Here is a 56,089-nt window from a genome sequence, read left to right on the forward strand (position 1 = left end):
GCACCGTGCAGGAACAGCGGGGCGATGCGCTCGGAGCCGACCAGCCAGTTGTCCAGGTTGCGTCCGGGGCGCCCGGCGGCGAGGGAGTGGTAGCCCGGGTCGATGTAGTCCGGGCCCACCTTGTGCGGCGAGACGGCCAGTCCGCGGTCGGTGAGCGCGGCGATCAACCCGGTGGCGACGGAGGTCTTGCCCGCCGACGACGAGGGCGCGGCCAGCACGATGCGCGGGACGGTCACCATTCGATGCCTCGCTGGCCCTTCTGGCCGGCGTCCATCGGGTGCTTGACCTTGGTCATCTCCACGACCAGGTCGGCGGCCTCGACCAGCGCCGGGTGGGCGTCGCGCCCGGTGATCACCACGTGCTGGTTGCCCGGCCGGGTGCGCATGGTCTCGACGACGTCCTCGACGTCGACCCAGCCCCACTTCATCGGGTAGGTGAACTCGTCGAGCACGTAGAAGCGGTGCGCCTCGGCGGCCAGGTCTCGCTTGATCTGCGCCCAGCCCTCGGCGGCGTCGGCGGCGTGGTCGGTCTCGTCGCCCTGCTTGCGCGACCACGACCAGCCCGAGCCCATCTTGTGCCAGACCACGGGTCCGCCCTCGCCGGTCTCGGCGTGCAGCCGGCCGAGGGTGGCCATGACGTTCTCCTCGCCGACCTTCCACTTCGCGCTCTTGACGAACTGGTAGACCGCGATCGACCAGCCCTGGTTCCACGCGCGCATCGCCATGCCGAAGGCGGCGGTGGACTTGCCCTTCATGGTGCCGGTGTGCACCGCCAGCAGCGGCCGGTTGCGCCGCTGCTTGGTGGTCAGCCCGTCGACCGGCACCGCGGTGACCTGTCCCTGGGGCATCAGGCAGCCGCCTTCACGTTCTGCACCAGCTCGCCCAGTTCCTCCAGTCGGAGGGTCTGCCCACCCAGGTGCATCCCCAGGGTGTGCGCCAGCCCGAGCTTCACGAACCCGGACTCGCAGTCCACGACCACCGACGCGGTGCCCGCCGCCTGCAGCAGCCCGGCGGCGCGGTGCGCCTGGCCGAGGTGGTCGGTGCCGCGCTCGCCGGTCGCCCGGCCGTCGGTCACCACCACCAGCAGCGGACGGCGCCGCGGGTCGCGCACCCGCTCGACGCGCAGGGTCTCGTGCGCCCGCAGCAGCCCGGCCGCGATGGGGGAGCGCCCGCCGGTGGGCAGGTCGGCCAACCGCGCGGCGGCGGCCTCCACCGACCAGGTGGGCGGCAGCGCCAGCTCGGCGTCGGCACCCCGGAAGGTCACCAGGCCGACCTTGTCCCGCCGCTGGTAGGCGTCGGTGAGCAACGACAGGACGGCGCCCTTCACCGCGGCGACCCGGGTGCGCGAGCCCATCGAGCCCGAGGCGTCGAGGACGAACAGCACCAGGTTGCCCTCGCGGCCCTCGAGCTCGGCCTGCCGCAGGTCGGTGCGGGCCAGCCGCAGCCCGGGGCCGGTGCGGCCGCGCTCGCGCTGGTGCGGGGCGGCGGCGACCACGGTGTCGACCAGGTGCAGGCGGGTCACCGTGCCGGTCGGGCGGGTCGAGCCGACGACCCGCCCGCGCTCGCTGCGTGCCCTGGACCGTCGGCCGGCCACGCCCGCGCCGATGCCGGGGACCTCCAGCCGCCGGGCCCGGAAGGCGGCGTCGGGCGCGACGGCCGCTCGTTCGGGTGCGGCGCCGGCCGGCTGGTCGTCGGCGGCCTGCTCGCCCTCGCCCTCGCCCGAGGGAGGCGAGGGATCCCCTCCCGATCGATCGGCGCCCGACCGGTCAGGAAAGGATCCCGTGCCGTCGCGGAGGGCGCCGTCGCTGGGGGTGCTGTCGCTGGCGGTGCCGTCGGTGGGGTCGTCGTCCCTGCCGCGGCCCTCGGGCGGGGTGGGGTCGTCGTCCGGGTCGGGGCGGGCGTCGTCGAGGGCCTGCTCCAGGGTCTCCTCGTCCAGGCCGGGGGCGTCGAAGGGGTTGCGCCGGCGGCGGTGGGGGAGAGCCAGCCGCGCGGCCACCCGGACGTCGTCCTCGGTCACCTGCTCGCGGCCGCTCCAGGCGGCGTGCGCGATGGCGGCGCGGGCGGTGACGATGTCGGCGCGCAGGCCGTCGACGCCGAAGGCGGCGCACACGGCGGTGACCTGGCCCAGCGCGGCGTCGCCGAGCACCACGCGGGGGAGCAGGGCGCGGGCGGCGGCGATCCGGGCGGCCAGCGAACGCTCCTCGTCGGCCCACCCGGCCTCGAAGCCGGCCGGGTCGGCGTCGGCGGCGAACCGGCGGCGCACCACCTCGGCGCGCAGCGCGGCGTCGCGGGGCGCGGCCACCTCGACGGTGAGCCCGAAGCGGTCCAGCAGCTGCGGGCGGAGCTCGCCCTCCTCGGGGTTCATCGTGCCGACCAGCAGGAACCGGGCCGCGTGCTGCACCGAGACGCCCTCGCGCTCGACGTAGGCCCGGCCCAGCGCGGCGGCGTCGAGCAGCAGGTCGACGAGGTGGTCGTGCAGCAGGTTGACCTCGTCGACGTAGAGCACGCCGCGGTGCGCGGCGGCCAGCAAGCCGGGCTCGAAGCTCTTCACGCCCTCGGTGAGCGCGCGCTCGATGTCCAGCGAGCCGACCAGCCGGTCCTCCGAGGCGCCCACCGGCAGCTCGACGAGGCGGGCCGGGCGCTGCGACGACGGCCCGTCGGCGGGGTGCGGGCCGTCGGGGCAGGCCGGGTCGGGGGCGGCCGGGTCGCAGCCGAACCGGCACCCGGGGACGACGTCCACCGGCGGCAGGACGGCGGCCAGCGCGCGCACCGCCGTCGACTTCGCCGTCCCCTTCTCGCCGCGCACCAGCACACCGCCGACGGCGGGGGAGACGGCGTTGAGCAGGAGGGCCAGCCGCATGTCGTCCATGCCGACGACGGCGCTGAAGGGGTAGACCACGGGTGTGCGTTCCTCTCCCCGGGTGTCCGCGCCCGGAGGTGGCAGGTGGCGACGGCGGCAGTTCCTGGCTCACCCCGGAGGGCTGACAGTGGCGGGACCGCGCCGGAGTTCCACCGGCTTCCTGCACTGCCGTCGCAGTTCGTCGCCAATGAGACCACGCCCGGGGGGTGGCCGGACATCCTGCAGGCTGGCCCAGCCGAGCGACGGGCGGCCACCGTGCACGACCACCGGCCACCCCGGGCGAGTGACTTGACAGATCGGAAAGTGAGCAGACAGACTTTCCGACATGGAAAGAGATGACGCCGCGGCCGCGCTGGCCGCACTCGACGGGGACCGCGCCGCGCTGGCCGACCGGGTGCGCCAGCCCGGCTGGTACGACCCGGCGCTGGGCGTGCTGGTCGGCGGCTTCCTGGCCACCTACTCCTTCAGCTACCCCTGGGTGACGGTGGCCGCGCTCCCGGTGTTCGCCCTCGGCATCGGGCTGCTGGTGCGGGCCTACCGCAGGCACACCGGCCTGTGGGTGAGCGGGTTCCACGGCAGCCCGTCGACCAAGCCGCTCATCCGGCTGTGGGGGCTCGCGTGCGCGGTCGTGCTCGTGGTGGGGCTGGCGGCCGAGTTCCTGCTCGACGTGCCGTACGCGATGGTCGGGGCCGGGGTGCTGCTCGGCGTCGGCGCGGCCCTGCTCAGTCGGCGGTGGACGACGGCCTACCAGCGCGACCTGCGGAGCGGGCGGTGACCGCCGACCGCGAGCGGGCCGCCGCCGACCGTGCCGCTGCCGATCTCGCCGCCCTGGATGCCGACCGGGCCGCGCTCGCCGACCGCGTGGCCCCGCCGCGCTGGTTCGGCCCGGCCCTGGGCTTGCTGCTGTTCGTGCTGGTCGCCTCGAACGCCGTCGACTCGGCCGCGGTGACCGGCGCGGCACTGCTGGTCTTCGGCGTGGGCGTCGCCCTGCTGGTGCGGACCTACCGCAGCCGCACCGGCGTGTGGGTGTACACCCCGCCGAAGCAGATGGCCGGCTGGGCGGTGTTCGTGCTCGCCGTCCTCGTGCCGACCTACGCGCTCGCGCTGCCGTGGCTGTTCGTCGCCGCCGGTGCGGTGCTCGGCGCCGCGATCGCGGTGCTGACCCACCGCTGGACCCGGGCCTGGCAGCGGGAGCTGCGGGAGGGCGTGTGACCGCCGTCGAGCCCCGCTTCGACCAGGTCGTGCACGCCCCGCCCCGGTTGCAGGTGTGCGGCCTGCTCGCCGCCGTCGACGTCATGGACTTCGCCGCCGTCCGCGACGCGGTGGGGGTGAGCGACTCGGTGCTGTCCAAGCACGTCAAGCAGCTCGAGGACGCCGGCTACGTGCAGGTGCGCAAGGCCACCGTCGCCTCCCGCCAGCGCACCTCGCTGTCGCTCACCACGGTCGGCCGGGCTGCGTTCACCGCCCACGTCGCCGAGCTCCGCCGCATCACGGGCGGCTGACCAGCGCGCGTCGGTAGCGGCGCCGGTACACCCGTTGGGCGATCAGCAGGAGCGGGTAGACCGGACGCCACAACCCGCTGCCGGGACGGGTCAGCGACCGCAAGGTCAACCAGACCTGACCGTCGTCCTGCCGGTGGACGACGAATGCTTCCTCGCCGGTCACAGGATGGCCTGGTCGGGTGGCGTAGGCGAAGCCGCGACGGGCGTCGGTCTCCACGACGGCGACCACCCGCACTGGCTCCCGGACGCGGAACGGCCCGACCGCGGCCACCAGGTCGAGATCGGCGCCCTCGCGCACCCGGCCCGGTGGTCGGACGGCGAACCCGCTGCGGGTCTTCACCGCCCACTCCAGCACTGCGCTGGCGTCGGCCCAGGCCTGGTGGCCCCGGCCGATGGCCACGGTCTCGGCGTGCACCCGCCACCCCGGCGCGGCGGGCGACCAGGCGGCGTCGGCGGGACGGGTGCGGCTCGGGCTCACGAGGCCCATCCTCGGTCATCGTCTGCGCACCCGGGCCGGTCTCCGGTCGGTCGGGACCGGGACGGTGACGCGCTCGGCGGTGTCGCCGGCGCATGGCCGGGGCCGCAGGAGCAGAGTGGGCGGCGATGAGCCGCCGGAGCACCCTCGACCTGGTCGGGGTGCTCGTCGCCGCCGCCGCGCTCGCGGTGCTGCTCGACCGGCTGGGTGTGCCCTCCGCGGCGCTGTTCGCGGGGCTCGCCACCGGGCTCGGGCGCGCCCTGCTGGTCGCCCGCCCGGTGACGTTGCCCAGGCAGGGCATGACCGGCGCGCAGGCCGTCGTCGGGGTCTCGATCGGTGCGCTGGTCTCCTTGTCGACGCTGCGGGCCGTGGCGGCCGACTGGCTGCCGGTGCTCGCGGTGACCGTCGGCACCCTGCTGCTCAGCCTCCTCGCCGGCCGGCTCATGGCGCTGCGGCCCGGGGTGAGCCGGGTGACCGGCGCCTTCGCGATGGTCGCCGGGGGTGCCTCGGGGATCACCGTGATGGCCCGCGAGCTGGGCGCCGACGCGCGGATGGTCGCCGTCCTCCAGTACCTGCGGGTGCTGCTGATCGTGGTCACCATGCCGGTGGTCGCGGCGGTCGGGTTCGGCGCGGTCGGCGGCCAGGGGAGCGGAGCGGTGGACGCCGGCCCGGGCGCCTGGGCCGGCGTGCTGTTCACCGTGGTGGGCGTGGCCGTCGGCATCCCCCTCGGGCGCCTGGCCCGGCTGCCGGTGGCCTCGTTGCTCGGCCCGATGCTGGTGGCGGCCACCCTCGACCTGAGCGGCCTCTCCCGCGACGCCGACGTCCCCGCGCTGCTCGAGGCCGCCGCCTTCCTGGTGATCGGCCTGCAGGTCGGCCTGTCGTTCACCCGGGACAGCCTGCGGGTGGTCGGCCGGGCCCTGCCGTTCGCCCTGGTCCTGATCGTCGGACTGGTCCTGGCCTGCGCCGGCCTCGGTGCCGTCCTGGCCGTCACCGCCGACGTCAGCCCGCTCACCGCCTACCTGGCCACCACCCCGGGCGGGCTCTACGCCGTGCTGGCCACGGCCACCGAGAGCGGCGCCGACACCACCGTGGTGCTCGCCGTCCAGGTGCTGCGGCTGTTCGTCATGCTGCTCACCGCGCCGCTGGTCTCCCGCTGGCTGCGCCGCGGCGGGTGAGCCGGCGGCGGCTGCGGCACCGACGCCCGGCTCACCGGTTGCCGCACCGGCGGCCGGGTCACCAGCCGAGCACCCGGCGGGCCTCGGCGGCCACCAGGTCGAAGCGGCGGCGGTCGAGCACGGCTCCCTCCCGGCGGACGTCGGCGGGGTCCACCCGCAGCACCCGGTCGACGCGCACCTCGCTGGGGCGGCCCTGGCGGTCCCAGGCGCCGGTGCCGATGTCGACCCAGTGCCGGCCGTGCCGCGCCTCGTCCGCGGCGTCGCGGTCGTGGTCCTTGCTGGTGAGCATGAACCCGACGAGGTCGCCGTCGGCGCGCCCGGCGACCAGCACCGGGCGGTCCTTGCCGCGGCCGTCGCCCTCCTCGAAGGGCACCCAGGCCCACACGATCTCCCCCGGGTCGGGCCGCCCGTCGTCGCGCGGGGAGTAGGACAGCTCGGCCCGGCCGGTGAAGTCCCCCGCCGGGGACCGTCGGCTGGGTGCCCCCGCCGGGGGCAGCGGCGCGCGACGGACCGGCTCGGACGCCGGTCCCTGCCCGGTCGCGGACCGTCGACGGGGCGATCCCGTACGGGTGGCCTCCCGCGCCACGGTGGACACCACCGTGCTCGCCACCCGGGACAGCACCGACCTCCACCCGTTCGCCATGACCGCGACCGTAGCCGTCCCGGCGCGTCGCGCCGACACGCCGCCGGAACTGGGACGGACGTGAGATCTGTCGCCCGCCGGGGCGATCGGTGCCCACCCAGGGTTGATCCCGGGTCGGCTGGGACATCCAATGGTGCGAGGGCGTGCGCGACGCCCGGACCAGGAGGCTGCCGGGATGACCAGTGCCGAGCCCGTTCGCCCGGCAACCAGCACCGGCCTGTTCGGCACCTCGCGGGTGCGTGCGGTCGACCTGGCTTCCTACCAGCTCGTCGAGGACGCCCGGGGGCGCGCGCCCGAGCACGTGCGCAAGCGGCAGCGCGAGCGGGCCCGCAACGAGCAGGCCGTCGCCGCCCGCCTGGTCGCCCGGGAGTTCGAGCGGGAGTGACCCGTCAGCTCAGCTGAGGCAGAGCTCGTTGCCCTCGGGGTCGGCGAGGGTCACCCAGCTGTGCGGCCCCTGGCTGGCCCGGTGCAGTTCGCGCGCCCCGGCCGCCACCAACCGGGCGACCTCGGCCTCGACGGCCTCGGCGCCCACCCGGACGTCGAGGTGCACGCGGTTCTTCACCGTCTTGGGCTCGGGCACCCGCTGGAACAGCATGCGCGGCATGCCGCCCCCGGGGTGGACGATCGCCGCCCCCTCGGCCCAGACCAGCTCGCCCCGGTGCCGGGTGGTGTCGGACGGCTGGGCGTACCCCGCGGCGAGCATGCGCTCGATGAACGCCTCGTCGCTGGGCTCGCGCTGCCAGCCCAGTGCGTCGGCCCACCAGTCGGCGAGCTCGTGGGGGTCGGTGCAGTCGACCGTGACCTGGAAGGTGTGCGCCATGCCGCACATCGTGGCCCGGGGGTCCGACGGTTCTGCGGCGCGCGGCGTCCGCGGTTAGCGTCCTCGGGTGCCGATCAGCTCGCCCGAGGGCAAGGACTGGACCCGCAAGAAGATCACCGACCTGGCGCCCGCCTCGGTGCTCGACGTCGGGGCGGGGGCCGGCACCTACGCCAAGCTCCTCGCCGACGCCCGGCCGCAGCGCCTGGTGGCGCTGGAGGTGTTCGAGCCCTACGTCGAGAAGTACGGGTTGCGCGAGCTGTACGACGAGGTGCTGCTGGGTGACGCCCGCACCACCGAGCTGCCGGCGGCCGACGTCGTCGTCCTCGGTGACGTGGCCGAGCACATGACCGTCGAGGAGGCCCAGGACCTCTGGCGCCGGGCCGGCGAGGCCGCCGGGCGGGCGGTCTACATGTCGATCCCGATCGTCCACTACCCGCAGGGCGAGCTCGAGCACAACCACCACGAGGTGCACGTGGTCGACGACTGGGACCACGACAAGGTCATGGCTGCCTTCCCCGGCATCACCGACCACTTCCGCGGCGAGGTCGTCGGGGTCTACGAGCGGCGCACGGACTAGAGCTCCTGCGCCAGCTCGGCACGCATCTCGTGGTCGGGCTGGGCGGGGGAGTCCGCCGCGGTGTGCTCGCGCCAGACCTTGCCCATCGGCGGGAACGCCGAGCGGTGCACCTGGGCGCCGGGGTCCCACAGCTTGGCGCGCATGATCGCCTTGGCGCAGTGGAAGTAGGCGCGCTCGACGTCCATGAGCAGCACCGACAGCGGCGGCTTGCCGAACTCGACGAGGTCGAGGTGGGCGGCGAGGTCGGCTGCCGCGGCCAGCCGGCAGCGACCGTAGACCCGCAGCGTCTCCTCGATGCCCGGGACGACGAACATCAGCGCCGCCCGCGGGTTGACCTCGACGTTGTGCAGGCTGTCCAGGCGGTAGTTGCCCTCGCGGTCGGGCAGCAGCAGCGTGTGCCGGTCGAGCACCCGCACGAACCCGGGGACGCCGCCGCGGGGCGAGACGTCGGGGAACCCGTCGGCGTCGGCGGTGGCCAACGTCGCGAACGGCGACAGCTCGATGAACCGCGCGCAGAAGTGGTCGACGTGGTCGATGACCTTGTCCACCGCCCGGGCGTTGGGTGCTCGGTAGTGGTCGAGTGCGCCGTCCATCCCTGCAGCCTCCCCTACGGTGGGCCCTCGTGTCAGTCACCTGGAGCGCGCCGGTCCGGTACAGCGAGTGCGACGACCAGCGGGTGGTGTTCAACGCGAACTACCTGGTCTGGGCCGACGAGGCGTCGAACGCCTGGTGGCCCTCGGTCGGGCTGACCTGGGACCCCGACGGCGTGTGCGGGGTGCAGCCGTTGGTCAAGGCCGCGTCGCTGGAGTGGTCGTCCTCGGCGGTCTGGGGCGACGTGGTCGACGTCCGGTGCGACCTCGAGAGGCTCGGCCGCACCAGCCTCACGCTGGCCTTCGAGGTGCGGGTGGGCGAGCGGCTGTGCTGCGTCGTCCGGTCGACCTACGTGGCCACCCGCGACGGCGTGCCGGTGCCCTGGCCCGACGACGTGCGCACCGCCGTCAGCTGACGCGACGTCATCGCGCAGTCGCCCTGCGGAACCTCCGGCGCGGTGTGTCACGGAGAGCGGCTGGTCCGTTCCCTGTCGTTCACCTCCCGCTCGTCTCGCCCCGGCACGGTCCGGCGACCCTGCTCCCCGGCGATCGGATGCCCGTGCGCTCGTCCCTGCCCCGCCCCGTCGCGTTGCTCGCCACCGCGGCGTGCACCATCTCCGTCCTCGTGCTCGGCGGTGCCTCCCCGGCGTCGGCCGCCCCGACCGGCATCCGCATCAACGAGGTCGACGTCGCCGCCGACACCGTCGAGCTGGTCAACACCGGCACCACCGACGAGGACCTCTCCGGGATGGTGCTGCGCGACGACGACACCCACGGCGTCACCGTGCCCTCGGGCACCGTGCTGGCGCCCGGCGCCTTCCTCGTCGTCGCCACGAAGGACGGGCCGTGGCCCGGGGCGACCTTCGGCCTGGGCAAGGACGACCAGGCCCGGTTGTTCGCCGCCGACGGGACCGCGCTGGACGCCTACTCCTGGACCGTCGACCCCGGGGGCAGCTGGAGCCTGTGCGACGGGGAGTTCCTCGCCGTGCCGAACGCCACCCCGGGCGCGGTCAACGACTGCACCCCCCCCGGTGGTGACCCCGCCGCCGCCGGCGACCAACGACCTGGTGATCAACGAGGTCGAGTCCAACGGCGACGACACCGACTGGGTGGAGCTGGTCAACACCGGCGCCGCCGCCGTCGACATCAGCGGCTACACGTTCCGGGACGACGACGACGCGCGGACCCCGTACACCCTCCCGGCCGGCTCGGTGGTCGAGGCCGGCGGGTTCTTCGTGGTCGACCAGGCGCAGGGGCCCCGGGCGGGCTTCGACTTCGGGCTGGGCAACGCCGACTCCGCGCGGTTGTTCAACACCGCGGGTGCCCTCGTCGCGAGCTACTCCTGGACCCAGCACGCGCTGACCAGCTACGGCCGCTGCCCCGACGGCACGGGGGAGCTGGTCACCACGACCACCACCACCAAGGGCGAGCCGAACGACTGCGGCTCGCCGGTGCGTATCAACGAGGTCGAGTCCTCCGGCGGCACGCCCGGTGACTGGGTCGAGCTCACCTCGATCGGCGCGGCCGACGTCGACGCCTCGGGCTACGTGCTCGCCGACGCCGACGGCAACCGCACGGTGGTGCCCGCCGGCACGGTCGTCGCCCCCGCCGGTCACGTGGCCGTCGACCTCTCCGGTCTCGGCGGCGACGACGCGGTGACGCTGCTGCTGCCCGACGGCACCACCGTCGTCGACACCTACGCCTGGACCTCGCACGCACCCACCACCTACGGGCGCTGCCCCGACGTGACCGGGGAGTTCGAGACCACCACGGCCCCGACCAAGGGCGCGGTCAACGAGTGCGCCGGGATCATCAACCCCCAGCCGTGGCCGGGCGGACCCGACGAGGTCCCGCTCGACGACCCGGACACCTTCGGCGGCGACCTGTCCGGCCTGGACTGGGAGGCCCCCGGGACGCTGTGGGCGGTGCAGAACGGTGACGGCCTGCTCTACCGGATCGTGCCCACCGCCGGTGGCTGGGCCCCCGACGCCGAGTGGACCCTGGGCTACCCCGGCGGCGAGCCCGGCGTGGTCGACGCCGAGGGCGTGACCGTGGCGAACGGCTCCAGCGCCGGCGGGGTCTACGTCTCCAGCGAGCGCAACAACGCGGCCAGCAGCGTGAGTCGCCCCGCCGTCCTCCGGTACGTGCCCACCGGCACCGCTGGCACCCTCACGGCCACCCAGGAGTGGAACCTGGCGCCGGACTTCCCGGGCCTGCCGGCCAACGGCGGCCTCGAGGGCATCACCTGGATCCCCGACAGCCACCTGACCGGCCGCGGGTTCGTCGACCAGCGCACCGGCGCCCCCTACGACTCGGCGCGCTACCCCGGCCACGGCGACGGCCTGTTCTTCGTCGGCGTCGAGGGCACGGCGAGCGTGTACGCCTACGCGTTGTCGACCGACGGCTCCTACGCGCGCGTCGCGACCATCCCCACCTCGTTCGCGCTGGTCGCCGATGTGCAGTTCGACCCCGACCTGGGGGCGCTGTGGGTCGTCTGCGACGAGGCCTGCGGCGGCCGGACGGCGCTCTACGACATCGGGGACGACGGTGCCTTCGCCCCGGTCGCGGTGTTCGACCCGCCGGCCGATGCCGACCCGGGCCTGGCCAACGAGGGGTTCGCGATCGCCGGTGGGTCCACCTGCGCCGACGGGTTCCGGGCCACCTTCTACGCCGACGACGCCGACACCGACGGCTTCTCGTTGCGGACCGGCACCTTCCCCTGCCCCGAGCAGCCGGGCACGGAGCACCCGGGCACGGAGCAACCGGGTACGGGCCAGCCGGGCGTGCAGCAGCCGGCGCCGGGTGCGCACCCGGGCGCCGGACCGAAGCCGGTGGTCACGACGCCCACGGCCGGGACGCCCACGACCGGCAGCCCCCGTCCCGCGGCGCTGGCACAGACCGGCGCGGAGCTGGGTGGCTGGGTCGCCCTGGCCGCAGGGCTGCTGGTCGCCGGCGGCGCCACCCTGCTGCTGGGGCGCCGCCGGCACGGCTGAGGGAGTGGCCGCACGTCTCGACGGTGGCCGGCCCGTGCCGAGGCCGGCCACCCTGCGGGACGTGCGGCCACCCCGGCCGCGGGCCTCAGCCCAGCAGCTCGAGCGTCCGCGGGTCCGGGCCGTCGTACCACTGCGCCAGGACGGCGGGGAACCGCGGCTCGTCGGGGTCGGCGGCCGCGAAGAGCGTCATCGACGAGCGCAGCTTGAGGTCGTCGGGGTACCCGAGCACCGCCGACGCCGTCGTGCCGGTCAGCCCGAGCAGGACGTCGCACGCCTCGCGCAGCCGGGGCCCCAGCACCGGGTGGGCCAGGTAGGCGCGGGCCTCGGCGAGGTCGGCGATCGCGTAGCGGCGCGCGGTGGGGGAGGACCCCAGCCCGTCGAGCTGCGGGAAGACGAACCACATCCAGTGCGTGCGCTTGCGCCCGGCGCGCAGCTCGGTGAGGACGACGTCCCGCACGTCGTCCTGGGCGTCGAGGAACCGCTGCAGCTCAGCCACGTCGTGCTCGCCGTCGATCACGGACCCCAGGACAGCCGGGCCCGGCGTGCCGCGCGCACAGGTCCGTGATCATCGGGGTGGGGCCGGGGCGCCCGGGGGTAGCAGCGGCAACCCGGCCGGCGCACCCTGCTCGATGAGCCGCCACAGCGCGTCGGTGTCGGCGTGCTCGGTGACCAGGTCACCCAGGGCGTCCAGCCGCGCCTCGCGCACCGCGGCGAAGTCGGTGTCGGGGGCGACGGTGAACCGGCGTCCGGCAGTGGTGGCGACGTCGTCCAGGAAGGCCCGGCGGAACCCGTCGTTCTCCAGCGCGCCGTGCCACGTCGTCCCGCTGACCGCGCCCACCCGGACGCCGTCCAGGAACGGCTCGCCGCCGTCGGGGGTGACCACCCCGTGGTGGATCTCGTAGGCGGCCACCGGGTGGCCGCGCCAGGCGCCGCTGGGCCGGGCGAGGGTCTTCTCCCGGGCGAACACCACGTCGGTGGGCAGCAGGCCGAGACCGTCGACCGAGCCGGCGCGGGACTCGACGTCGTCGGTGATCGTGCGGGCCAGCATCTGGTGGCCGCCGCAGATGCCCAGCACCGGTCGGCCCTCGGTGGCCCGCCGGGCGATCGCGGTGTCCAGCCCGCGCTCGCGCAGCCAGGCCAGGTCCGAGACGGTGGCCCGGGTCCCGGGCAGCACCACGAGGTCGGCGTCGGCGAGCTCGGCGGGGGTGGTCGCGTACCGCACCAGGACGCCGGGCTCGGCGGCCAGCGCGTCCAGGTCGGTGAAGTTGGACAACCGGGGGAAGCGGACCACCGAGACCCGCAGCACGTCCTCGCCCACCGGGGGGAGTGCCGGGCCGCGGTCGCCGTCCAGGTCGAGGGAGTCCTCGACGTCCAGCCAGAGCCCGGGCACCCAGGGCAGGACGCCGAGGGTGGGCCGGCCGGTGAGGTCCCGCAGCTGGTCGAGGCCGGGGGCCAGCAGCCGGGGGTCGCCGCGGAACTTGTTGACCAGGAACCCGGCCACCAGCGCCTGGTCGCCCGGTGGCATGAGCGCGACCGTGCCGTAGAGCGCCGGGAACACCCCGCCGCGGTCGATGTCGCCGACCACCACCACCGGCAGCTGCGCCGCGGTGGCCAGGCCCATGTTCGCGATGTCGGTGTCGCGCAGGTTGATCTCGGTGGGGGAACCCGCGCCCTCGCAGACCACGACGTCGAACCGGCGGCGCAGCTCGGCCAGCGACGCCATGACCTGCTCGAACAGCTGGGCCTTCAGCCCCCGGTAGCTCATCGCCGTCACGTCGGTGACGGCCTTGCCGAGGACCACGACCTGGCTGGAGCGCTCGCCGCCGGGCTTGAGCAGCACCGGGTTCATCGCGGCCTCGGGCTCGACCCGCGCGGCCGCGGCCTGGAACACCTGGGCCCGACCGATCTCGGCGCCGTCGACCGTGACGCCCGAGTTGTTGCTCATGTTCTGCGCCTTGAACGGCGCCACGGACACGCCCTGGCGCACCAGCCAGCGGCAGATGCCGGCGGTGACGACCGACTTGCCGGCGTCCGACGTGGTGCCGGCGACCAGCAGCGCGCCGCTCACCAGCCGGACTTCTCCTGGCCCGACAGGCCGTGGATGGCCTCCATGACCCGGTCGGTGACGACCCGGCGGGCGGGGCCCCGGCGGGCCTGACCGCGCTGCTCGGGGAAGGTCAGCGGCTCGCCGAAGGTGATGTGCACCTTGGCCGGGCGGGGCCAGGGGGCGTCGACCGGCTGGACCTTGTCGGTGCCGTGCACCGCGACCGGGACGACGGGGCAGTCGGCGGTCAGCGCCAGCCAGGCGACCCCGGTCTTGCCGCGGGCCAGCTTGCCGTCGCGCGAGCGGGTGCCCTCGGGGTAGATGCCGAAGGCCTCGCCCTCGTTCAGCGCGTCCAGCACGGTGTCCAGCGCCGCCTGCGCAGCGCGCTGCGAGTCGCGCTCGACCGGGCGGGCACCCAGGGCGGTGAACACCGTCTTGGTGAGCCAGCCCTTGAGGCCGCTGCCGGTGAAGTACTCGGCCTTGGCGAGGTAGCCCACCTTGCGCGGCGCCATGAGCGGGATCGCGATCGAGTCGATGAACGACAGGTGGTTGCTGGCCAGCAGGACCGGGCCGCTGCGGGGCACGCGCTCGGCGCCGACCACCGTCGGCCGGCACATGAGGATGAACAGCGGCCGCAGCACGAACCTGGCGAGGAAGTAGAACACCGGCCGATCAGTCCTTCCGTCCCGCCCCCGACGACAGGTTCCGGGTGACCGGGGCATCATCCCCGACGCGGTGCCCGCCTTCGCGATGGCCCCGCGCGGGCCACGGTGCGACGAGGGCGGCCGCCACGCGAAACGAGGCCGGCGATGGCCCCCATCCCCAGGAGCACTGCGCTGAGCAGCGCGAGGGCCCCGACCGGCGTTCCCGTGGTGGCCAGGTGGTGCCCCGCGCTCGTGTCCGGGGACGTCGTTGACCGTGGTGCGCCAGCAGCGCTCGACGCCGTGCCACCAGGATCGGCCCCGGGTGAGCTGGTGGCTGCCGGTGTGCTTGCAGGGGCGCCGGGGCTGGAGCCGCCCGCGGTTGCACCGCCGGTGGTCGGGGAGCTTCCGCCGGCCGTGGTCGTCGGACTCGACCCTGTGGCCGGCGGAGTCGAGGACGGACCGCTGGTCGTCGCGGTGCTCAGGCCGGGTGCGGTGCTGACGTCGCTGGTGGTCGGGGCCGTGGTCGTCGGGGGCGTTGTCGAAGCGGACGTGGTCGACGGGGCGGCGGTCGACGTAGTGGTGGGAACCGGCGTCGTCGTGCCGCTGCTGGGCGTGCCGACGCCCGCCTCGTCGGACGACGAGAGGTGGCGTGAGCTCCCCGAGTACCGGGCGACGACGGTCGACGGCGCGGCCGGCACGGTGATCTCCGCACGTCCGTCGACCAGCTGACTGCTGCCCAACTCGTCATCGCCGTCGAGGAAGACGACCCGGCCCTCGGGCGTCCCGTCGTCGGACGTCACCGATGCGACGAGACGCACCCCCGACGCAGTGCTCTCGGAGGAGAGCGTCGTGGTGGACGGCGCCAGCGCGGGGAACAGCTCGCTGGAGGGGATGACGCGCAAGGTCGACGTCTCGTTGATGGCCGACGTGCCCCCGGGCGTCGTGACGACGACGTCGGAGTCGCCCGACAGGAGCGGCGTGGTGAAGGTGATCGTGTAGGGCGAGAGGATCTCGAAGGCGACGTCCTGGCCTCCGACCGTCACCTTCGTCGCTCCACCCAGACCCGAACCCGAGAGCGTCACCGGGATCCCAGGTGCATCCGTGGTGAGTCCGGGGGACACCCCGGTGACGGTTGGTGTGGGCGGCGCCGAGATCTCGCACGGCAGCCTCAGGATGATGTTCAGCGCCGGAGGCGGGATGACGTACGGACCGCCCCGTACGACGGCGGGTCGTCCGGTGTCCGGGTCCAGGCACTCGTCCGAGCTGGTCTCGACGGCGTAGAGGCCCGCGCCCACCATCCATGCGAATGCGCCGTCCGCCCCGGTGGTCTGCGGGTTGACGTGGGGGTCGATGAGCGGGCTGTCCGCGGGGAGCGGGACGTAGACGCCGTCGGCATCGCGACGCAGCACGGTCGTGACCGCACCGGCGACGGGTGTGCCGTTGACGTCGACGACGGTTCCGCTCGGGTCGATCAGCATCCCGAAGTGCCCGGTGATCTCGTCCCCGTACGCGGTCCACACCACGGCTAGGAAAAGTCCTAGGGAAGCGGCGGTGATGATGGCGGCCGCGGCCACAGGATTGAATGCGAGGAGAATGCCGATCTGGGCATAGGCCATCATGGCTTTCAGGAGCATCAATCTGAACTTCTGCGATTCCGTGAAGTTCCCGGGAATCTCGGAGACGGCGTCGGTTGCCTTGTCCAGCCCAGCGGCCACCAAGGTCAGACCGAAGGCCCTAGAAGCGGTCACCTTGCAGGCGACGTCTCCTGCGCCGCAGTCGACGAGGTCGAAGTTCAACTGGATCAAGCTGTCGGCGATGGCCGTCATGTCGATCGCGTCGAGGATCGGGTCCACGTCGATGCCCGCGTTGTAGTCCCATCCCTGCGGGGTGTGACCACCCCCCGTCACCACAGAGGTCGTCACGCCGTACCCGCGGCGCGGCACGACGGTCACCGGGACGGTGCTCGGTCCTGTGCTCGGCGTCAGCGCGGGGCAGGGAGCTGCGACCGTGAGCTGGCTCGGGGAGTCGACCGAGACGATCCGGGCGGGCTCGGTGCCGAACAGGACGACGGTCCGGTCGTCGAGCCCCGACCCGTTGACCGTCACCAAGCCGTCGGTCGTGCAGTCCGTCGGGCTCACGCGTGGCGGAGCCATGAAGGTGAAGGTGCCCAGGGGGACGCGCGACCCGTCGGCGAGGATCCCGACGACACCCGCGTCGCCACGTCCTGCAGGGCTGGTGACGGTGTACGCCGACCCGTCACGCCGGAGGTCGGTGCCCGGGACCCCGGCGAACTCGACACGCACGACGGGCGAGTCGGTCGCCACGCGGAAGGTGACCGGGGTACCACCGGTGTCCGGTCCTCCTCCGGGCACGAGTCTCGGAGCAGAGCTGTTGGGGCACGAGATGGAGTAGCTCACGTCGGCCGACCCGTGCAACGGGTGCAGCGCCGGGATCTGGCCCTCGTACGCGCCCGAACCTCGCGGGTTCTCGGTGAGGGGAACTGATCGGGTCTGCCCGGACCCGGTCTCGCGGACGGTGAGGATCCCGGACCCCTGCGCGCACCCCTTCGTGTGGAAGACGGTGGGTTGGGCCCAGTTCACGACCGGGCTGCCGGTCACGTCGCCGTCGGGGGTTTCGATGAAGCTGCCGTCGGGCAGTTCTGCCGCGGTGAGGTTCACCGTGAGCGGGATGAGGCGTCCGTCGTCCGGCACGACGAGCGAGGTCTCGCCGCTGTCGGCCTCGCTCGCGTACCCGCTCGAGGGAGGGAACGCCGTGACCCGGTACGGGCCGGCGTCGAGCGCCAACGTGAACGTCCCGTTGGCCCCCGTCGTCGTCGTCCGGCAGACGTTCGCCGGATCGCACGCCTGGACGGTCGACCCCGGGACCCCGCCGTCGAACTGCACCGTGCCGCGGACGACGCTCCCGGTCGGCGTGAGGCCCCGCGCGAAGTGGGCGGCGATGCGTTCCGGGGCGAGGGCGGTGGGGTAGACAGCCAGCTCGTCGATCGCGCCGGCCGTGGTGCTTCGCAGTCCGGTCCCGGTCGAGGACCCGGGCACGGGGCTGATCGACTCCGCCACCTGGGCTCCGTCGACGAACAGCCGCATCGTCGTCGTGGGGGCGTCGTAGGTGTACGCGACCTGGTGCCACGCTCCGTCGGTGAGGATGCCGAGTTGACCGTCAGCGCGGATGAGCTGTTGCGTCGTGGTGGTCAGCACGAGGGCGCTGCCCCCGATGCAGGAGTTGTCCACGTTGAGGTGGAGCCCGGCGAAGTCGAGGAAGAAGGCGTAGGGGCAGATGCTGCCCTCCGGGATGGTGCCCTGGACCCAGAACTCGACGGTCTGCGACTGTCCCCGCTGCGGGAGCCCGGCCGTGGAGGCCGACAGCGCTTCGGCGTTGGAGTCGGCCAGCAGCCCCGACGCCCCAGGTCCCGTGGCGCCGGGGATGCTGGTCGACGTGACGGTGCGTGCCCCGGCGAAGCAGGTGGGCGACGCGTCGACCGCGACACGTGCGCCAGGGGCCTCGTCCAGCGGGTAGTAGCGGACAGGGCCGTCGCTGATGACGCTCGCGCCGTAGGGGGTGCTCGGGGTGGTGCAGGCGGCGGAACCCAGGAGCCCGGCGGAGAAGTGGCGGGCGATGCGCTCCGGCTCGAGGGCTCGCGAGTAGACGGCCACCTCGTCGATGGCCCCGGCCGTGGTGCTCCGGAGACCGGTCCCGACGGATGACCCGGTCATCCTGGTGATGGCCTCGGCGACCTGGACACCGTCGACGAACAGGCGTGCCGTCGTGGTGGGCGCGTCGTAGCTGTAGGCGATCTGGTGCCACGCCCCGTCGGTGAGGCGACCGAGTTGCCCGTTCGCGCGGATCACTTCCTGGGTGGCCGACGAGAGACGCAGCGCGGCTTCGCCGATGCACGGGTTGTCGACGGTGAGCCCGAGGCCGTCGTAGTCCAGGTAGGTGGCGGTGGGGCAGATGGTCCCCGGCGGGATGGTGCCCTGGACCCACATCTCGACGGTCTGCGATTCTCCGCGCCCCGGGAGTCCGTCCGTCGACGCGGTCAGGGCGCCGGACGCGGGGTCGGCCTGGAGCCCCGAACGGCCAGCCCCCGTGGCACCCGGGATGTTCGTGGCATCCGCTGTGCGGGCGCCGTTGTGGCAGCTGTCCGATGCATCTACCGCGACTCGGGAACCGCTGGGTTCGTCGAGGGGGTAGTAACGGTCCGGTCGGTCCTCGAGGACGCTCGACCGGTAGGCGTCCGACGTGGCAGTGGGGCACGCGGTTGCCACGCCCAGGGCGGCGGTGAAGTGGGAGGCGAGCCTGTCTGCTGCCAGGGCGGACGGGTAGACGGCCAACTCATCCACGCGCCAGAACGAGGTGACGGCGAGATCGGGTCTGGTTCGCGGACCCAGATCGGCCTCGGCCGCCGCGACCTGACGAGCATCGACGAAGAGACGAGCAGTCCCGGTGGGCGCATCGAAGGTGTACGCGATCTGGTGCCATTCGTCGTCGGAGAGCGTGCCGAGTTGGCCGTCCGCGGCGACGACCTGGCCCGCGGGGCTGGTGAGGCGCAGTGCGCCGGACCCGATGCATCCGTTGTCGACCGCGAGGGTGAGCCCGGCGACGTCCAGGAACGGGGCGCTCGGGCAGATGCTGTCCGGCGCGAAGGACCCCTTGACCCACAACTCGACGGTCTGGGACTCGTCGCTCGCGGGGAGGCCGCTCGTCGGGACGGTCAGCAACGGCGACGTGCCACCGAACCCCGTGCTGCTGTCTGGGTCACCCAGAAGAGCGCCGGGGGTGCCGTGCACCGCATCGGCGGCGAACGTGCCATCGTTCCCGTTGCCCTTGGAGTCGGTTGCCCGGTCCCCGGCGTCGGACATGCGGAAGTGCGCGACCGGGTCGTCCTCCTGCACGACCGCGGCGTAGTCGGTCATCGCTGCGGCCGACGGCGTGGGAGCCACCAGCAACCCGCCGACCACGAGGGCCGCTGATGCTGTCGCCGTGACAATCCAAACGCGCGCCGACGAACGACGACCCCCCCGAGGCATGCGCGGGAGTGAAACACCTGTTGCGCAGCTGAGGGAGTCCTTCGAGCGCGGGGTGATGGACTAGTTCGTACCGTAAAGTCGAATGGTCGGCGCCGTCGGCCCGCCCTGGGTGAAGCTCAGACGGCGCGCAGGGACGCCGACGGGTCCCGGTCACCCCGGCCGCGCAACGGACCCGACACCCGGGCCAGGACGTCGAGGGCGGCGCGCACCTCGCCGGCCGGCCGGGTGAAGGGCAGTCGGAGGTGGTCGTCGAACGCCGCGCCGGTGCCGAAGGCCCGGCCCTCGGCCACCCGCACGCCCTCGACCAGCGCCGCCCGGGCCACCGCGGCCGAGCTCAGGCCGGCCGGCAGCCGGCACCACAGGGCCAGCCCGCCGGTGGCCGGGTAGGGCGTCCAGTCGGGCAGCTGCTGGGCCAGCGAGGCGGTGAGGACGTCGCGGGCGGCCCGCAGCTCGGCGCGACGGTCGGCCAGCACCCGGGGCAGGTCGGCGACCAGGAAGGTGGCGGTGAGCTGGTCGAGCACGCCGACGGTGAGCTGCCGCTGGGCGTAGGTGTCGGCCAGCCGGGCGGCGAGCGCTGCGTCGGTGCGCAACCAGCCCACCCGCAGCCCGCCCCACACCGACTTGGACAGCCCCCCGACGGTGATGGTGGCGGTGTCGGGCACCCCGGCGGCGAACGGCGGCGGGTCGTCGGCGTCGTCGTCGAGCTGCAGACCGCTGGTCACCTCGTCGACGAGGGTCACCGTGCCCTGCTGCCAGAGCGTGGCGGCCAGCCGGCGGCGGGCGGTGGCCGAGAGCGTCGCGCCGGTCGGGTTGGAGTGGTCGGGCATCAGGTAGGCCATCCGTGGCGCGCTCTGCCGGGCCGCGGCGTGCGCGGCCTGCACCAGCGCGTCGGGGTCGGCCGGGTCGACGGGCACCGGCACCGGTTGGGCGCCGAGGTCGTCGAGGAGCTTGATCGCACCCGGGTAGGTGGGGTGCTCGACCAGCACCCGGTCGCCGGGGGAGAGCAGCGCGCCGGTGACCAGCCCGACGGCGTCCATCACCCCGGCGGTGACCACGACCTGGTCGGCGTCGGTGGGCAGCCCGCGGGCGGTGAACCGGTCGGCGACCGCCTGGCGCAGCGCCGGCAGGCCGTCGGGGTGGTAGCCGGAGTCGGTCAGCGCACCGGGCAGCAGCTCGAGCGCACGGGTGTAGGCCGGCAGCAGGTGCGCCGAGGCAGGGGGAGCGGCGTGCGCGAGGTTGATGACCCCGTCGGCGTCGCGCGGCAGCGGCCACTCCACGACCGGGGTGCGGGGCAGCTCGGTGACCGTGCCCGAGCCGTGCCGGGTGCGCGCGTAGCCCTCCTCGCGCAGCGCGCGGTAGGCACTGGCGACGGTGACCCGGCTGACGCCGAGGGCCTCGGCCAGCTCGCGCTCGGCCGGCAGCCGGGTGCCGACCGGGAGGGCGCCCGTGCTGAGCAGCTCCTGCACCCGGGTGGCCAGCGCGGCGTACCGCGGGCCGGGGTGGCCGGCCGGGTCACCGAGCAGGGCGGCGAGCTCGTGCACCCGGGTGGACTGCTCGGCGGTGATTGGCATGGGTCCACCATGCCGGAGTGGACCGCCTGTGACCAGTCCTTCGTGGGTCATCGTGGGTCCATGACCACAGGTGGAGTTCTCGTCCTGCTGTTCCTGCTCGGCTGCGGCGCCCTGTCGGTGACCACGCTGGTGATCGCCGTCCGGGGTGGGCGCGGTCCGGCCGACCCGCCGCGCAGCCACCCGGGGCCGGCCCAGGCGTGGCCGCAGCCGCGCGGCGTCGTCCACCGAACCGCCCCCGTGCCCACCCGCGAGCCCGCTGCGCGCGAACCGGCCCCGCGCGACCCCGCCCCGGCGTTCGTCCCCCACGCGGCCCGCTGACGCCCCCTGGTCGGGTGTGGATCAGCTGGGTTCACCAGTGGCCGTCGTGGCTCACCGGCGTCGGTGAGCCAGGGGGGCCGTGGCTGAACCCAGCTGATCTACGCCGGGCCGGAGCATGATCCACGCCCAGGCGCGGGGCTCAGCGGCGCAGGAGGCGGGCGGTGACCGCGAGGGCGGCAGCCGCCGTCCACACCGCGCGCGAGAGGGCGACCGCCCGGTCGACGTCGGCGCGCTCGGGGGCCCGGCCCTCGCCCATCGTCGGGCGGTGCTCCACGCGGCTGCCGTAGACGTTCGTCCCGCCCAACTGCAGGCCCAGGGCGCCGGCGGCGGCCGCCTCGCAGCGCCCGGAGTTGGGGCTGGGGTGGGCGCCGCCGTCCCGCCGCCAGGTCCGCCGGGCGCCGGACGCCGACCCGCCCACCAGCGGCGCGACGGCCACGGTCAGCGCGGCGGTGAGCCGGGCGGGCACCCAGTTGGCGACGTCGTCGGCCCGGGCCGACGCCCAGCCGAAGCGGGCGTAGCGGGGCGACCGGTACCCGACCATCGCGTCGAGGGTGTTCACCGCGCGGTAGGCCAGCAGCCCCGGCACCCCGGCCACCGCGCCCCACACCAGCGGCGCCACCGCGGCGTCGGAGGTGTTCTCGGCGACCGACTCCACCGTCGCCCGCACCAGCTCGGCCTCGCCCAGGGTCGACGGGTCGCGCCCGGCCAGCGTCGGCAGGTGGGCGCGGGCGGCCGGCAGGTCGTCGAGCAGCTCGGCCATGCGGGTCCCGGCGCGGCCCAGCGAGGTGCCGCCGAGCACCGCCCAGGTGGCCAGTGCGGTGGCCGCCGTCCGGGCGAGGGGGTGGCGGGGGGTGGGGACCGCGGCCAGCGGCAGCACCAGCGCCGCCCAGTGCAGGGCCCCCGCCGTCCGGGAGTCGCGCCAGGTGACCCGCTCGAGGGCGGCGGCCGCCCGGCCGAACCCGGCGACCGGGTGCCCGCGGCGCGGGTCGCCGAACGCCAGGTCGGCGGCGGCACCCAGCGCGATCCCGGCGGCTCCGGCGACGTCCACGACCGGCCATGGTGCCAACTACGATCAGCGCCCATGCGCTTGCCCGGCCGTTACGACGGCGTCGCCCGGCCGATCGTCACCTACGGCACCAACCCGGTGCTGCACCGACGCTGCGCCGACGTGACCACCTTCGACCGCGACCTGCGGCACCTGGTGCTGGACATGTTCGCCTCGATGCAGGCCGCCGACGGCGTGGGCCTGGCCGCCAACCAGATCGGCGTCGACGCCCGGGTGTTCGTCATCGACTGCCCCGACGCGCAGGGGAACGACGTCGTCGGCTACGTCTGCAACCCGGTCCTGACGATCCTCGAGCCGCTGGACGACGAGCCCGAGGTCGAGCGCACCGAGGAGGGCTGTCTCTCGGTGCCCGGGCCCTACGCCGAGCTCGACCGCGCCTTCCGCGCCCGGGTCGACGGCGTCGACGCGCACGGCGACCCCACCTCCATCGAGGCCACCGGCATGGCCGCACGCTGCCTGCAGCACGAGGTCGACCACCTCGACGGCACCGTCTACGTCGACCGGCTGCCCGCCGAGCTGCGCGAGCAGCTGCTGGCCGAGGCCGCGGGCCCGCAGGGGGACCTCCCCGCGTGACCGGCCCCCGCGTCGTCGTGGTGGGCGTCGGCGCCGACGGGTGGGACGGGTTGCCACCGCTCTCCCGCGCCGCCGTCGAGGGCGCCGACGTGCTGGTCGGCAGCGCCCGCCAGCTCGACCTCGTGCCGGGTGGCGTCGCCGAGCGCCGACCCTGGCCGTCGCCGCTCGTGCCGGCGATCCCCGGGCTGTTCGCGGAGCTGGCGGGCCGCGCGGTCGTCGTCCTCGCGTCGGGGGACCCGATGCTGTCGGGCATCGGCACCACGCTGGCGCGCGAGCTCGGCGCCGACGCCGTGCGGGTGCTGCCCGCCCCGTCGTCGGTCTCGCTGGCCTGCGCCCGGCTGGGCTGGGCCGTCGAGGACACGCAGGTCGTGTCGCTGGTCGGCCGCCCGGTCGAGCTGCTGCACCCGCACGTGCACCCGGGCCGCCGGTTGCTGGTCCTGGGGTCGGACGGCGGCACCCCGGCCGCCGTCGCCGCGCTGCTCACCGCGCGGGGCTACGGGGAGTCGGTGGTCACCGTCCTCGCCGCGCTCGGCGGTCCGGAGGAGGCGATGACCACCGGGACGGCGGCCGCCTGGGCCGACCGCACCCACCCGCTGGTCGTCACCGCGGTCGAGTGCCGGGGTTCCGCGCTGCTGCCCACCACCCCCGGGTTGCCCGACGACGCCTTCGAGCACGACGGTCAGCTGACCAAGAGCGAGGTGCGCGCGGTGACGCTGGCCCGGCTCGCCCCGGTGCCCGGCCAGGTGCTGTGGGACGTCGGCGCCGGCTCGGGCTCGATCGGGATCGAGTGGATGCGGGTGCACCCGTCGTCCCGGGCGGTCGCGGTCGAACCCGTCGCCGAGCGGGCCGCCCGCATCACCCGCAACGCGGCCGCCCTGGGCGTGCCCGGCCTGCAGGTGGTGCACGGCCGGGCGCCCGAGGCGCTGGCCGGGCTGCCCGCGCCCGACGCGGTGTTCGTGGGCGGCGGGGCCACCACGCCGCTGCTGCTCGACGCCTGCTGGGACGCCCTGGCCCCCGGCGGCCGGCTCGTGGTGAACGCGGTGACCGTGCAGAGCGAGGCCGTGCTGGCCGACTGGCAGTCCCGGTACGGCGGGGCGATGGTCCGGCTGGCCGTGCAGCGCGCCGAACCCGTCGGCGGCTTCCTCGGCTGGAGGGCGGCCATGCCCGTGACCATCTGGAGCGGCACGCGGTGACCGTCCACTTCATCGGGGCCGGACCCGGGGCCGCCGACCTCATGACCCTGCGGGGGGCGCGTTTGATCGCGTCGGCGCCCGTCGTGCTGTACGCGGGGGCGCTCGTGCCGCGCGAGCTGCTGGACACCGCGCGCCCGGACGCCCGGCTGGTCGACACCGCCGACCTCGACCTCGACGCCATCACCGCAGAGCTGGTCGGCGCGCACGCCGCCGGCCACGACGTCGCCCGGCTGCACTCCGGCGACCCGTCGGTGTACAGCGCGGTGGCCGAGCAGATGCGCCGGCTCGACGCGGCCGGGGTGCCCTACGACGTGGTCCCCGGCGTGCCCGCGTTCGCCGCCGCCGCGGCGACGCTGAAGCGCGAGCTCACCGTGCCCGGGGTCGGCCAGACGGTCGTGCTCACCCGCACCTCGGCCCGCTCCACGCCGATGCCGCCGGGGGAGGAGCTCGCCGCCTACGCCGCCACCGGCGCCACCCTCGTGCTGCACCTGGCCGTGCAGCGCATCGCCGAGCTGGCCCCGCAGCTGGCCGAGCACTACGGCCCCGACGGCCCGGTCGCGGTGGTCGCCCGGGCCTCCCGCGCCGACGAGCTGGTGCTGCGCGGCACGCTGGCCGACATCGCCGACCAGGTCGCCGCGGCGGGCGTCGTCCGGACGGCGGTGGTCGTGGTCGGGCCGGTGCTGACCGCGGCGGCCTTCCCCGACAGCCACCTGTACTCCACGACCCGCTGTCGATGATCCTGCTGCTGGGCGGCACCGGGGAGGCCCGTCAGCTGGCCGCGGCGCTGGTGGCCGACGGCGTCGAGGTCGTGTCGTCGCTGGCCGGGCGGCTGGCCGACCCGCAGCTGCCCGCCGGCGAGGTGCGGGTCGGTGGCTTCGGCGGGGTGGACGGGCTCGGCGCGTGGCTGCGCGAGCACCGACCCGACGTCGTCGTCGACGCCACCCACCCCTTCGCCGCCGGCATGACCGCCCACGCCGTCGCGGCGTGCGCGGCCACCGGCACCCGGTTGCTGCGCCTGCAGCGGCCGGGCTGGACGGCGGGCCCCGGTGACGACTGGCGGTGGGCGGACTCCCTGGCGCAGGCCGCCGGGATGGTGCACGGCACGGTCCTCCTGACCACCGGCCGGCAGGGCGTCGGTGCGTTCGCCGGGCTGCCGGGCCGGGTGCTGGTGCGCTGCGTCGACCCGCCGACCGACCCGCTGCCGGCCGGAGCGGTGCTGCTGCTGGCCCGCGGCCCGTTCGCCGTGGAGGACGAGCTGGCGCTCATGCGGGAGCATGCGGTCGACGTCGTCGTGAGCAAGGACTCGGGAGGGCCCATGACCGCGGCCAAGCTGGTCGCCGCCCGCGAGCTGGGCATCCCGGTGGTGCTGGTGCGTCGACCGCCGCTGCCCCCCGGGGTGCCGGTGGTCGCGTCGGTGGAGGAGGCCCTGCGGTGGGTGGGGGGCCGCGCGGGATGAGGCCCCTGACGCTCCTGGACCTCGACGGGACGCTGGTGGACTCCGCGCCGGGTATCCACGCCTCCATCCGGTTCGCCGCAGCCGAGCTGGGGGTGCCGGCGCCGACGCCCGAGCAGCTCACCGCCATGGTCGGGCCGCCGCTGCAGGACGGCTTCGCCACCGTCCTGGGGCTGGGCCCGGTGGACGTCGACCGCGCCGTGGCCGCCTACCGGGCGCACTACACGGCGGGCGCGATGTTCGACGCGCCCGTCTACCCGGGCGTCGCCGAGCTCCTGGCGCGGCTGCGCGCCGACGGCCAGTTGCTGGCCGTCGCCACCTCCAAGCCGGTGGAGTTCGCCCGCCGGGTCCTCGAGCACGTCGGCCTGGCCGACGCGGTCGACGGCGTCCACGGGGCGTCCATGGACGGACGCGTGCGGCACAAGCAGCAGGTCGTCGCGCTCGCGCTGGCCGGGCACCCGGACGGCGACCGCCCGGTGCTGGTCGGCGACCGCGCGCAGGACGTCGTCGGGGCCCGGGTGCACGGGGTGCCCTGCGTCGGCGCCGGGTGGGGCCCGGCCCGGCCGGGGGAGCTGGTCCAGGCCGGTGCGGCGGTCGTCGTCACCACCCCGGCCGAGGTGCCCGCCGCGCTGGTCGCGCTCCGGGACTGACCCGGGCGGGTGATCACCCGCCCGGGGACTGTTCGGCAGGCCCTGCCCGGCCGATCACCAGGTCGACGGGGAACGCACACGTGCCCCACAGGGAGGTGGAGCGTGGCGGTGGAGCTGCCGGTGACCGGCGCGCCCGTCGACGTCGTGGCCGGTGCGGAGATCCTCACCGGCCACGTGGTGCAGCTGCACCGGGGCGCGGTCGTCGTCGAGCTGCCGTTCGAGCCGGCGCAGACCGAACCGCTGCGGCTGTACTGGTCGGCACCCGGGGGCGTGCACACCGTGCCGGCCCGCCTGGCGCTGCGCTGGCCGGTCCGCACCGGTGTGCGGTGGCAGCTGCTGCCCGCGGGTTCCGCGGAGCGGGGCAACCGGCGCGACGCCGTCCGGGCGCCCCTGCGGCTGAAGCTGCAGATGACCGAACCGGCCACGGGCTCGGTGTTCCGCGGTCGGACCACCGACCTGAGCGAGGCCGGCCTGCGCGGCCGGTTCGAACCGGGGGCCCAGGCGCCGACCGAGGGCTCGGCGGTGGAGATCGGGTTGCTGCTGCGCGGGGCGGTGTTCCCGGCCGCCGGCACGCTGCAGACCGTGATCGGCGACGAGACCGGCTGGGACGTCGCGGTGGCCTTCGTCGACCTCCCCGAGAGCATGGCCGACCTGCTGCGTGCCCAGGTGTTCGCGGCGCTGCGGGAGCAGCGGCGGCTCAGCCTGCTGTGACCCGCGCGGGCCGGCGGTCGCGCACCAGCCCGGCGACCGCGGTCAGCGCCAGCACGACCACGACCGCCCCGTAGACCTCGGCGACCGTGGTGAGCCCCCACGGGCCGATCGCCAGCCCGGCCCCGATCGCGGGCAGGCTGAAGGCGAGGTAGCTGACGGTGAACACCGCCGACAGCAGCCCGGCGCGCTGGCGGGGGTCGACGCCCCGGGTGGCGGTGGCCATCGCGCCCAGGAACGCCGCGCCGAACCCGAATCCCGACACCACCGCGGCCACGAAGAACGCGGCCAGCGACCCGGTGGCCAGGGCGGTGATCGTGCCGGCGACCCCCGCGACGAAGACGAGCGCCCCGGTGACCATGCCGGTCGACGGCGTCAGCCCCCGGGTGGTCAGCGACCCGACGATCCCCGTGCCGTTGAGGGCCAGGATGAGCAGGCCGCCGGCCACGTGGTTCTCCACGCCGTACACGCCGGCGACCAGCGACGGGCCGAGCGAGGCGTAGAGCCCGCCCAGCGCCCAGGTGGCGGCCAGGCAGGGCAGGACGACGAGGAAGGCGCGGCGGCTGGTGCGCGGCACGTGCACGCTGGGCCGCAGCGACGCCCACGCCCCCGGCACCCGGGGCGAGGACTCGGGCAGCGCGACCCACACCGCGACCGCGGCGAGCACGAACACGGCGGTCAGGACGCCGAACACCCAGGCGCCCGGGCTGGTCAGCACCTGCACGGCGATCGAGGCCCCCAGCGCGCCCACCGACAGCCCGAGCCCGGGCGAGGCCGAGTTGATGAGCGGGCCCAGCGGGCGCTCGGGGTGCTGCAGGTCGAGCAGGGCAGCCCCGAAGGCACCGGTCATCGCGCCGGTGGCGACCCCCTGGACGACGCGGGCGACGACCAGCCACGCCACGCCGTCGGCCGCCGCGAACAGCCCCATCGCGGCGGCCTCGACCAGCAGGGCCACCGCCAGCACCGGTCGCCGTCCGACGTGGTCGCTCAGCGCGCCGACCGTCAGCAGCGCCGCGAGCAGGGCGAAGGCGTACACGGCGAAGACGAGGGTGAGCGTCCCCGTGCCGAAGCCGAACTCGGCGGCGTAGACCCGGTAGAGCGGGGACGGGACGCCGGAGGCCGCGAGCACCAGCACCAGCAGCACCGCCACCGACCAGAACGCCACGGGCCGGGAGGAGGTGTGCACGTCCCCTCCGAGCACCCGGGGGCCCCGATGTGTTCCCGACCCGGCGGGCCTGCGAGCCGGGCAGCCGCTGTGCGGGGGCTGTGCGAACGTGTGACGGTCCGTCCCGCCCGCCCGGGTGACCGAAGGAGACCACGATGAGCCGGACGTCCCCGACCGCCGACCCGGAGCGACGCTCCTCGGGCCTGTCCGGGCTCATGCGCCCGGTCAACTCCGTCGTCGAGAGGTACATCCCCAGCGCGCTGGTCTTCGCGGTGGTGCTGACCTTCGTCGTGGCGCTGCTGGCGCTGCTGCTGACCGACGTCGGGGTCGGCGGGCTGATCACCGGCTGGGGCGACGGGCTCTCCGGGCTCCTGGCGTTCATGACCCAGATGGCGCTGATCCTGCTGCTCGGGCACACGCTGGCCAACACCGGCCCGGTCCGCCGGCTGCTCGCGCGGCTGGGCGGGGTGCCGCGCAGCACCGCGCAGGCCTACGTCTTCGTCTTCGTGGTCGCGGCCCTGGCCTCGCTGATCACCTGGGGGCTGGGGCTGGTCGTCGGTGCGCTGCTGGCCAAGGAGGTGGCCGCCCAGGGCCGCGAGAAGGGGCTGCGGCTGCACTTCCCGCTGCTGGTCGCGGCCGGGTACTCCGGCTACGTCATCTGGCACATGGGCTACTCCGGCTCCGGCCCGCTGACGGCGGCCACCGAGGGGTCCTTCCTGGCCGAGCCGCTGGGCCGCACGGTCCCGGTCACCGAGACCATCTTCACCTGGTGGAACCTCACCGCCGCGGCGGTCACCATCGTGGTGGTGGCGGGTGCGATGGCGCTGGTGGCGCCCAAGCGGGACGACGCCGTCGTCGAGCTGCAGTTCGACGCCCGGGGCACCGACGCCGTCGACCTGGACGACGAGGTCGTCACCCCGGCCGACCGGGTGGACGGCAGCCGGGTCCTCACCCTGCTGGTGGGCCTCGCGCTGGTCGCCTACCTGGTCATCCACTACGCGCAGGGCGGCACGGCCACGCTGGACATCGTCAACTGGACGTTCCTGGCGCTGATCTTCCTGCTGGTGCGCAACCCCTTCGAGCTGGTCGCCCTCGTCCGCAACGCGGCCGCCAACGTCGGGGAGATCCTGCTGCAGTTCCCGCTCTACGCCGGGATCATGGGCATCATGTCGGCCTCCGGGCTGATCACGGTCTTCTCCGACGCGGTGGTCGGGATCTCCGGGCCGGCCACGTTCGGGGTGCTGGCGTTCCTGGCCGCGGGGTTGGTGAACTTCTTCGTGCCCTCGGGGGGCGGCCAGTTCGCCGTCCAGGGACCGGTCTTCCTCGACGCGGCGCAGCAGCTGGGCATCGACCCCTCCGTCGCGATCATGGCCATCGCGTACGGCGACCAGTGGACGAACATGGTCCAGCCGTTCTGGGCGCTCCCGGTGCTGGCCATCGCCGGGCTCAAGATGCGCGACATCCTGGGCTACACGATGGTCACCCTGATCGCGTCCGGGGTGGTCTTCGCGACCACCCTGCTGCTGCTCGGGCTCGCGGCCTGAGCCCCTACGCCTGCTGCGCTCGGCCGGGGTAGCTGCGGCTGGTGTAGACCTGGCCGGACGGCGTCACCCGGGTCTGGGTGCTGCCGACCATCACCAGGCAGCGCATGTCGACGGTGCCCGGGTCGAACTGGCCCAGGGTGGTCACCGTGACCGACTCCTCGGGACCGCCGACGTCGCGGCCCACCACCACCACCGTGTCGGGGGAGCGCACCTCGAGCAGGGCCGCGCGGGCGTCGAACAGCTGCTGCGGGCGGGCCCTGGAGCGCGGGTTGTAGATCGCGACGACCAGGTCGGCGGCGGCCGCGTGGCGCAGCCGGTCGAGCACGACGTCGAAGGGCTTGAGGACGTCGGACAGCGACAGGATGCAGAAGTCGTGCCCCAGCGGCGCCCCGATGCGGGAGGCGACGGCCTGCGCGGCGGTGATGCCGGGCAGCACCCGCACCGGGACGTCGGGGAAGTCGGCGGCGGCCACCTCGAGCACCGCGGCGGCCATCGCGAACACGCCGGGGTCGCCGCTGGAGACGACGGCCACGCGCCGGCCGGTGCGGGCCAGGGCCAGCGCGGCGGCGGCCCGCTCGGCCTCCACCCGGTTGTCGCTGGGGTGCTTGACCTGCCGCGGGTTGCTCGCGACCCGGTCGAGGTAGGGCCCGTAGCCGACCAGGTCGTCGGCCTCGGCCAGGGCGGCGGCGGTCTCGGGCGTCGTCCACCAGCGGGCGCCGGGCCCCAGCCCGACGACGGTCACCGACCCGCCGCCCCCCTGCCTCCCCGGGGCCGGCATGGGAGCCCCTGCACCCGCTTCCGGGGCCGCGACCGGGTGCACGGGCTCCCATGCCTCGCCGGGGGCGGCGGGTGAGCTGGCGGGGGCGACGGGTGCGGCGGGTGCGGCGGGCAGGACGGCGGCCAGGTCGGGGGCGTCGTTGCCCGGGCCGGTCAGCTCGCTCGGCAGCAGCGCCAGGGAGAAGTAGGGCACCGTCGCGGGGTCGACGTCGGCCAGCGGCAGCACGCGTTCCCGGTCGGTGGTGGCCCGCTCCACGTACCAGGCCCGGTCGAGCACCCCGGCCACGGCGAAGGCGTCGCGGACGGCGGGGAACGTGCGGCCCAGCTTCATCACCGCGGCCGAGTCGGCGGTCTCCAGCCAGGCGGCCAGCTCCTCGGTGGGCAGGGTGCCGGGCAGCACGGTGAGCACCTCGTCGCGCTCCACCAGCGGCCGGCCGAGCACCGCCGCGGCGCCGCTCACGCTGGTCACCCCGGGCACCACCTCGGTGGGGTAGCGGTGCGCCAGGCGCTTGTGCATGTGCATGTAGGAGCCGTAGAAGAACGGGTCGCCCTCGGCGAGGACGACGACGTCGCGGCCGGCGTCCAGGTGCGCGGCCAGGCGCTCGGCGGCCGAGGAGTAGAACTCGTCGATGGCGCCCTGGTAGCCGCCGGGGTGGTCGGTGGTCTCGGTGGTGACCGGGTAGACCAGCAGCTCCTCGACCTGTCCCGGGCGCAGGTACGGCTCGGCGAGCGAACGCGCCACCGACCGTCCGTGCCGGGCGGCGTGGAAGGCGACGACGTCGGCGGCGCCGATCAGCCGGGCCGCCTTGACCGTGACGAGCTCGGGGTCGCCGGGACCCAGCCCGACCCCGTAGAGGCGTCCGGTCATTCCGCGGTGCTCGCGAGCGCGTTGACCGCGGCGGCGGTGATCGCCGACCCGCCGCGCCGGCCGCGGACGACCAGGAAGTCCAGGTCGGAGGCGGCCAGGGCCTCCTTGCTCTCGACCGCGCCGATGAACCCGACCGGGATGCCGACGACGGCGGCCGGGCGGGGGGAACCGGCGGCGACCATCTCCAGCAGGTGGAACAGCGCGGTCGGGGCGTTGCCGATGGCCACGACGGCGCCGTCGAGCTTGTCGCCCCACAGCTGCAGGGCGGCCGCCGTCCGGGTGGTGCCCAGCGCCGCGGCGAGGTCCGGCGTCCGCGGGTCGTTGAGCGTGCAGACCACTTCGTTGTAGGCGGGCAGCCGCTTGCGGGTGACGCCGGCGGCCACCATCTGCGCGTCGCACAGCACCGGGGCGCCGCGCTCCAGCGCCGTGCGGGCCTTGCCCACCACGCCCTCGGAGAAGGCGACGTCGTCGACCAGGTCCACCTGCCCGCAGGCGTGGATCATCCGCACCGTCACCTGCGCGACGTCGGCCGGCAGCCGGTCCAGCGCGGCCTCGCGGCGGATGGTCGCGAACGACTGCCGGTAGATCTCGGCGCCGTCGTGCTCGTACTCGTAGCTCACCCTGCTCCGATCCGGTACCCGTCCTCGACGGCGAGGACGTCGGTCGATCCTGCCGGGCGCCCGCAACGGCGTTCGCACCCGGCCCAGTGCTGGGGGCCCGTGACCGGCAGCGTGCCGGTCGCCACGGCCCGGGCGGCGTCGGCGCGGACGTCGGCCCGCGACTTCGCGCACCCGGGCAGCCCGGCGCAGGCCGTGACCTGCGCCCAGGGGCTGGCCGCGTCGAACACCAGGCCCGCGTGGTGGAGTGCGGTGGCGACGTCGTCGACGTACTCGTCGGGCAGGTCGGGGACGGCGACGCTGCGCCACGGCGTGACCTGCACCTCGCTGCCCAGCGCCGCGGTGACCTGCACCAGGACGTCGAGCGCCGCCGTCGTCAGCCGGCCCAGCGGCACCAGCCCGACGAGCGCGACCAGCCCGCCGGCCTGGTCGACCGAGCCCACCGGGGGATCGGACGCGGGGACGGCGGACGGCGTGGCCGAGCCCCCCACCAGGCACGCCACCCGCGCCGGACCGTCGTCGAGCTCGGTCACCCGCCACGCCCGGCTCCGCTGGGCCTCGCGCTCGGCGAGGAAGGCGTGCGCGGCCCGGAGCACCAGGCGGTGGGCGTCGGCGGGCGCGGCGCGCAGGCCGGTCTCGTGGCCGGCCAGGGTCAGCGCGAGCGCGTCGGGGTCCACGGCGACCAGGCCGACGTCGCCGGTCAGGCCGTGCACGTCACCGCGGCCGTCGTCCACGGTGACCAGGAACCGGCCGGGCAGGGCGGCGAGCCCGGCGTCGGCGACCAGCCCGGCGTCCAGGGCCCGCACCACCGGACGGGCGTCGACCAGTCCGCCGGCCGCGCGGCCCGACAGCACGCTGGCGACGACGTTGCGGGCGGTCTCGTGCGGCTCCGAGGGCAGCAGCCCGGCACCGTGCAGCCGCCGGGCCAGCTCCGGCGGGGCGTCCTCGGCCAGGCCGCGCAGCTGCAGGTTGCCGCGGCTGGTGAGCTCCAGGGCGCCGTCGGCGAGGTCGACCGCGGCCTGGGCCAGCGCCAGCAGCTGCGGGCCGGTCAGCAGCCCGCCGGGGACCCGCACCCGGGCGAGCCGGCCGTCGGCGGCCAGGTGGGTCTGCACCGCACCCGGGCAGGCGTCGGCACGGTCGCGGGTGGTCATGGCCCGCCCGAGGTTACGTGCGCGGTTCAGCTCCGGGCGCCGCGCCCGAGCAGGATGACCACCGGCACCAGCAGGACGGCGGCGGCCACCGCGACCGACGGGTAGCCGCCGGTGGCCAGCACCGGGCCGGCCACGGCGCCCGCCGCCGCCCCCGCCAGGCCCATCACCAGGTCCGACGTGCCCTGGGCCGAGGTGCGCACCCCTGCCGGCACCGACTCCGACAGCAAGGTCGACCCGGCCACCAGGGCCGCCGACCAGCCCAGCCCCAGCAGCAGCATCGACAGGGTGACCCAGCCGCGGGCATCGGCCGGGGCCAGCCCGCCGACCACCAGCGACCCGGCCAGCAGCCCCACGCCGAGGGCGATGGTGGGCACCCGACCGGCCCGGTCGGCCAGCCAGCCCATCACCGGGGAGGCGGCGTACATGCCGGCGATGTGCACGCTGATCACCACACCGATGACCTGCAACGACGCCCCGCCGTGCCCCAGGTGCACCGGGGTCATGACCATGACCCCGACCATCACCGCGTGCGCGGTCATCACCGCGACCAGGCCGAGGCGGGCCGCGGGCAGGGCCAGCACGGTGCGCAGGGTGGCGGCGACGGTGGGGCGCGCGCCGCTCGCGACAGGTCCACCGGCGGCCAGCAGCGGGTCCGGGCGCAGCAGCAACCCCACGACCGCCGCCCCCGCGGCGAAGGACACCGCGGACAGCAGGAACGGGCCGGCCAGCGCGGGCAGGCCGAGGGCGCGGCCGAGCGACCCGCCGACGCCGGAGAGGTTGGGGCCGGCCACCGCACCGGCCGTCGTGGCCCACACGACCACCGACAGCGCCCGGCCGCGGGTCTGCGGGGTCGCGGCGTCGGTGGCCGCGTAGCGGGCCTGCAGGCCCGAGGCGGTGGCGCCGCCGACCAGCAGCAGCCCGGTCACCAGCAGGAGGAACGAGCCGACGACGGCGGCCAGCACCACCAGTCCCGCGCCCAGCAGGCCGAGGGCGTAGCCGGTGGCCAGGGCCGGACGACGGCCCCGCGCGGCGGCCAGCCGGGCCAGCGGCACCGCCAACCCCGCGGCACCCAGCACGGTGGCGGTCTGCGCCAGGCCCGACAGCGCGGTCGACCCCGACACCTGCTCGGCCAGCAACCCGCCGACGGCGATCCCGCTGGCCACCCCGACCCCGCCGAGCACCTGGCTGCCCACCAGCACCGGCACCGCACGGCGCCGGGCCCGGTCGCGGACGGTCTCGACGACGGCGGTCACGAGGGGGATCCTGCCGTGCAGGGGGCGGGAAGCGCGACGGTCCCGCGCGTGTTGTGCCCGCCGCCTGAGAGGAGGCCACGATGACCACCATCGACCTGCACTCCGAGTTCCTGCGCGCGGAGCTCTTCCTCACCAGCGGGCAGCCCGCCGAGGCCGTGGCCATCCTGGCCCCGGTGGTCGCCGCGTACCCGCACGACGTCGCGGTCCTCGAGCTGCTGGGGCGCTCGTGCTTCGAGTCCGCGCAGCTGGCGAAGGCCGAGCAGGCCTTCGGCGAGCTGGTCGAGCTGGCGCCGGCCGACGGCTGGGCCCGCCGGGCGCTGGCCCGCACCCTCGAGCGGCAGCACCGCGCCGACGAGGCGGCCACCCACCACCGCATGGCCGACGCCCTGGGCGCGGCCACCTGAGGCCCGCCCGGTTCAGGCCCACCCGGGTCAGGCCCGCCCCGGGTCAGGCCCGGCGACCGAGCCGGGCCAGCACCGCGGTCTGCCGGTCGGCGTCGGCGTCGACCGGCAGCGCCGGGGCGCAGATGCCGTCCATGTGCAGGGCGTCGCCGAAGGAGTCGGCGCCGGCAGCCGTCCGGTCGAGCTCGGCGTCGGTGAGCGCCTCGTCGCCGCCGGTGGCCCGGGCGACGTCCCAGCGGTGCACGACCATGTCCCACACGTAGAACTGCTCCAGCGTGGCCCCGACGGTCGTGGGCCCGAAGAACCCGTCGTAGCGCGTGCCGACCAGCTCGTCGGTCAGCGCCGCACCCACCGCGTCGGCGTGCGCCCGGAACACCTCGGCCGGGTCGCCGGTGGGCGCCGGCCCGAGGTCGGCGCCGTGCGTGGCCAGCAGCTCGCGCTGGGTGTCCACGACGTGCGCGACGACGTCGGCCGCCGTCCACCCCTCGCAGGGGGAGGGCGCGGACCAGCGGTCGGCGGGGACGGCGTCGAGGACGGCGGACAGCGCCGCGGCGGTGGATCGGTAGGAGGTCGCGGTGTCGGTCATGGTCCCCACCGTGGTCCGCGTCGGGCAGGCTGGTCTTGATGGAACCCGACAGCACCGACGCCGTCGAGCGCGCGCACCTGCGGGCGCCCGGCGACCGCTCGCACACCATGCACCGCTACGCGCCGCCGGCCGAGCTCGTGCCGCTGGTGCAGCGGTTCTGGATCCCGGTCTGGTCGGTGCCGCCGGGGCAGGAGTCCACCCAGCACGTGCTGCAGTACCCGGTCGCCCTGCTCGTGGTGGCGCCCGACTACGCCCGCTTCTACGGCGTGGTCACCGGGCTCTCGGCGACCACCCTCACCGGCGACGGCTGGGCGGTCGGGGTGATGCTGACCCCGGCCGCCGGGGCGCTCGTGGCGGGTGTCGACATGTCGACCTTCACCGACCGGCACGTCGACCTGACCGAGGTGCTGGGCGCCACCGACCTGCCCGCGCGGGTGCGTGCCGCGATGGCCGCCGACCCGTGCTCCGCCGCGGCCCACCGGGCGGCGACGACGGCGTTCGCCGACGTGCTGCGGCCGCTGCTGCCGGTGGACGCCGAGGGCGAGCTGGTCGACCGCGTGGTGGCCCTGGTGGAGAGCCGCCCCGACCTGCTGCGGGTGGCCCAGCTGTGCGAGGCGACCGGGCTGGGCGAGCGGGCCCTGCAGCGGCTGCTGCAGCGCCGGCTCGGGCTGACGCCGAAGTGGTTGATCCAGCGGCGCCGGCTGCACGAGGCCGCCGAGGCGCTGCGGCACGGCGAGGGGGCGATGGCCCAGACCGCCGCACTGCTGGGGTACGCCGACCAGGCGCACTTCACCCGCGACTGGACGGCGGTCACCGGTACCCCACCGGGCCGCTTCGCCGCCGCGCACCGCGCTCAGCCGAACGGGCCCGCACCCGCCCGCGAGACGACCCCCGGCACGCCGTCGGCCTCGAAGACGGTGATGTCGTCGGCGCCGTCCACGACGTAGGCCCACCCGGCCTCCAGCGCGGGGGTCTGCACGTCCGCCCCCGCGTCGTCGCTCAGTCGCACCTCGGTGCCGGCCGGGGCCACGACGACCGTGGTGGCCCCGAACGTCGAGGAGTCCGTCGCGTACCCGGCGCACCGGGTGACCACCGTGAGCGTGGCCAGGTCGGTGCCGGCCGGGTGGCTCTCCACCCCGCACGTGGCGATGCGGCCACCGCCGGTCCCGGTCGCCGTCCAGGCCGTCGAGGTGACCACGGCGCCGCTGGGGAACGTGACGGCCACCGTCACCGCCGACGCGGTGAGCCCGCCCGGGGCCGGGAAGCGACCCGCGCCCAGCACGGTGACCGGGAGGGCGGCGGGGTCCGCACCGGTGGGCGTGGCGACCTGGTCGAGCGCCGCGTCGTAGGCGGTGCGGTCGACCGGGCCCGGGCCGGACCGGGCGGCGCCGGGGTCGGTCCCGGGCGGGGCCGTCCAGGAGGTGTCGGACAGGTAGCTGGTCGGCGTCTCCTCGGCCACCACCGCGTCCTCGCGCACCACCCGGTAGGCCAGCGCCGGCGGGCCCACCGCGCCGGGCAGCTCGACGGCCGCGACCCCATCCTGGGTGTCGACGCCGCTGAAGGACCGGGCGGCCGACCCGTCGGCGGCCACCACGAACCCGGGCGTGACCTCCACCCGGTCGCCGGGCTGGGTCACCACCAGCAGGGTGGTCGACCGCGGGGTGCCCACGGCCATCGACCAGGCGGCCGGGCCGGGGCCGGACACCCAGCTGGCCCCGGACAGCACCAGGTCGGCGGTGTCGGCGCCGGCCGGCCCGGTGAACCACGAGCTGACCAGGCCACCCGTGGTGGTCTGCACGAACAGCACCCACCGCCCTCCGGCGGCGTCGCCGGCGTAGACGAGGCGGCCCTCGTCGGGTCCCGGGTCCAGCCGGGCCCGCAGCGCCGCGACGAGGGCGTCGTCGTCCACGAGCGACCCCCGGGCCGGACCGGCCGACGGGCCGGCCACCCCGTCGGCGGTGGTGGCCCGGGCGGCCGGCGGGGTGCCGGCCGGCAGGGCGCCGGGCAGCCAGGCAGCCGCCGCGCCGAGGACGGCGACCGCGCCCGCCGCGAGCAACCCCCGCGACCAGCGGCGCCGGCGCGCGCCCCTGACCTCCGCGGCGAGCTCGTCGGCGGTCAGGTCGCGCTGGCCGGCCAGGGCGGCCAGGCCCTCCAGCCGGGCCGGCAGCTCGGTGGCCGGGACGCCGAGCCGGTCGGGCAGACCCCCGGTGGCCGCCCCGGGCACCAGCTCGGCGACCGCGGCGTCGTCCAGGCCCTCGAACCAGCGCAGCACCACGGCGGTGCGCTCCGCCCGGGTCAGCCGGTCCAGGGCACGCGCGAGCTCGCGCGCGGCGGCGACGTCGGCGGGGGAGAGCCACCACGGGTCGCCCGACGTCCCGGCCAGCACCGCCTCGCGGACGAGCCGGCGGCCCAGGTGCGCCCGCACCAGGCCGGGCAGGCCGCCGCCGCGCAGCTCGCCCCGCACCAGCAGGTCGCGGGCCGCGGCGTCACCACCGGTCAGCAGGTAGGCGGTGGGGAGGTGCGCGGAGGGCAGCCTGCCGGTCGGCTGCTCCCCGCGCTCGTCGGCCACCGGCACAGTCAACCTCCTCGGCGCGGTCGGCCGCCGGTCGTGGCACCGTGACGTCGTGGAACGACCGACGTCCTGGCCCCGTGCCCTCGTCCGCGCCGTCCGGGGGTCGCTGTGGCCGGTCCCCGTGATCGGCGTGGTGGTGGCCATCGGGCTGGGCATCGCGCTGCCCGCCCTCGACGGGGCCCTCGAGGCCGGCGACGGCCAGAGCCCGCTCACCTTCGTGTTCGGCGGTGGGCCGTCGGCGGCCCGCGACGTCCTGGCCGCCATCGCCGGGTCGTTGATCTCGGTCACCGGCCTGGTGTTCTCGCTGACCGTCGTGGCGATGCAGCTGAGCAGCAGCCAGTACTCGCCGCGGGTGCTGCAGACGTTCGTCACCGACCGGGTCGTGCAGTTCACCCTCGGCCAGCTGGTGCTGACGTTCGTCTACGCGCTGACGGTGCTGCGCACGGTGCGCACCGAGAGCGCCGGCCTCACGTCGCAGCCCTTCGTGCCGCGGCTGTCGATCACGGTGGCCTACGTGCTGACGCTGGGCGCGGTGGTGGGGCTGCTGCTCTTCCTCGGCCACATCACGAACGCGCTGCGGGTCGAGACGATCATCCGCGACGTCCACGACGAGGCCACGCGGACCTTCGACGACGAGCTGGGCGCCGACCCCGACGCCGCGGCGCCCCGCCTCCCGGACGGGGAGGCGGTGCTGCTCACCGTCGGGGGCAGCGGGTTCCTGGTGGACGTCGACGACCGGGCCGTGGCCCGCGCCGCGCGGGAGGTCGGCGCGGTGGTGCTGCTCGACCCGTGCATCGGCGACCCGGTGCTCGCCCGGGTCCCGGTGGCGCACGTGTGGGCGGCCCCGGGCGCCGACCTCGCACCGCTGGAGCAGGCCCTGGAGGCAGGCCTGCACCTGGAGCACGAGCGCTCCCCGGCCCGGGACGTCGGCTACAGCCTGCGCAAGGTCGTCGACATCGCCGGTCGCGCCCTGAGCCCGGGGGTGAACGACCCGACCACCGCCGTGCACGCGCTCAGCCACATCTCGGCGCTGCTCGGCGACGTCGCGCACCGCCCGCTGGGGCCGGCCGTCACCCGCGACGAGGACGGCGCGACCCGGTTCGTCGTCCCGCAGCGCACCCTCGAGTCCCTGGTGCGCCTGGGCCTGGAGGAACCGCTGCAGTACGCCGAGGGGTCGCCCGCGGTGCTGCGCCGCATCGCGGGGGTGCTGCGCGAGCTGGCCTGGCGGGCCCCGCGCGGGCGGCTGGACGACGTGGTCCGCGACTGGACCGCGCGGTTGGCCGCCACGGCGGGCCGCACCGCCGACCTGGACCCCGCCGAGGTGCGCGACTGGCGGTCCGACGTCGAGGACGCCCTCGCCGGTCGCTGGCCGCGGTCGTGGCCCGACCGGGCGGCGGCGCGCCAGCGGACGCTCCCGGGGTGAGCCCGGCCGACCTCGTCGCGGCGCTGCGGGCCGCCGGCTGCGTCTTCGCCGAGGACGAGGCCGCCCTGCTGCTCGCCGACGGCCGGCCCCTCGCCGACCTGGTCGCCCGCCGGGTCGCCGGTGAGCCGCTGGAGCAGGTGCTGGGTTGGGTGGCCTTCTGCGGTCGGCGCGTGCTGCTGGACCCCGGTGTCTTCGTGCCGCGCCAGCGCACCGCGCTGCTGGTGGAGCAGGCGGTGGCGCTGGGCGGGCGGGTCGTGGTGGATCTGTGCTGCGGGTCCGGCGCGGTCGGCCTCGCGGTGGCCGACGGGCTCGGACGCGACGGGACGGGGGACGTCGGGACGGGCGACGTCGGGACGGGGGACAACGGGACGGGGGACGTCGGGACGGGGCTCGACGGGCTGGAGGACGTCCACCTGGTCGCCGCGGACGTCGACCCGGTCGCCGTCGCCTGCGCCCGGCGCAACGGGGTGACCGCCGTGGTCGGCGACCTGTACGGGCCGTTGCCGGCCCAGCTGCGGGGCCGGGTCGACCTGCTCTGCGTCAACGCCCCCTACGTGCCCACCGACGACGTCGCCGGCCTGCCCCCCGAGGCCCGCGACCACGAACCGGTGGCCGCCCTCGACGGCGGCCGCGACGGCCTGGACCTGCACCGGCGGGTCGCCGCCGGGGCGGGGGAGTGGCTGGCCCCCGGGGGCTCGGTGCTGCTGGAGACCAGCCGGGTGCAGGCCGCCGGCACGCTCGCCGCGGTCGCCGCCGGCGGCCTGGTCGCCCGCGTGGTCACCGACGACGACCGCGGCGCGACGGTCGTCGTCGGCACCCGCCCCGCCTGACCCGGGCGCCCGTCCCCCTCCGACGATCACGGACCTGCGTGCGGGACACACCGCGGCGCGGCGTCCCCAGGTCCGTGATCGACGGCGGTGCGAGCGGCGCGGGCAGTGCGGGCGGCGCGGGCGGTGCGGGCGGTGCGGGCGGCTCAGGCGGCGCGGGCGGTGCGGGCGGTGCGGGCGGCTCAGGCGGCGACCCGGGCGGCGTCCTCGGTGATGAGGTCCATGTTGATCTGCGCGCCGGCCAGCAGGCCCGCCGTCATCGCGCCCACGACCTGGGCCATCGGCTCGACCGCGTTGCCGGCCACCCACACGCCGGGCACCGACGTGCGGCCACCGCCGTCCGCGGCGATCTTCGTGCCGAGCACCAGGTCGCCCATCCGCAGGTCCTCCACCTGCAGCCCGAGACCGGCCAGGTGGTCGGTGCGGGCCCGCACGAACGAGGCGACGACCACGGCGTCGCGCGGCACCACCTCGCCGTCGGCCAGCCGCACGCCCGAGAGCCGGTCGTCGGTGACCTCGACCGCGGCGACGGTGCCCTCGACCACGCGCACCCCCCGGGCGGTCAGCGTCGCCCGGTCCTCGGCCGAGAGCCCCACCCCGTGCGCGAACAGCACGACGTCCGGGCTCAGCTGGGAGAACATCAGCGCCTGGTGCGCCGACATCGGGCTGGTGGCCAGCACCCCGATCGCCCGGCCACGCACCTCGTAGCCGTGGCAGTAGGGGCAGTGCAGCACGTCGCGGCCCCACCGCTCCGCCAGCCCGGCGACGTCGGGCAGCTCGTCGACCCCGCCGCCGGCCAGCAGCAGCCGGCGGGCGGTCAGGGTGCCGCCGTCGGCCAGCTGCACCTCGAAACCGCCCTCGACCGGTCGGGCGTCCACCACCTCGCCGGCCAGCACCCGCCCGCCGTAGCCCTCGAGCTCGCGCCGGCCGAGCGCGAGCAGCTCACGGGGCGCGATGCCCTCGTGGCCCAGCACGTTGTGCGCCCCGTCGGCCGGGGCGTTGCGCGGCCGGTCGTCGTCGACCACCACGACCGACCGCAACGACCGGGCCAGCGCCTTCGCGCCGCTGAGCCCCGCCGGTCCACCACCGATGACCACCACGTCTGCGTCCATGCCGACGACGGTGCGGCGTGGCCAGCCGGTGCCGCAACGAACCGTGCCGCTTCGGCAAATCCGTACCGGTGCCGCCCACCGGGTCAACCCCTGCCGCCGCCCCCTCCGCCGCGCCGTGGCAGGGAGGGAAGGGGCGCCGACGGGGGTTGACCCAGGCGGCGGCGCTAGAGGTGAGCGGCGGCGGGCGGTGAGCGGCGGGCTCCCGGCTCAGACGGTGACGGGCGGGACCGGGACGACGGGTGCGCGGCCCAGCTCGGACATGGCCAACGAGCGCAGGTGCACCTCGTCGGGCCCGTCGAACAGCCGCATCGCCCGGTGCCAGCCGGCCATCGCGGCCAACGGGGTGACGTCGGTGACCCCGGCACCGCCGTGCACCTGAATGGCCCGGTCGATCACCCGCCCGGCTGCCCGCGGGACGGCGACCTTGGCGATGGCGATGAGGTCCTTGGCCGCCTTGTTGCCCTCGGTGTCGATCACCTGGCAGGCCTGGTGGCAGACCAGCCGGGCCTGGTCGACGTCGATGCGCGACTCGGCGATCTGCTGCTGCACCACGCCCTGCTCGGCCAGTGGCCGGCCGAAGGCGACCCGCTCGGTCACCCGGGCGACCATCATCGCCAGGGCCCGCTCGGCGGCACCGAGGGCGCGCATGCAGTGGTGGATGCGGCCGGGCCCGAGCCGGGCCTGGGCCGCGGCGAACCCGCCGCCCTCCTCGCCGATGACCGCCGACAGCGGCACGCGCACGTCGTCGAAGCGCACCACGCCGTGGCCGTGCTGGTCGTGCTGGCCGAAGACCGGCAGGTCGCGCTCGACGGTGATGCCGGGGGTGTCCCGCGGAACGGCCAGCATCGACTGCTGGCGGTGCTTGTGCGCCGTGGGGTCGGTCTTGCCCATCACCACCAGGACGGCGCAGCGCGGGTCGAGCACGCCCGAGGTCCACCACTTGCGGCCGTTGATGACGTAGGAGTCGCCGTCGCGCTCGATGCGGGTCTCGATGTTGGTGGCGTCGCTGCTGGCCACGGCCGGCTCGGTCATCGCGAAGGCCGAGCGGATCTCACCGGCCAGCAGCGGCTCGAGCCACTGCTGCTGCTGCGCCGGGGTGCCCAGCAGGTGCAGCAGCTCCATGTTGCCGGTGTCGGGGGCGGCGCAGTTGATCGCCTCGGGGGCGAGGTCCAGGCTCCAGCCCGACAGCTCGGCGATGGGCGCGTACTCGAGCTGGGTGAGGCCGGACTCGCTGGGCAGGAACAGGTTCCACAGACCCCGCTCGCGCGCGGTGGCCTTGAGCCGCTCGAGGACGGCGGGGGGCTCGTGGCCGTCGGGCCCGGCCGCCCGGCGGTCGCGCTCGTACTCGGCCTCGGCGGGCAGCACCTCCTCGCGGAGGAACTCGACCATGCGGGCGTGCAGGTCGAGCGCACGGGGTGACGGAGCGGTCAGCGAGTGCGTCATGATCAGCCTTCCTGAACACGTGCGCCGGTGCACGGTGGCGGCACGCTAGCAGCGCCCGCCGACACGGACGGCGGGAGGAGCGGGTGGGATGACCTCGGACATCGGCACGTCGATCCGGCGGCTGCGCACCGCGCGCGGGGTCAGCCTGCGTGCGCTGGCGGCCGGGCTGGGGGTGAGCCCGGCGACGCTGAGCGCGGTCGAGAACGGCCACACGGGGGTGAGCGCCGTCCGGGTGGCCGCGATCGCCGACCTGCTGGGGGTGCCGGTGGCCCGGGTCTTCGACCCCGACGGCCGGGGCGGGCCGGGCCCCGGCGTCCTGGTCGGGACCGTGGCCGCGCCCCCGGCGCCGGTGCTCGACGACTGGCGCAGCTACGGCCCGCTGCAGCTGGACCCGGCCCTGACCGCGGCGCTGGCCGCCTTCGTCGAGGTGGGGTACCACGGCTCCACCATCCGCACCATCGCGGCGCACGCCGGGCTCTCGGTCTCCGGTCTCTACCACTACTACGAGAGCAAGTACGACATGCTCGTCGCCCTGCTCGACCGCACGATGGTCGACCTCGACGCCCGCATGCGCGCCGCCCGGGCGGAGGGGGGCGACCCCGTCGCCCGGGTGGGGACGCTGGTCGAGTGCCTGGCGCTGTTCCACAGCCATCGCCGTGGGACGGCGTTCCTGGGGGCGAGCGAGATGCGCAGCCTGCGCCCGGAGGACTACCTCCGGGTCGCGGCGGTGCGGCGTGCCCAGCAGCAGGCCGTCGACGAGGAGGTCGAGGCGGCCGTGCGCGCCGGCCAGCTCGCCGTCGCCGACCCCGGGACGGCGGCCCGAGCGGTCGTCACGCTGTGCACCGCCATCCCGCAGTGGTACCGCCCGGCCGGTCCGCTGGCGCCCGAGCAGCTCGCCGCGCAGTACGTCGGGTACGCCCTCGCGCTGCTCGGGCGGGCACCGTTGCAGGACGCCGTCGACCGCCTTGACCCCTCTCGCCTGTGACCTGCATCATGCTGCACGCCAGGCCTGGACCGGACGACCGTCCGGTCGCCGTCTCGACGAGGAGACCCCGTGACCAGCACCGAGAAGCCCGCGGCCCCCGACCTCACCGACCTGCTCGCCGACAGCCCCACGAACTGGGGCAAGTGGGGCCCCGACGACGAGGTCGGCGCCTTGAACTACCTCACCGCCGAGGAGGTGCTGCGCGGCATCGCCCACGTGAAGAAGGGCGAGGTGCACACCCTCCAGCGGCTCATCGGCGACCCGAAGGGCGACCCGGTGTGGCCCGGGCGCACCCCGGCCGAGCGCACGCAGATCCTCGACGAGTCGACCTGGGACGGCGAGGGCGCGCCCGCCTTCCCCGGCGGCCTGCACTACGCCGACGACAAGATCAACGCATTCCTGCAGGGCTCCACGCAGTACGACGCGCTGGGCCACGTCTGGTACGGCGGCAAGATCTGGAACGGCTACGACGCCCGCACCACCGTCGGCGGGCTGCAGAAGGCCAGCGTCGAGCCGATCGCGCAGAAGGGCGTGGTCGGCCGCGGCATCCTGCTGGACATGGCCCGCTTCCGCGGGAAGGCCACCCTCGACAAGGCCGAGACCTTCACCCACTCCGACCTCGAGGCGTGCGCCGCGGCCCAGGGCGTGACCATCGAGAAGCGTGACGTCCTGGTCATCCGCACCAACTTCCTGCAGCTGTTCCACGAGCAGGGCGAGGCGTTCTACGAGGGCTTCTGCGAGCCGGGCCTGGTCTACAGCCCCGAGCTGGTGCAGTGGTTCCAGGACATGGAGATCCCCAACCTGGTCACCGACACCATCGCCAACGAGGTGACCTTCGACCCCAACAACGGCACCGCGCTGCCGCTGCACAACGCGCTCATGCGCAACCTGGGGGTCACCCTCACCGAGATCGCCGACCTCGAGACGCTGGCCGACAGCTGCGCGGCCGACGGCCAGTACACCTTCCTCTACGCCGCCGCCCCGCTGAAGGTGCACCTGGGTTCGGGGTCGCCGGTGAACCCGCTGGCGATCAAGTGAGCGTCTACGCCGACAAGCCGTGGCTGGCCCGCTACGGCGAGGGCCAGCCCGCCTCCATCACCCCCGAGCACGACACCCTGCTGGCGGTGTTCCGGGCGACGGCCGACGCGACCCCCGACGCGGTGGCGATCCGCTACTTCGACGGCACGCTGACCTACGCCGACCTCGACGCCGCCTCCGACGCCCTGGCCCTCGGCCTGCTGGAGGGCGGCTTCGGCCAGGGCGACCGCATGGGCCTGTACGTGCAGAACGACCCGGCCTTCGTCATCGGGCTGCTGGGTGCGTGGAAGGCCGGCGGGGCGGCGGTGGCGCTCAACCCGATGAACAAGGCGGCCGAGCTCACCTACCTGCTCACCGACTCGGGGGCCACGGCGCTGCTGTGCCTCGACGAGCTGTACGACGCGGTCGCCCGCGACGTCCTGCCCGAGACGTCGGTGCGCACCGTCGTGACCTGCTCGGGGCTGGACCACCAGACCCGAGCCGATCCCCGGCTGTTCGAGGGGACGACGAAGCGCACGCCCGGGGGGACGGTCGACCTCGGCGAGCTGCAGACCCGGTTCGCCGGGCAGCAGCCCCCGCCGGTGCAGCTGTCCGGCGACGACATCGGCGTGCTCACCTACACGTCGGGGACGACCGGGCGGCCCAAGGGTGCGATGAACACGCACTCGACGATGACGTTCAACGCCTGCACCTACCGCGAGTGGATGCGGCTGGGCCCCGACGACGTGGTGCTGGGCGTGGCCCCGCTGTTCCACATCACCGGGCTGATCGGGCACGTCGCGATCGCGATGCTGGTCGGCTGCCCGCTGGTCATCGCGCACCGGTTCCACCCCGACGTCGTCCTGGAGGCGATCCGGGAGCACCGGCCGACGTTCACGGTCGGCGCGATCGCGGTGTTCATCGCCCTGGGGAACGCCGCGGGCGCCACCCGGGAGGACTTCTCCTCGTTGCGGACGGTGTACTCCGGCGGGGCCCCGATCGCGCCGGCGGTCACCGACCAGCTGGAGGAGAAGCTCGGCGTCTACGTGCACAACATCTACGGGCTGACCGAGACCAACAGCCCGTCGCACGGCGTGCCGATGGGTGTGAAGGCGCCGGTGGACGAGAACTCGGGCGCGCTGAGCGTCGGGGTGCCGGTGTACGACACCGTCGTCCGGGTGCTCGGCGAGGACGGCGAGGAGGTGCCGGTCGGCGAGGTGGGGGAATTCGCCACCTCGGGCCCGCAGGTGGTGCCCGGCTACTGGGAGCGGCCCGACGCCACCGCCGAGTCGATCCCGGGCGGTGAGCTGCGCACCGGCGACGTCGGGTTCATGGACGCCGACGGCTGGTTCTTCCTGGTCGACCGCAAGAAGGACATGATCAACGCGGCCGGCTACAAGGTGTGGCCGCGTGAGGTCGAGGACGTGCTCTACGGCCACCCCGCCGTCCGCGAGGTCGCCGTGGTGGGCATCCCCGACGAGGTGCGCGGGGAGACGGTGAAGGCCTACGTGTCGGCCAAGCCGGGTGCGACGGTCGACCCCGACGAGGTCATCGCGTGGGCCAAGGAGCGCATGGCGGCCTACAAGTACCCGCGGTTCGTGGAGGTGGTCGACGAGCTGCCCAAGACGACGACCGGCAAGATCCTCCGCCGCGAGCTGCGCGCCCGCGCATGAGGGACCCGCGCCGGTGGCCGGCCGACCGGCCACCGCGCGGGCGTCCGGGGGATCGTTCCAGCCGCTCCGGTACCGCATACTGCCTCCGTGGCCACGACGCGTGGTGAGGGCGCCGGGGACCGGGACGTGCTCCTGGCCCGGCTCGCCGTGGCCACCGCCGCCGCCGGGCTCGGGCTGTGGGACTGGGACCTGCGGACCGACGCGCTGGTCTGGGACGCCCGCAGCATCGCGATCTACGGGCTGACCGGGCAGCCGCTGACCGGCACCGTGGCCGACATCGACCTCGGCATCCACCCCGACGACCGCCCGGTGGTCCAGGAGGCCCTGGACGAGGCGATCGTGGACGGCGACCTGCTCGACGTCGAGTTCCGGGTGGTGCACCCCGACGGCGGGGTGCGGTGGGTGTCCGCCCTGGGTCGCGTGCTGCACGACGGCGACGGCGTGCCGGTGCGCATGGTGGGCACCAACGCCGACGTCACCGACGCCCGGGAGGCCGTCCAGCAGCAGTTCGCCGACGCCCAGCGGATGGCCGGCCTGGTGACGGTGGCCGAGGAGCTGGGCGGGGTGGAGACCGTGGGCGCCGCGGTGGCGGTGGTGACCCGGCACGCCGCCGCGACGCTGGGGACGACCGGGGTCATCCTGTGCCTGACCGAGGAGGACGGGTCGGGCGTCACCACCGTGGTCGACGCGCCGCTGGACTCGCGGACGGTGGACCGGGTGCGCCGGCTGCCCGCGGACTTCCCGCTGCCGATGGTGGACTCCGCGGTGCGCGGCCGGGCCCACTTCCTCCCCGACCTGGAGGCCGCCGCCGCCGCGTTCCCCGGCGGGGTCGGCCTGTGGCGCAGCTCCGGCGTGCGGTCGGGCTGCTCGGTCCCGCTGCGGTCGGCGCACCGGGTGATCGGCTCGCTGGCCCTGGGCCACCGGGTGGACCGGCACTGGCGCCCCGCCGACCGCGAGTTCGTGGGTGCGCTGGGGGCGCTCACCGCGCAGACCCTCAGCCGCATCTCCTCCACCGAGGCCGCGGCCTCCGCCGCCCGGGCGGTGGCCCGGCTGGCCGAGACGCTGCAGCGCTCGCTGCTCACCGCCCCGCCCCGCTCCGACCACCTGCAGGTCGTGCCCCGCTACGTCCCGGCCGCGGCCGAGGCGCAGGTCGGCGGCGACTGGTACGACGCCTTCCTCGGCCCCGACGGCGCCACCCACCTGGTCATCGGCGACGTCACCGGGCACGACCGGGAGGCCGCCGCCGCCATGGCCCAGCTGCGCAACCTGCTGCGCGGCATCACCTGGTCCTCCGGCGGCACCCCCGCGCAGGTGCTCGCCACCCTGGACCGGGCGGTGCAGGGGCTGGACGTCGGCACCCTGGCCACGGTGCTGGTGGCCCGGGTCGAGCAGTCCGAGGACGGCGGGCGGGTGCTGCGCTGGTCCAACGCCGGCCACCCGCCGCCGTTGCTGGTCGACGTCGACGGCGGGTCGGCACCGCTGACCGGGCACGACCTCCTGCTGGGCGTCGACCCCACGCGGCCGCGCCGGGACCACACCGTCGTCCTGCTGCCGGGCAGCACGCTGCTGCTCTACACCGACGGGCTGGTCGAGCGCCGGGGCAGCGACCTGGACGCCGGCACCGCCCGGCTGGCGCAGACGGTGCAGCGCCTGGTGCGTGCCGGGGTCGGCCTGGACGAGCTGTGCGACCGGGTGCTGGCCACGGTGCCCCGCCACCCCGACGACGACGTCGCCCTGGTCGCCCTGCGGGCCCACCCGCAGCAGGTGCCTCGCCCACGTGCGGCCGGTCCGGTCGCCGTCCCGGAGCTGCCGGGGACGGCCGGGTAGCGTCGGCGCACAACCACGGCAGTGCGCAGGAAACCGGTGCGACACCGGTGCGGTCCCGCCACTGTGACCCCTCGGGGGAGCCAGACACTGCGGCTGCCGTGCCCCACGAACTCCGGGCGCGGACCCGGGGGAAGGCTCACGGTGCGCACCTTCACGCTCCTGTCCACGTCCGACACCGACCTGCTGGCCGCGCGGACCAGCGACTCCGACTGGCGGCTGGGCAACCCCTACCGGGTCGGCGACCTCGTCGAGTTCGCCCGCGGCACCGACCTCGTGGTCTTCCGGATCCTCGGCTCGCGCCGGAAGTACGAGGACATGGTGCGGCCGTTGCTGGAGCTGGGCGTGCCGGTCGTGGTGCTGGGCGGGGAGCAGCTGCCCGACGCCGAGCTCATGGGGCTGTCGACCGTGCCGATGGGCGTGGCCACCGAGGCGCACGCCTACCTGGCCCAGGGCGGCCCGGGGAACATCGTGCAGCTGCACCGGTTCCTGGCCGACACCGTGCTGCTGGACGGCGAGGGGTTCGACAAGCCGGCCGTGGCCCCCGACTGGGGCGTCGTCGACCGGCGGTCCTCGGTGACCGGGCCGCGGGTCGCCGTCCTGTACTACCGGGCGCACCACCTGGCCGGGAACACCGCGTTCGTCGACACCCTGTGCGCCGCGGTCGAGACCGCCGGTGGGGTGCCGGTGCCGGTCTACTGCGCGTCGCTGCGCTCGGTCGACCCGGCGATGCTCGACGTGCTGCGCACGGTCGACGCCATGGTCGTCACCGTGCTGGCGGCCGGCGGTTCCCGCCCGGCCACCGCCCAGGCCGGTGGGGACGACGGCGCCTGGGACGTCGGCGCGCTGGCCGACCTGGACATCCCGGTCATCCAGGGCCTGGTGCTCGGCAGCGACCGGGAGACCTGGGCCGGCAACGACGACGGGCTCTCGCCGCTGGACGTCGGCAACCAGGTGGCCATCCCCGAGTTCGACGGCCGCATCATCACCGTGCCGTTCTCCTTCAAGGAGGTCGACGCCGACGGCCTGACCTCCTACGTGCCCGACCCCGAGCGGGCCGCCCGCGTCGCCGGCATCGCCGTGGCGCACGCCCGGTTGCGCCACACCCCGCCGTCCGAGCGCAAGGTCGTGGTGATGCTGTCGGCGTACCCGACCAAGCACGCCCGGATCGGCAACGCGGTGGGGCTGGACACGCCGGCGTCGGTCGTCCGGCTGCTGGCCGCGATGGCCGGGCAGGGCTACGACATCGGCCCGTTCGACGGGCCCGGCTCGCTGCCCGGCGTCGCGGACCTGGACGGCGACGCCCTGGTGCACGCGCTCATCGAGGCCGGCGGCCAGGACCCCGACTGGCTCACCGCCGAGCAGCTGAGCGGCAACCCGGTGCGCATCCCGGCCGCCGAGTACCGGCGGTGGTTCGACACACTCCCGGCCGAGCTGACCGACCGCATGGTCGAGCACTGGGGCCCGCCGCCGGGGCAGCTGTTCGTCGACCCCACCGACGACTGCATCGTGTTCGCCGCGCTGCGCGCCGGCAACGTCGTGGTGATGGTGCAGCCTCCGCGCGGGTTCGGCGAGAACCCGATCGCGATCTACCACGACCCCGACCTGCCGCCCAGCCACCACTACCTGGCCGCCTACCACTGGCTGCGCTCGGAGTTCGGGGCCCACGCGCTGGTGCACGTGGGCAAGCACGGCAACCTGGAGTGGATGCCCGGCAAGACGGTGGGCCTCTCGGCGTCCTGCGCGCCCGACGCCGCCCTCGGGGACCTGCCGGTGGTCTACCCGTTCCTGGTCAACGACCCGGGTGAGGGCTCGCAGGCCAAGCGCCGCGCGCACGCCGTGCTGGTCGACCACATGGTGCCGCCGATGGCCCGTGCCGACTCCTACGGCGACATCGCCCGGCTGGAGCAGCTGCTCGACGAGCACGCCAACATCGCCGCGATGGACCCGCCGAAGCTCCCGGCCATCCGCCAGCAGATCTGGACGCTCATCCAGGCCGCGAAGATGGACCACGACCTGGGCCTGGAGGACCGGCCGCACGACGCCGAGTTCGACGAGATGATCCTGCACGTCGACGGCTGGCTGTGCGCCATCAAGGACTCCCAGATCCGCGACGGCCTGCACGTCTTCGGCTCCCCGCCCGAGGGTGACGCCCGGGTGGGCCTGGTGCTGGCGATCCTGCGCGCCCGGCAGATCTGGGGCGGCGCAGTCGCGATGCCGGGCCTGCGCGAGGCGCTGGGCCTGGTCGAGGACGGGACGGCGGGCCTGGCCGAGACCGACGCCGTCGAGGCCCGGGCGCTGGCGCTGGTGGAGGGGCTCGAGGCCGCCGGCTGGACGTCGTCCGCGGTCGGGCCCGTGGTGACCCAGGTGCTGGGCGGCCCGCACGCCGACGTCGAGCGGGTGCTGCACTTCGCCGTCGACGAGCTGGTGCCGCGGCTGGCCCGCACCACCGACGAGATCGACCTGGCGCTGCACGCCCTGGACGGCGGCTACGTGCCGGCCGGGCCGTCGGGCTCGCCGCTGCGCGGGCTGGTCAACGTGCTGCCGACCGGGCGCAACTTCTACTCCGTGGACCCGCGCGCGGTGCCCTCGCGGCTGGCCTGGGAGACCGGGCAGGGTCTGGCCGACGGCCTGCTGGAGCGCTACCGGTCCGAGGAGGGCTCGTGGCCGGCGTCGGTGGGCCTCTCGGTGTGGGGCACGTCGGCCATGCGCACGAGCGGGGACGACGTCGCCCAGGTGCTGGCGCTGCTCGGCGTCCGGCCCGTGTGGGACGAGGCCTCGCGCCGGGTCAAGGAGCTCGAGCCGATCCCGCTGGCCGAGCTGGAGCGCCCGCGCATCGACGTCGTCGTCCGCATCTCGGGCTTCTTCCGGGATGCGTTCCCGCACGTGGTGACCATGCTCGACGACGCCGTCACCCTGGTGGCGGGGCTGGACGAGTCGCCGGAGGACAACTACGTGCGCCGCCACGTCGACGCCGACGTCGCCGAGCACGGCGACCGGCGCCGGGCCACCACGCGGGTGTTCGGCTCGAAGCCCGGCGCGTACGGGGCGGGGCTGCTGTCGCTGATCGACAGCCGCGACTGGCGCACCGACGCCGACCTGGCCGAGGTCTACGCGGTCTGGGGCGGCTACGCCTACGGCCGCGACCTCGACGGCGCGTCGGCCCGCCCGGACATGGAGACGGCCTACCGGCGCATCGCGGTGGCGGCGAAGAACATCGACACCCGCGAGCACGACATCGCCGACTCCGACGACTACTTCCAGTACCACGGCGGGATGGTCGCCACGGTCCGCGCGCTGACCGGCGCCTCGCCCAAGGCCTACATCGGCGACTCCACCCGGCCCGAGCACGTGCGCACCCGCTCGCTGGTCGAGGAGACCTCCCGGGTGTTCCGCGCCCGGGTGGTCAACCCGAAGTGGATCGCCGCGATGCGCCGGCACGGCTACAAGGGCGCCTTCGAGATGGCCGCGACCGTGGACTACCTGTTCGGCTACGACGCCACCACCGGCGTCGTCGCCGACTGGATGTACGAGAAGCTGACCCAGAGCTACGTGCTCGACCCGGAGAACCGGGCGTTCCTGGAGGAGTCCAACCCCTGGGCGCTGCACGGGATCGCCGAGCGCCTGCTCGAGGCCGTCGACCGGTCGTTGTGGGCGTCGCCGGACCCGGAGGTCCTGGCTGCGCTCCAGCAGGCCTACCTGGATACCGAGGGCGACCTGGAAGCCGGCCCCCGCACCCCCGCCGAGAGGAACTCGTGAACCGCCGCCGCACCGCCCTGCTCGCCCTCCCCGCCGCGCTGCTCCTGGCCGCCTGCGGATCCTCCCCCGAGGGCGCCACCTCGTCCTCGGACGGCGGGGCGGCCACCGCTTCGTCGCCCGCGGTCCAGGGGCCGACGGCCGGTGCGGCGGGGTGCACCGACGCGCCCGCCACGGCCGAGGCGCCGGCTTCGGTGTCGACCGACCTGTCGGTGCAGCCCGGGTCAGCGGCACCGACGCCGAGCCGCCGTGCGGGTTGGTGGTCGCCGACGTGGTGGTCGGCGACGGGCCGGTGGCGGAGTCGGGATCGGCGGTCGAGGTGAAGTACGTGGGCGCCTTCTACGAGTCCGGCGAGGTGTTCGACGCCTCGTGGAAGAACGGGGCGGACTCCACGCTGCCCTTCACCGCCGGCGCCGGCCGGGTGATCCAGGGCTTCGGCCAGGGCGTGCAGGGCATGGCGGTCGGTGGCCGGCGGGTCATCACCATCCCCAGCGACCTCGGCTACGGCGACCGCGGCGCGGGTGGTGGGGCCATCCCCGGCGGCGCCACCCTCGTCTTCGTCGTGGACCTCGTCTCCGTCAGCTGAGCGCTGGCCCAGGGTGGCCGGACATCTCGTACGGTGGCCGGCCGGTGCTCGGTGCGCAGACCGTGGGAGATGTCAGGCCACCCCGGGCGGGAGGCCGGGGAGCAGGACGGCGGGGCGCCACCCGCGCAGCGAGCTGACCACGGCCAGCTCCTCGGCGGCGTGCAGGTCGGCGACGGCCAGCACCCGCTCGGCCAGCACGCCCTCGGCCACCAGCCGGGCGCGGGCGGTGCCGGGCAGGCAGCCCGAGCTCGTCGGGGGCGTCCACCAGGTGCCGTCGAGCCGCACGCAGAGGGTGGCGATCGACGTCTCGGTGACCTCGCCCCGCTCGTTGACCAGCACCACGTCGTCGGCGTGCGGGTGCCGGGCGGCCGCGGCGGTGTAGACGTCGCGGCGGGTGGTCTTGTGCTGCAGCCACGGGCTCGCGGAGTCGACGGGCACCGTGTCCACGGCCAGCCGCACCGGCCCGGTCGTCCCCGGCAGGTCGGCCACCGTCACCGCCACCCGGCCGGCGCGGTCCAGCGTCAACCGCACCCGGCTCGCCGCCCGCCCGGCCACGGCCTGCTCCAGCGCAGTGACCACCACGGCGAGGTCGCAGGCATGGCCCAGGTAGTCGGCCGAGTCGGCCAACCGCGCCAGGTGCTCGGGCAGGTGGGTGAAGCCGGCGTCCGCCGTGTGGCCGAGCGTCTCCAGCAGCTCGAACTCCCCGGTCGGTGCGGTCAGCACCGCGGCCTTGGCGCGCAGCTCCCGGCGCTCGGCGGCGGCGTCGGAGCTCCAGGTGATGCCCCCGCCCGCGCCGTAGACCGCCTGCCCGCCGGCCACGACCGCCGTCCGGATGGCCACCGAGAAGCGCCCCGACACCGGCTCCCCGGGCGGGGCCAGCCAGCCGACGGCCCCGCAGTAGACCCCGCGCGGCGAGGCCTCCAGGTCGGCGATCGCCTGCATCGCGGCGGCCTTGGGCGCGCCGGTGACCGACCCGCACGGGAAGGTCGCGGCCAGCAGCTCGACCAGGCCGACCTCCGGGCGCAGGGTCGCCCGCACCTCGCTGACCAGCTGCCACACGGTCGGGTAGCGCTCGGCGGTGAACAGCTCGGTGACCTCGACGCTGCCGACCTCGGCCACGCGGCCCAGGTCGTTGCGCAGCAGGTCGACGATCATCAGGTTCTCGGCCCGCTCCTTGGGGCTGGACCGCAGCTGCGCCACGACGGCGTCGTCCTCGGCCGTCGTCCGGCCCCGGGCCGCCGTCCCCTTCATCGGGCGGGTGCGCACCCGGCGCCCCGACCACTCCAGGAACAGCTCGGGGCTCGCCGAGGCCACCGTGTGCGTGCCGGTGTCCACCAGTGCCCCGTACGCGCACCGCTGGGCGAGCACGAGGTCGGCGTACAGCGCGGCCGGGTCGGCGCAGGGTGCGCGCAGCCGGTCGGTGAGGTTCACCTGGTAGGTCTCACCGGCGGCGATGAGCGCCCGCACCTGCTCGACGGCCCGCGCGTGCTCGGCGTCCGTGCGGTCCAGCAGCCACGGGCCGGTCGACGTCCCGCCCACGAGCGCGGGGGCGGCGGTGGGCCCGTCGGACAGCCCGAACCAGACCAGCGGTGGGTCGCCGTCCTCAGGTCCCCGCACGGCGAGCGACGGGTCCAGCCCCGGCGCCGCCTCGTAGGACAGGACGCCGTGCGCCCACGCCCCGCCGGCGACGGCCGCCTCGACCTCCCGCAACGCAGGTCGCACCTCGGCGGCCGTGCGGGCCACCACCACCCGGGTGGGCGCGCGGAACAGCCACGCCGTCCCGGCCACGAGGTCGTCGAACCGGGCGGTCACCGGGCCGCCGCGCACCTCGGGCCCGCCTCGACCGGTCACCCCAGCAGCACCGCGGCGGCCAGCAGCGTCGCGGTCGCGGTCACCTCGCCGGAGGCGCCCATGACGTCGCCGTTGACCCCACCCAGGCGCGCCCGGGCCCGGCGGTGCAGCAGCTCGCCCGCCGCCAGGCCGACGACCCCGGCACCCACCAGCCGGGCGCCGAGGGGCGCGTCGCCCAGCCAGACCGCCGTCCCGAGCACGCAGAGGACGGCGACCGCGCAGCACCCGGCCAGCCAGACCCGCGACACCGTGCCGGCCACCGCCGCGGCCAGCGACGACCCCGCGGCCACCGGCACCCCCGGCAGGCCGCAGCGCGCCATCGCCAGGCGCGCGGCCACGACCGCCGTCCACAGCGCGAGCCACCCGCCGTCGACCACGAGCAGCCCGGTCAGGCAGGCGACCTGCAGCAGCAGCACGAGCACCAGGGTGGCAACGCCGAACGGCCCGACGTCCCCGGCGCGCATCACCTCCAGCGCCCGCTCGCGCCCGCGCAGCGGACCCAGGCCGTCGGCGGTGTCGGCCAACCCGTCCAGGTGCAGCCCCCGGGTCAGCCAGGCCAGCAGCGCCACCGCCAGCACCGCGCCGACCAGGGGTGATGCGTACCGGGCCCCCAGCCAGCCGGTGAGCGACGCCAGGTCACCGAGCACCAGCCCGACCAGCGGCGCCCACGGCAGCACACCGCGCGGCGAGGGGTTGCCCGGCACCCGCGCGATGGTCAGCCAGGCGAAGGCGGCCCTCACCGCAGCCGCTGGGGAAGCCCGGCGACGACGAACCACACCTCGTCGGCGGTCGCGGCCAGCCGCTGGTTCACCGTGCCCAGGGTGTCCCGGAAGATGCGCCCGGACGCCGTCTCCGGCACCACGCCCAGCCCCACCTCGTCGCTGACCGCCACCACGTGCGCCGGCGTCATCACCCACGCCTCGAGCAGCTCGTCGACGCGCCGCGAGAGCCGGTCGCGGGCGCGCTGACCGCCGTCCCAGACCCCGCTGGCGTCCATCATCGCGGTGACCCAGGTGGTCACCGAGTCGACCAGGTAGGTGCCCGGCAGCACCAGCTCACCGGGGTTGGTGGTCTCCTTCGTCGTCCACGCGGCCGGACGGCGGGCGCGGTGGGCGGCGATCCGCGCGGTCCACTCGGCGTCGTCCGGGCGGGGGTCGCTGGTGGCCAGGTAGGTGACGTCGTCGCGGCCCTCGAGCAGCGACTCGGCGTGCGCGGACTTGCCCGACCGCGAGCCGCCGAGCACCAGCGTGCGGCTCACAGCTCGAGCCGGGTGATCGAGCCGTTGTGCGGGGTCGTGTGCGGCATCGCCTCGGGCCCGTCACCGGCCACGACCGCCTGGGCCGCCCGGATCGTGTCGCCGTGGGTGACCAGCGCGACGACCTCGGCCGGCGGTCGTGCCTGCAGCTGGCCCAGGTAGTCGGCCACGCGGGCGTGCAGCTGGGCGAGGGACTCGCCGCCCTCGGCCGACCAGTGGACGTCTGTCCAGTCGACGACGTCCCACAGCTCGCGGGAGGGCCGGCCCTCCAGCACGCCGTAGCCCTGCTCGCGCAGCGCGGGGGTGGTGGTGAAGCGCCGGCCGGTGGCGGCCATGCAGTGCTCGGCGGTCTGGACCGCGCGGTGCAGGTCGCTGGCCACCATCGCGCCGGGGCGCAGCTGCGCCAGCTCGGCGGCCGCCCCGCGGGCCTGCTCGTGGCCCAGCTCGGTCAACGGCACGTGCGCCGTCTGCCCCTGCATGAGGCCGGCGGCGTTCCAGGTGCTC

Annotated in this window: 53 protein-coding genes, 2 pseudogenes and 2 riboswitches (2 of these 57 cut by a window edge); of the genes and pseudogenes, 27 read left to right on the top strand and 28 right to left on the bottom strand. The window is 75.5% G+C overall.

Annotation, left to right across the window (positions count from 1 at the left end; translation table 11 throughout):
* The 3 genes in view from TEK04_RS12340 to TEK04_RS12350 are tightly spaced (each overlapping or abutting the next) and all read right to left on the bottom strand, a layout consistent with a single transcriptional unit that may run on beyond the window.
* A protein-coding gene (locus TEK04_RS12340; RefSeq protein ID WP_336404638.1) for a cobyrinic acid a,c-diamide synthase CobB crosses the window boundary here: on the bottom strand, positions 1-239 show its 5' end (the start). It extends 1,135 nt beyond the left edge of the window; the window shows 239 of its 1,374 coding nt (coding positions 1-239); its start codon is at positions 237-239; its stop codon lies beyond the left edge, outside the window.
* Positions 233-847 (bottom strand): cob(I)yrinic acid a,c-diamide adenosyltransferase, encoded by a 615-nt coding sequence (gene cobO / locus TEK04_RS12345; protein ID WP_336404639.1) that lies wholly within the window; start codon positions 845-847, stop codon positions 233-235. Before cobO ends, TEK04_RS12340 begins: the two co-directional genes overlap by 7 nt.
* Positions 847-2,898 carry a putative cobaltochelatase gene (locus tag TEK04_RS12350; protein WP_336404640.1) on the bottom strand — a complete coding sequence of 684 codons (2,052 nt, stop codon included), beginning with the start codon at positions 2,896-2,898 and terminating at the stop codon, positions 847-849. Before TEK04_RS12350 ends, cobO begins: the two co-directional genes overlap by 1 nt.
* Positions 2,899-2,936: 38 nt before the next feature.
* A riboswitch (cobalamin riboswitch) is annotated at positions 2,937-3,055 on the bottom strand.
* Between the two features lie 129 nt (positions 3,056-3,184).
* Here TEK04_RS12350 and TEK04_RS12355 point away from each other — a divergent pair.
* The 3 genes from TEK04_RS12355 to TEK04_RS12365 are packed head-to-tail and all read left to right on the top strand — an operon-like array spanning position 3,185 to position 4,361.
* Positions 3,185-3,634, top strand: a complete 450-nt coding sequence (locus TEK04_RS12355; RefSeq protein ID WP_336404641.1) for a hypothetical protein — start codon at positions 3,185-3,187, stop codon at positions 3,632-3,634.
* The gene (locus tag TEK04_RS12360; protein ID WP_336404642.1) at positions 3,631-4,071 is read left to right on the top strand and encodes a hypothetical protein; all 441 of its coding nucleotides are present in this window, start codon (positions 3,631-3,633) and stop codon (positions 4,069-4,071) included. The genes TEK04_RS12355 and TEK04_RS12360 overlap by 4 nt, the downstream gene beginning before the upstream one ends.
* Positions 4,068-4,361 (top strand): transcriptional regulator, encoded by a 294-nt coding sequence (locus tag TEK04_RS12365; protein ID WP_336404643.1) that lies wholly within the window; start codon positions 4,068-4,070, stop codon positions 4,359-4,361. The genes TEK04_RS12360 and TEK04_RS12365 overlap by 4 nt, the downstream gene beginning before the upstream one ends.
* Here TEK04_RS12365 and TEK04_RS12370 read toward each other — a convergent pair.
* Positions 4,348-4,839: a DUF1990 domain-containing protein gene (locus TEK04_RS12370; protein WP_336404644.1), complete on the bottom strand. Its 492-nt coding sequence runs from the start codon at positions 4,837-4,839 to the stop codon at positions 4,348-4,350. The genes TEK04_RS12365 and TEK04_RS12370 overlap by 14 nt on opposite strands.
* A 125-nt stretch (positions 4,840-4,964) precedes the next feature.
* On the opposite strand from TEK04_RS12370, the gene TEK04_RS12375 reads away from it, so the two are divergent.
* On the top strand, positions 4,965-6,011 hold the full coding sequence (locus tag TEK04_RS12375; RefSeq protein WP_336404645.1) for an AbrB family transcriptional regulator: 1,047 nt from the start codon (positions 4,965-4,967) through the stop codon (positions 6,009-6,011).
* Between the two features lie 58 nt (positions 6,012-6,069).
* Here TEK04_RS12375 and TEK04_RS12380 read toward each other — a convergent pair whose 3' ends face one another.
* The gene (locus TEK04_RS12380) at positions 6,070-6,654 is read right to left on the bottom strand and encodes a type II toxin-antitoxin system PemK/MazF family toxin (RefSeq protein WP_336404646.1); all 585 of its coding nucleotides are present in this window, start codon (positions 6,652-6,654) and stop codon (positions 6,070-6,072) included.
* A 175-nt stretch (positions 6,655-6,829) separates the two neighbouring features.
* On the opposite strand from TEK04_RS12380, the gene TEK04_RS12385 reads away from it, so the two are divergent.
* Positions 6,830-7,039: a hypothetical protein gene (locus TEK04_RS12385; RefSeq protein ID WP_336404647.1), complete on the top strand. Its 210-nt coding sequence runs from the start codon at positions 6,830-6,832 to the stop codon at positions 7,037-7,039.
* Between the two features lie 9 nt (positions 7,040-7,048).
* Here the strand turns inward: TEK04_RS12385 and TEK04_RS12390 are convergent, their stop codons facing one another.
* Entirely contained in the window at positions 7,049-7,474 is a 426-nt protein-coding gene (locus TEK04_RS12390) for a VOC family protein (RefSeq protein WP_336404648.1), read from the bottom strand.
* A 67-nt stretch (positions 7,475-7,541) separates the two neighbouring features.
* Between TEK04_RS12390 and TEK04_RS12395 the strand changes: the two genes are divergently transcribed.
* The gene (locus tag TEK04_RS12395) at positions 7,542-8,051 is read left to right on the top strand and encodes a class I SAM-dependent methyltransferase (protein ID WP_336404649.1); all 510 of its coding nucleotides are present in this window, start codon (positions 7,542-7,544) and stop codon (positions 8,049-8,051) included.
* Here the strand turns inward: TEK04_RS12395 and TEK04_RS12400 are convergent.
* Positions 8,048-8,644, bottom strand: a complete 597-nt coding sequence (locus TEK04_RS12400) for an MSMEG_1061 family FMN-dependent PPOX-type flavoprotein (protein WP_336404650.1) — start codon at positions 8,642-8,644, stop codon at positions 8,048-8,050. The two genes, TEK04_RS12395 and TEK04_RS12400, sit on opposite strands and share 4 nt — an antisense overlap.
* 29 nt (positions 8,645-8,673) lie before the next feature.
* Here TEK04_RS12400 and TEK04_RS12405 point away from each other — a divergent pair, with 29 nt between their 5' ends.
* Positions 8,674-9,057: an acyl-CoA thioesterase gene (locus TEK04_RS12405; protein ID WP_336404651.1), complete on the top strand. Its 384-nt coding sequence runs from the start codon at positions 8,674-8,676 to the stop codon at positions 9,055-9,057.
* A 47-nt stretch (positions 9,058-9,104) separates the two neighbouring features.
* Here TEK04_RS12405 and TEK04_RS12410 read toward each other — a convergent pair whose 3' ends face one another.
* The gene (locus TEK04_RS12410) at positions 9,105-9,416 is read right to left on the bottom strand and encodes a hypothetical protein (protein WP_336404652.1); all 312 of its coding nucleotides are present in this window, start codon (positions 9,414-9,416) and stop codon (positions 9,105-9,107) included.
* On the opposite strand from TEK04_RS12410, the pseudogene TEK04_RS21375 reads away from it, so the two are divergent.
* Positions 9,351-9,518: pseudogene (locus tag TEK04_RS21375) on the top strand (lamin tail domain-containing protein); the annotation flags it as partial. The gene TEK04_RS12410 and the pseudogene TEK04_RS21375 overlap by 66 nt on opposite strands.
* Positions 9,519-9,675: 157 nt before the next feature.
* Complete coding sequence (locus TEK04_RS12415; RefSeq protein ID WP_336404653.1) at positions 9,676-11,634, top strand: lamin tail domain-containing protein; 1,959 nt, start codon at positions 9,676-9,678, stop codon at positions 11,632-11,634.
* 85 nt (positions 11,635-11,719) lie between these two features.
* On the opposite strand, the gene TEK04_RS12420 is transcribed toward TEK04_RS12415, so the two are convergent.
* The 6 genes and pseudogenes from TEK04_RS12420 to yczR all read right to left on the bottom strand — a co-directional run bounded on the left by TEK04_RS12420 (position 11,720) and on the right by yczR (position 20,938).
* A complete protein-coding gene (locus TEK04_RS12420) occupies positions 11,720-12,130 on the bottom strand; it encodes a DUF1810 domain-containing protein (protein WP_336404654.1) in 411 nt (136 codons plus the stop codon).
* Positions 12,131-12,199: 69 nt separating this feature from the next.
* Positions 12,200-13,702 carry a cobyric acid synthase gene (locus TEK04_RS12425; protein WP_336404655.1) on the bottom strand — a complete coding sequence of 501 codons (1,503 nt, stop codon included), beginning with the start codon at positions 13,700-13,702 and terminating at the stop codon, positions 12,200-12,202.
* Positions 13,699-14,343 carry a lysophospholipid acyltransferase family protein gene (locus TEK04_RS12430; protein ID WP_336404657.1) on the bottom strand — a complete coding sequence of 215 codons (645 nt, stop codon included), beginning with the start codon at positions 14,341-14,343 and terminating at the stop codon, positions 13,699-13,701. The genes TEK04_RS12425 and TEK04_RS12430 overlap by 4 nt, the downstream gene beginning before the upstream one ends.
* A 56-nt stretch (positions 14,344-14,399) precedes the next feature.
* A complete protein-coding gene (locus TEK04_RS12435; protein WP_336404658.1) occupies positions 14,400-17,126 on the bottom strand; it encodes an Ig-like domain repeat protein in 2,727 nt (908 codons plus the stop codon).
* Between the two features lie 162 nt (positions 17,127-17,288).
* Positions 17,289-19,367: pseudogene (locus TEK04_RS21380) on the bottom strand (LamG-like jellyroll fold domain-containing protein); the annotation flags it as partial.
* 116 nt (positions 19,368-19,483) lie between these two features.
* Positions 19,484-20,938 (bottom strand): MocR-like transcription factor YczR, encoded by a 1,455-nt coding sequence (yczR, locus tag TEK04_RS12440; protein WP_336404659.1) that lies wholly within the window; start codon positions 20,936-20,938, stop codon positions 19,484-19,486.
* Positions 20,939-20,998: 60 nt separating this feature from the next.
* Here yczR and TEK04_RS12445 point away from each other — a divergent pair, with 60 nt between their 5' ends.
* The gene (locus TEK04_RS12445) at positions 20,999-21,256 is read left to right on the top strand and encodes a hypothetical protein (RefSeq protein WP_336404660.1); all 258 of its coding nucleotides are present in this window, start codon (positions 20,999-21,001) and stop codon (positions 21,254-21,256) included.
* Between the two features lie 139 nt (positions 21,257-21,395).
* On the opposite strand, the gene TEK04_RS12450 is transcribed toward TEK04_RS12445, so the two are convergent.
* Complete coding sequence (locus TEK04_RS12450; RefSeq protein WP_336404661.1) at positions 21,396-22,304, bottom strand: cobalamin biosynthesis protein; 909 nt, start codon at positions 22,302-22,304, stop codon at positions 21,396-21,398.
* A 33-nt stretch (positions 22,305-22,337) separates the two neighbouring features.
* Between TEK04_RS12450 and def the strand changes: the two genes are divergently transcribed.
* The 6 genes from def (at position 22,338) to TEK04_RS12480 (ending at position 26,902) form a co-directional block, all read left to right on the top strand.
* Positions 22,338-22,895: a peptide deformylase gene (gene def, locus TEK04_RS12455; RefSeq protein ID WP_336404662.1), complete on the top strand. Its 558-nt coding sequence runs from the start codon at positions 22,338-22,340 to the stop codon at positions 22,893-22,895.
* Positions 22,892-24,088: a precorrin-6y C5,15-methyltransferase (decarboxylating) subunit CbiE gene (cbiE, locus tag TEK04_RS12460; RefSeq protein WP_336404663.1), complete on the top strand. Its 1,197-nt coding sequence runs from the start codon at positions 22,892-22,894 to the stop codon at positions 24,086-24,088. The genes def and cbiE overlap by 4 nt, the downstream gene beginning before the upstream one ends.
* Positions 24,085-24,825: a precorrin-4 C(11)-methyltransferase gene (gene cobM, locus TEK04_RS12465; RefSeq protein ID WP_336404664.1), complete on the top strand. Its 741-nt coding sequence runs from the start codon at positions 24,085-24,087 to the stop codon at positions 24,823-24,825. The genes cbiE and cobM overlap by 4 nt, the downstream gene beginning before the upstream one ends.
* A complete protein-coding gene (locus TEK04_RS12470) occupies positions 24,822-25,544 on the top strand; it encodes a cobalt-precorrin-6A reductase (RefSeq protein ID WP_336404665.1) in 723 nt (240 codons plus the stop codon). Before cobM ends, TEK04_RS12470 begins: the two co-directional genes overlap by 4 nt.
* A complete protein-coding gene (locus tag TEK04_RS12475) occupies positions 25,541-26,191 on the top strand; it encodes an HAD hydrolase-like protein (protein ID WP_336404666.1) in 651 nt (216 codons plus the stop codon). The genes TEK04_RS12470 and TEK04_RS12475 overlap by 4 nt, the downstream gene beginning before the upstream one ends.
* Before the next feature lie 102 nt (positions 26,192-26,293).
* Positions 26,294-26,902, top strand: a complete 609-nt coding sequence (locus tag TEK04_RS12480; protein WP_336404667.1) for a PilZ domain-containing protein — start codon at positions 26,294-26,296, stop codon at positions 26,900-26,902.
* On the opposite strand, the gene TEK04_RS12485 is transcribed toward TEK04_RS12480, so the two are convergent.
* A complete protein-coding gene (locus tag TEK04_RS12485) occupies positions 26,889-28,085 on the bottom strand; it encodes an MFS transporter (protein WP_336404668.1) in 1,197 nt (398 codons plus the stop codon). The two genes, TEK04_RS12480 and TEK04_RS12485, sit on opposite strands and share 14 nt — an antisense overlap.
* Positions 28,086-28,219: 134 nt before the next feature.
* Here TEK04_RS12485 and TEK04_RS12490 point away from each other — a divergent pair, with 134 nt between their 5' ends.
* Complete coding sequence (locus tag TEK04_RS12490) at positions 28,220-29,608, top strand: short-chain fatty acid transporter (protein ID WP_336404669.1); 1,389 nt, start codon at positions 28,220-28,222, stop codon at positions 29,606-29,608.
* A gap of 4 nt (positions 29,609-29,612) precedes the next feature.
* On the opposite strand, the gene TEK04_RS12495 is transcribed toward TEK04_RS12490, so the two are convergent.
* Genes TEK04_RS12495 through TEK04_RS12510 form a run of 4 tightly spaced genes read right to left on the bottom strand, consistent with a single transcriptional unit; the run spans position 29,613 to position 34,274 of the window.
* Positions 29,613-31,253 (bottom strand): precorrin-2 C(20)-methyltransferase, encoded by a 1,641-nt coding sequence (locus tag TEK04_RS12495; protein WP_336404670.1) that lies wholly within the window; start codon positions 31,251-31,253, stop codon positions 29,613-29,615.
* Positions 31,250-31,873: a precorrin-8X methylmutase gene (locus TEK04_RS12500; RefSeq protein WP_336404671.1), complete on the bottom strand. Its 624-nt coding sequence runs from the start codon at positions 31,871-31,873 to the stop codon at positions 31,250-31,252. The genes TEK04_RS12495 and TEK04_RS12500 overlap by 4 nt, the downstream gene beginning before the upstream one ends.
* Positions 31,870-33,021, bottom strand: coding sequence for a precorrin-3B synthase (cobG, locus tag TEK04_RS12505; RefSeq protein WP_336404672.1), 1,152 nt, complete (start codon positions 33,019-33,021; stop codon positions 31,870-31,872). The genes TEK04_RS12500 and cobG overlap by 4 nt, the downstream gene beginning before the upstream one ends.
* Positions 33,022-33,047: 26 nt before the next feature.
* Entirely contained in the window at positions 33,048-34,274 is a 1,227-nt protein-coding gene (locus TEK04_RS12510) for an MFS transporter (RefSeq protein WP_336404673.1), read from the bottom strand.
* Between the two features lie 80 nt (positions 34,275-34,354).
* Here TEK04_RS12510 and TEK04_RS12515 point away from each other — a divergent pair, with 80 nt between their 5' ends.
* Entirely contained in the window at positions 34,355-34,678 is a 324-nt protein-coding gene (locus tag TEK04_RS12515) for a tetratricopeptide repeat protein (protein WP_336404674.1), read from the top strand.
* Positions 34,679-34,721: 43 nt separating this feature from the next.
* On the opposite strand, the gene TEK04_RS12520 is transcribed toward TEK04_RS12515, so the two are convergent.
* Positions 34,722-35,261, bottom strand: a complete 540-nt coding sequence (locus TEK04_RS12520) for a maleylpyruvate isomerase family mycothiol-dependent enzyme (protein ID WP_336404675.1) — start codon at positions 35,259-35,261, stop codon at positions 34,722-34,724.
* 38 nt (positions 35,262-35,299) lie between these two features.
* Between TEK04_RS12520 and TEK04_RS12525 the strand changes: the two genes are divergently transcribed.
* Entirely contained in the window at positions 35,300-36,208 is a 909-nt protein-coding gene (locus tag TEK04_RS12525) for a helix-turn-helix domain-containing protein (RefSeq protein WP_336404676.1), read from the top strand.
* On the opposite strand, the gene TEK04_RS12530 is transcribed toward TEK04_RS12525, so the two are convergent.
* Positions 36,115-37,830, bottom strand: a complete 1,716-nt coding sequence (locus TEK04_RS12530) for a hypothetical protein (RefSeq protein ID WP_336404677.1) — start codon at positions 37,828-37,830, stop codon at positions 36,115-36,117. The two genes, TEK04_RS12525 and TEK04_RS12530, sit on opposite strands and share 94 nt — an antisense overlap.
* Positions 37,831-37,885: 55 nt before the next feature.
* On the opposite strand from TEK04_RS12530, the gene TEK04_RS12535 reads away from it, so the two are divergent.
* On the top strand, positions 37,886-39,256 hold the full coding sequence (locus TEK04_RS12535; protein ID WP_336404678.1) for a DUF2254 domain-containing protein: 1,371 nt from the start codon (positions 37,886-37,888) through the stop codon (positions 39,254-39,256).
* Positions 39,253-40,086: a putative protein N(5)-glutamine methyltransferase gene (locus TEK04_RS12540; protein ID WP_336404679.1), complete on the top strand. Its 834-nt coding sequence runs from the start codon at positions 39,253-39,255 to the stop codon at positions 40,084-40,086. The genes TEK04_RS12535 and TEK04_RS12540 overlap by 4 nt, the downstream gene beginning before the upstream one ends.
* A gap of 179 nt (positions 40,087-40,265) precedes the next feature.
* On the opposite strand, the gene TEK04_RS12545 is transcribed toward TEK04_RS12540, so the two are convergent.
* A complete protein-coding gene (locus tag TEK04_RS12545) occupies positions 40,266-41,195 on the bottom strand; it encodes an NAD(P)/FAD-dependent oxidoreductase (RefSeq protein ID WP_336404680.1) in 930 nt (309 codons plus the stop codon).
* A 207-nt stretch (positions 41,196-41,402) separates the two neighbouring features.
* Entirely contained in the window at positions 41,403-42,638 is a 1,236-nt protein-coding gene (locus TEK04_RS12550; protein WP_336404681.1) for an acyl-CoA dehydrogenase family protein, read from the bottom strand.
* A gap of 88 nt (positions 42,639-42,726) precedes the next feature.
* On the opposite strand from TEK04_RS12550, the gene TEK04_RS12555 reads away from it, so the two are divergent.
* From TEK04_RS12555 to TEK04_RS12580, 6 genes are all read left to right on the top strand, one after another.
* Positions 42,727-43,623 (top strand): TetR-type transcription factor C-terminal domain-containing protein, encoded by an 897-nt coding sequence (locus TEK04_RS12555; protein WP_336404682.1) that lies wholly within the window; start codon positions 42,727-42,729, stop codon positions 43,621-43,623.
* Positions 43,624-43,692: 69 nt separating this feature from the next.
* Complete coding sequence (locus TEK04_RS12560; protein ID WP_336404684.1) at positions 43,693-44,661, top strand: cyclase family protein; 969 nt, start codon at positions 43,693-43,695, stop codon at positions 44,659-44,661.
* A complete protein-coding gene (locus TEK04_RS12565) occupies positions 44,658-46,313 on the top strand; it encodes a class I adenylate-forming enzyme family protein (RefSeq protein ID WP_336404685.1) in 1,656 nt (551 codons plus the stop codon). Before TEK04_RS12560 ends, TEK04_RS12565 begins: the two co-directional genes overlap by 4 nt.
* An 87-nt stretch (positions 46,314-46,400) precedes the next feature.
* A complete protein-coding gene (locus TEK04_RS12570; RefSeq protein ID WP_336404686.1) occupies positions 46,401-48,140 on the top strand; it encodes a SpoIIE family protein phosphatase in 1,740 nt (579 codons plus the stop codon).
* Positions 48,141-48,166: 26 nt separating this feature from the next.
* Positions 48,167-48,230, top strand: a riboswitch (cobalamin riboswitch).
* A gap of 51 nt (positions 48,231-48,281) precedes the next feature.
* Complete coding sequence (cobN, locus tag TEK04_RS12575) at positions 48,282-51,896, top strand: cobaltochelatase subunit CobN (RefSeq protein WP_336404687.1); 3,615 nt, start codon at positions 48,282-48,284, stop codon at positions 51,894-51,896.
* A gap of 151 nt (positions 51,897-52,047) precedes the next feature.
* Entirely contained in the window at positions 52,048-52,479 is a 432-nt protein-coding gene (locus tag TEK04_RS12580) for an FKBP-type peptidyl-prolyl cis-trans isomerase (protein WP_336404688.1), read from the top strand.
* Positions 52,480-52,551: 72 nt separating this feature from the next.
* Here the strand turns inward: TEK04_RS12580 and pabB are convergent, their stop codons facing one another.
* The 4 genes in view from pabB to TEK04_RS12600 are tightly spaced (each overlapping or abutting the next) and all read right to left on the bottom strand, a layout consistent with a single transcriptional unit that may run on beyond the window.
* Positions 52,552-54,330 (bottom strand): aminodeoxychorismate synthase component I, encoded by a 1,779-nt coding sequence (gene pabB / locus TEK04_RS12585; protein ID WP_336404690.1) that lies wholly within the window; start codon positions 54,328-54,330, stop codon positions 52,552-52,554.
* Positions 54,327-55,070, bottom strand: coding sequence for an adenosylcobinamide-GDP ribazoletransferase (locus TEK04_RS12590; protein WP_336404691.1), 744 nt, complete (start codon positions 55,068-55,070; stop codon positions 54,327-54,329). Before TEK04_RS12590 ends, pabB begins: the two co-directional genes overlap by 4 nt.
* Positions 55,067-55,588 carry a bifunctional adenosylcobinamide kinase/adenosylcobinamide-phosphate guanylyltransferase gene (gene cobU / locus TEK04_RS12595; RefSeq protein WP_336404692.1) on the bottom strand — a complete coding sequence of 174 codons (522 nt, stop codon included), beginning with the start codon at positions 55,586-55,588 and terminating at the stop codon, positions 55,067-55,069. The genes TEK04_RS12590 and cobU overlap by 4 nt, the downstream gene beginning before the upstream one ends.
* Positions 55,585-56,089, bottom strand: the 3' portion of a protein-coding gene (locus TEK04_RS12600; protein ID WP_336404693.1) for a histidine phosphatase family protein. 32 nt of this gene lie beyond the right edge of the window; 505 of the gene's 537 nt are visible here — the last part of the coding sequence; the start codon falls outside the window, past its right edge; its stop codon occupies positions 55,585-55,587. The genes cobU and TEK04_RS12600 overlap by 4 nt, the downstream gene beginning before the upstream one ends.

The sequence above is a fragment of the Klenkia sesuvii genome, from assembly GCF_037083825.1.
Taxonomy (GTDB): domain Bacteria; phylum Actinomycetota; class Actinomycetes; order Mycobacteriales; family Geodermatophilaceae; genus Klenkia; species Klenkia sesuvii.

What these genes read in the sequence shown, in the direction of transcription:
- TEK04_RS12495 (WP_336404670.1), bottom strand. Translation starts at nt 31,253, where the DNA reads ATGACCGGACGCCTCTACGGGGTCGGGCTGGGTCCCGGCGACCCCGAG.
- cobG (WP_336404672.1), bottom strand. Translation starts at nt 33,021, where the DNA reads ATGACCACCCGCGACCGTGCCGACGCCTGCCCGGGTGCGGTGCAGACC.
- TEK04_RS12390 (WP_336404648.1), bottom strand. Translation starts at nt 7,474, where the DNA reads ATGGCGCACACCTTCCAGGTCACGGTCGACTGCACCGACCCCCACGAG.
- TEK04_RS12555 (WP_336404682.1), top strand. Translation starts at nt 42,727, where the DNA reads ATGACCTCGGACATCGGCACGTCGATCCGGCGGCTGCGCACCGCGCGC.
- TEK04_RS12520 (WP_336404675.1), bottom strand. Translation starts at nt 35,261, where the DNA reads ATGACCGACACCGCGACCTCCTACCGATCCACCGCCGCGGCGCTGTCC.
- cobO (WP_336404639.1), bottom strand. Translation starts at nt 847, where the DNA reads ATGCCCCAGGGACAGGTCACCGCGGTGCCGGTCGACGGGCTGACCACC.
- TEK04_RS12515 (WP_336404674.1), top strand. Translation starts at nt 34,355, where the DNA reads ATGACCACCATCGACCTGCACTCCGAGTTCCTGCGCGCGGAGCTCTTC.
- TEK04_RS12545 (WP_336404680.1), bottom strand. Translation starts at nt 41,195, where the DNA reads ATGGACGCAGACGTGGTGGTCATCGGTGGTGGACCGGCGGGGCTCAGC.
- TEK04_RS12375 (WP_336404645.1), top strand. Translation starts at nt 4,965, where the DNA reads ATGAGCCGCCGGAGCACCCTCGACCTGGTCGGGGTGCTCGTCGCCGCC.
- TEK04_RS12470 (WP_336404665.1), top strand. Translation starts at nt 24,822, where the DNA reads ATGATCCTGCTGCTGGGCGGCACCGGGGAGGCCCGTCAGCTGGCCGCG.
- TEK04_RS12550 (WP_336404681.1), bottom strand. Translation starts at nt 42,638, where the DNA reads ATGACGCACTCGCTGACCGCTCCGTCACCCCGTGCGCTCGACCTGCAC.
- TEK04_RS12525 (WP_336404676.1), top strand. Translation starts at nt 35,300, where the DNA reads ATGGAACCCGACAGCACCGACGCCGTCGAGCGCGCGCACCTGCGGGCG.
- TEK04_RS12475 (WP_336404666.1), top strand. Translation starts at nt 25,541, where the DNA reads ATGAGGCCCCTGACGCTCCTGGACCTCGACGGGACGCTGGTGGACTCC.
- yczR (WP_336404659.1), bottom strand. Translation starts at nt 20,938, where the DNA reads ATGCCAATCACCGCCGAGCAGTCCACCCGGGTGCACGAGCTCGCCGCC.
- TEK04_RS12400 (WP_336404650.1), bottom strand. Translation starts at nt 8,644, where the DNA reads ATGGACGGCGCACTCGACCACTACCGAGCACCCAACGCCCGGGCGGTG.
- def (WP_336404662.1), top strand. Translation starts at nt 22,338, where the DNA reads ATGCGCTTGCCCGGCCGTTACGACGGCGTCGCCCGGCCGATCGTCACC.
- TEK04_RS12355 (WP_336404641.1), top strand. Translation starts at nt 3,185, where the DNA reads ATGGAAAGAGATGACGCCGCGGCCGCGCTGGCCGCACTCGACGGGGAC.
- TEK04_RS12445 (WP_336404660.1), top strand. Translation starts at nt 20,999, where the DNA reads ATGACCACAGGTGGAGTTCTCGTCCTGCTGTTCCTGCTCGGCTGCGGC.
- TEK04_RS12385 (WP_336404647.1), top strand. Translation starts at nt 6,830, where the DNA reads ATGACCAGTGCCGAGCCCGTTCGCCCGGCAACCAGCACCGGCCTGTTC.
- TEK04_RS12380 (WP_336404646.1), bottom strand. Translation starts at nt 6,654, where the DNA reads ATGGCGAACGGGTGGAGGTCGGTGCTGTCCCGGGTGGCGAGCACGGTG.
- TEK04_RS12490 (WP_336404669.1), top strand. Translation starts at nt 28,220, where the DNA reads ATGAGCCGGACGTCCCCGACCGCCGACCCGGAGCGACGCTCCTCGGGC.